The organism is Streptomyces sp. NPDC008092, from assembly GCF_042957285.1.
Lineage (GTDB): Bacteria > Actinomycetota > Actinomycetes > Streptomycetales > Streptomycetaceae > Streptomyces.
Window position 1 is genome coordinate 681,106 of record NZ_JBIBHY010000004.1, and the last position, 48,507, is coordinate 729,612.

46 protein-coding genes and 3 pseudogenes (1 of these 49 only partly in view) are annotated in these 48,507 nt (G+C 70.7%); 20 read left to right on the forward strand and 29 right to left on the reverse strand.

Going from position 1 to position 48,507, the window contains the following annotated elements; translation table 11 throughout:
- The 13 genes from ACFZB3_RS16005 to ACFZB3_RS16065 all read right to left on the reverse strand — a co-directional run.
- Nucleotides 1–105: the 5' portion of a glycoside hydrolase family 6 protein gene (locus tag ACFZB3_RS16005; protein ID WP_391375527.1), read on the reverse strand. The gene continues 924 nt to the left of window position 1, outside the view; only the first 105 of its 1,029 coding nucleotides appear in the window; it begins with the start codon at nt 103–105; its stop codon lies beyond the left edge, outside the window.
- A 344-nt stretch (nt 106–449) separates the two neighbouring features.
- Nucleotides 450–1,121, reverse strand: a complete 672-nt coding sequence (locus ACFZB3_RS16010) for a class F sortase (RefSeq protein ID WP_391375530.1) — start codon at nt 1,119–1,121, stop codon at nt 450–452.
- Nucleotides 1,122–1,134: 13 nt separating this feature from the next.
- Entirely contained in the window at nt 1,135–1,683 is a 549-nt protein-coding gene (locus tag ACFZB3_RS16015) for a hypothetical protein (protein ID WP_391375533.1), read from the reverse strand.
- A 117-nt stretch (nt 1,684–1,800) separates the two neighbouring features.
- Nucleotides 1,801–2,580, reverse strand: a complete 780-nt coding sequence (locus ACFZB3_RS16020; RefSeq protein WP_391375536.1) for an HAD-IIA family hydrolase — start codon at nt 2,578–2,580, stop codon at nt 1,801–1,803.
- A gap of 111 nt (nt 2,581–2,691) precedes the next feature.
- Nucleotides 2,692–3,747, reverse strand: a complete 1,056-nt coding sequence (locus tag ACFZB3_RS16025; protein ID WP_391375539.1) for a 2-aminoethylphosphonate ABC transporter substrate-binding protein — start codon at nt 3,745–3,747, stop codon at nt 2,692–2,694.
- Nucleotides 3,748–3,784: 37 nt separating this feature from the next.
- Entirely contained in the window at nt 3,785–4,582 is a 798-nt protein-coding gene (locus ACFZB3_RS16030) for an ABC transporter permease subunit (RefSeq protein WP_391375542.1), read from the reverse strand.
- On the reverse strand, nt 4,569–5,465 hold the full coding sequence (locus tag ACFZB3_RS16035; RefSeq protein ID WP_391375545.1) for a 2-aminoethylphosphonate ABC transporter permease subunit: 897 nt from the start codon (nt 5,463–5,465) through the stop codon (nt 4,569–4,571). Before ACFZB3_RS16035 ends, ACFZB3_RS16030 begins: the two co-directional genes overlap by 14 nt.
- On the reverse strand, nt 5,428–6,480 hold the full coding sequence (locus tag ACFZB3_RS16040; RefSeq protein ID WP_391375547.1) for an ATP-binding cassette domain-containing protein: 1,053 nt from the start codon (nt 6,478–6,480) through the stop codon (nt 5,428–5,430). The genes ACFZB3_RS16035 and ACFZB3_RS16040 overlap by 38 nt, the downstream gene beginning before the upstream one ends.
- Nucleotides 6,477–7,157 carry a phosphonatase-like hydrolase gene (locus ACFZB3_RS16045; protein WP_391375550.1) on the reverse strand — a complete coding sequence of 227 codons (681 nt, stop codon included), beginning with the start codon at nt 7,155–7,157 and terminating at the stop codon, nt 6,477–6,479. Before ACFZB3_RS16045 ends, ACFZB3_RS16040 begins: the two co-directional genes overlap by 4 nt.
- Before the next feature lie 5 nt (nt 7,158–7,162).
- A complete protein-coding gene (locus tag ACFZB3_RS16050) occupies nt 7,163–8,287 on the reverse strand; it encodes a TIGR03364 family FAD-dependent oxidoreductase (protein WP_391375553.1) in 1,125 nt (374 codons plus the stop codon).
- A 138-nt stretch (nt 8,288–8,425) separates the two neighbouring features.
- Nucleotides 8,426–9,184, reverse strand: coding sequence for a UTRA domain-containing protein (locus ACFZB3_RS16055; RefSeq protein ID WP_391375556.1), 759 nt, complete (start codon nt 9,182–9,184; stop codon nt 8,426–8,428).
- A gap of 86 nt (nt 9,185–9,270) precedes the next feature.
- Nucleotides 9,271–10,260, reverse strand: coding sequence for a hypothetical protein (locus ACFZB3_RS16060; protein ID WP_391375559.1), 990 nt, complete (start codon nt 10,258–10,260; stop codon nt 9,271–9,273).
- Nucleotides 10,261–10,922: 662 nt separating this feature from the next.
- Nucleotides 10,923–12,083, reverse strand: a complete 1,161-nt coding sequence (locus ACFZB3_RS16065) for an ROK family protein (RefSeq protein WP_391375562.1) — start codon at nt 12,081–12,083, stop codon at nt 10,923–10,925.
- A gap of 48 nt (nt 12,084–12,131) precedes the next feature.
- Between ACFZB3_RS16065 and ACFZB3_RS16070 the strand changes: the two genes are divergently transcribed.
- Complete coding sequence (locus ACFZB3_RS16070; RefSeq protein WP_391375565.1) at nt 12,132–13,211, forward strand: Gfo/Idh/MocA family oxidoreductase; 1,080 nt, start codon at nt 12,132–12,134, stop codon at nt 13,209–13,211.
- On the forward strand, nt 13,211–13,711 hold the full coding sequence (locus tag ACFZB3_RS16075; protein WP_391375568.1) for a heme-degrading domain-containing protein: 501 nt from the start codon (nt 13,211–13,213) through the stop codon (nt 13,709–13,711). The genes ACFZB3_RS16070 and ACFZB3_RS16075 overlap by 1 nt, the downstream gene beginning before the upstream one ends.
- 137 nt (nt 13,712–13,848) lie before the next feature.
- Here the strand turns inward: ACFZB3_RS16075 and ACFZB3_RS16080 are convergent, their stop codons facing one another.
- The 4 genes from ACFZB3_RS16080 to ACFZB3_RS16095 form a co-directional block, all read right to left on the reverse strand.
- Nucleotides 13,849–14,706: a fumarylacetoacetate hydrolase family protein gene (locus ACFZB3_RS16080; protein ID WP_391375571.1), complete on the reverse strand. Its 858-nt coding sequence runs from the start codon at nt 14,704–14,706 to the stop codon at nt 13,849–13,851.
- A 133-nt stretch (nt 14,707–14,839) separates the two neighbouring features.
- Nucleotides 14,840–15,559, reverse strand: coding sequence for a membrane protein insertase YidC (locus ACFZB3_RS16085; RefSeq protein ID WP_391375832.1), 720 nt, complete (start codon nt 15,557–15,559; stop codon nt 14,840–14,842).
- 178 nt (nt 15,560–15,737) lie between these two features.
- Nucleotides 15,738–16,058 (reverse strand): DUF6412 domain-containing protein, encoded by a 321-nt coding sequence (locus tag ACFZB3_RS16090; protein ID WP_391375574.1) that lies wholly within the window; start codon nt 16,056–16,058, stop codon nt 15,738–15,740.
- 51 nt (nt 16,059–16,109) lie between these two features.
- Nucleotides 16,110–16,637: a winged helix-turn-helix transcriptional regulator gene (locus ACFZB3_RS16095; RefSeq protein ID WP_391375577.1), complete on the reverse strand. Its 528-nt coding sequence runs from the start codon at nt 16,635–16,637 to the stop codon at nt 16,110–16,112.
- Between the two features lie 66 nt (nt 16,638–16,703).
- Between ACFZB3_RS16095 and ACFZB3_RS16100 the strand changes: the two genes are divergently transcribed.
- Nucleotides 16,704–18,182, forward strand: coding sequence for an MFS transporter (locus ACFZB3_RS16100; protein ID WP_391375580.1), 1,479 nt, complete (start codon nt 16,704–16,706; stop codon nt 18,180–18,182).
- A gap of 85 nt (nt 18,183–18,267) precedes the next feature.
- Here ACFZB3_RS16100 and ACFZB3_RS16105 read toward each other — a convergent pair whose 3' ends face one another.
- Nucleotides 18,268–18,552 (reverse strand): hypothetical protein, encoded by a 285-nt coding sequence (locus ACFZB3_RS16105; protein ID WP_391375582.1) that lies wholly within the window; start codon nt 18,550–18,552, stop codon nt 18,268–18,270.
- A 141-nt stretch (nt 18,553–18,693) separates the two neighbouring features.
- On the reverse strand, nt 18,694–19,416 hold the full coding sequence (locus ACFZB3_RS16110; protein WP_391375585.1) for a class E sortase: 723 nt from the start codon (nt 19,414–19,416) through the stop codon (nt 18,694–18,696).
- Nucleotides 19,417–19,766: 350 nt separating this feature from the next.
- On the opposite strand from ACFZB3_RS16110, the gene ACFZB3_RS16115 reads away from it, so the two are divergent.
- Nucleotides 19,767–21,239, forward strand: coding sequence for a beta-1,6-galactanase (locus tag ACFZB3_RS16115; protein ID WP_391375588.1), 1,473 nt, complete (start codon nt 19,767–19,769; stop codon nt 21,237–21,239).
- A 68-nt stretch (nt 21,240–21,307) separates the two neighbouring features.
- On the opposite strand, the gene ACFZB3_RS16120 is transcribed toward ACFZB3_RS16115, so the two are convergent.
- Entirely contained in the window at nt 21,308–21,598 is a 291-nt protein-coding gene (locus ACFZB3_RS16120; protein ID WP_391375590.1) for a DUF1905 domain-containing protein, read from the reverse strand.
- Between the two features lie 95 nt (nt 21,599–21,693).
- Here ACFZB3_RS16120 and ACFZB3_RS16125 point away from each other — a divergent pair, with 95 nt between their 5' ends.
- Nucleotides 21,694–22,704, forward strand: a complete 1,011-nt coding sequence (locus tag ACFZB3_RS16125) for a hypothetical protein (protein ID WP_391375592.1) — start codon at nt 21,694–21,696, stop codon at nt 22,702–22,704.
- 346 nt (nt 22,705–23,050) lie between these two features.
- Nucleotides 23,051–26,221, forward strand: coding sequence for a DUF3427 domain-containing protein (locus ACFZB3_RS16130; protein ID WP_391375594.1), 3,171 nt, complete (start codon nt 23,051–23,053; stop codon nt 26,219–26,221).
- Between the two features lie 15 nt (nt 26,222–26,236).
- On the opposite strand, the gene ACFZB3_RS16135 is transcribed toward ACFZB3_RS16130, so the two are convergent.
- Nucleotides 26,237–26,911 (reverse strand): ATP-binding protein, encoded by a 675-nt coding sequence (locus tag ACFZB3_RS16135; RefSeq protein WP_391375597.1) that lies wholly within the window; start codon nt 26,909–26,911, stop codon nt 26,237–26,239.
- 177 nt (nt 26,912–27,088) lie between these two features.
- On the opposite strand from ACFZB3_RS16135, the gene ACFZB3_RS16140 reads away from it, so the two are divergent.
- Both ACFZB3_RS16140 and ACFZB3_RS16145 read left to right on the forward strand, forming a co-directional pair.
- A complete protein-coding gene (locus ACFZB3_RS16140) occupies nt 27,089–27,937 on the forward strand; it encodes a Scr1 family TA system antitoxin-like transcriptional regulator (RefSeq protein ID WP_391375605.1) in 849 nt (282 codons plus the stop codon).
- Nucleotides 27,937–28,137, forward strand: a complete 201-nt coding sequence (locus ACFZB3_RS16145) for a DUF397 domain-containing protein (protein WP_391375834.1) — start codon at nt 27,937–27,939, stop codon at nt 28,135–28,137. The genes ACFZB3_RS16140 and ACFZB3_RS16145 overlap by 1 nt, the downstream gene beginning before the upstream one ends.
- Here the strand turns inward: ACFZB3_RS16145 and ACFZB3_RS16150 are convergent.
- Nucleotides 28,134–28,709 carry a hypothetical protein gene (locus ACFZB3_RS16150; protein ID WP_391375608.1) on the reverse strand — a complete coding sequence of 192 codons (576 nt, stop codon included), beginning with the start codon at nt 28,707–28,709 and terminating at the stop codon, nt 28,134–28,136. The genes ACFZB3_RS16145 and ACFZB3_RS16150 overlap by 4 nt on opposite strands.
- 102 nt (nt 28,710–28,811) lie before the next feature.
- On the opposite strand from ACFZB3_RS16150, the gene ACFZB3_RS16155 reads away from it, so the two are divergent.
- Nucleotides 28,812–29,843 carry a hypothetical protein gene (locus ACFZB3_RS16155; RefSeq protein ID WP_391375611.1) on the forward strand — a complete coding sequence of 344 codons (1,032 nt, stop codon included), beginning with the start codon at nt 28,812–28,814 and terminating at the stop codon, nt 29,841–29,843.
- Nucleotides 29,844–29,904: 61 nt separating this feature from the next.
- The gene (locus ACFZB3_RS16160; RefSeq protein ID WP_391375614.1) at nt 29,905–30,567 is read left to right on the forward strand and encodes an HAD-IA family hydrolase; all 663 of its coding nucleotides are present in this window, start codon (nt 29,905–29,907) and stop codon (nt 30,565–30,567) included.
- Here ACFZB3_RS16160 and ACFZB3_RS16165 read toward each other — a convergent pair.
- A pseudogene (locus tag ACFZB3_RS16165) lies at nt 30,548–30,778 on the reverse strand (transcriptional regulator); the annotation flags it as partial. The gene ACFZB3_RS16160 and the pseudogene ACFZB3_RS16165 sit on opposite strands and share 20 nt — an antisense overlap.
- Here ACFZB3_RS16165 and ACFZB3_RS16170 point away from each other — a divergent pair.
- Nucleotides 30,771–31,502, forward strand: a pseudogene (locus ACFZB3_RS16170) (SAM-dependent methyltransferase); the annotation flags it as partial. The pseudogenes ACFZB3_RS16165 and ACFZB3_RS16170 overlap by 8 nt on opposite strands.
- 173 nt (nt 31,503–31,675) lie before the next feature.
- On the opposite strand, the gene ACFZB3_RS16175 reads toward ACFZB3_RS16170, so the two are convergent.
- Nucleotides 31,676–32,161, reverse strand: coding sequence for a hypothetical protein (locus ACFZB3_RS16175; protein ID WP_391375617.1), 486 nt, complete (start codon nt 32,159–32,161; stop codon nt 31,676–31,678).
- A 289-nt stretch (nt 32,162–32,450) separates the two neighbouring features.
- Between ACFZB3_RS16175 and ACFZB3_RS16180 the strand changes: the two genes are divergently transcribed.
- Nucleotides 32,451–34,517, forward strand: coding sequence for a protein kinase (locus ACFZB3_RS16180; protein WP_391375620.1), 2,067 nt, complete (start codon nt 32,451–32,453; stop codon nt 34,515–34,517).
- A gap of 31 nt (nt 34,518–34,548) precedes the next feature.
- Here ACFZB3_RS16180 and ACFZB3_RS16185 read toward each other — a convergent pair whose 3' ends face one another.
- Nucleotides 34,549–35,025, reverse strand: coding sequence for a DUF6924 domain-containing protein (locus tag ACFZB3_RS16185; RefSeq protein ID WP_391375623.1), 477 nt, complete (start codon nt 35,023–35,025; stop codon nt 34,549–34,551).
- Between the two features lie 416 nt (nt 35,026–35,441).
- On the opposite strand from ACFZB3_RS16185, the gene ACFZB3_RS16190 reads away from it, so the two are divergent.
- Nucleotides 35,442–37,385, forward strand: a complete 1,944-nt coding sequence (locus tag ACFZB3_RS16190; protein ID WP_391375626.1) for an N-acetylmuramoyl-L-alanine amidase — start codon at nt 35,442–35,444, stop codon at nt 37,383–37,385.
- 150 nt (nt 37,386–37,535) lie between these two features.
- Here the strand turns inward: ACFZB3_RS16190 and ACFZB3_RS16195 are convergent, their stop codons facing one another.
- A complete protein-coding gene (locus ACFZB3_RS16195; RefSeq protein ID WP_391375629.1) occupies nt 37,536–38,240 on the reverse strand; it encodes a Clp protease N-terminal domain-containing protein in 705 nt (234 codons plus the stop codon).
- A 175-nt stretch (nt 38,241–38,415) separates the two neighbouring features.
- Between ACFZB3_RS16195 and ACFZB3_RS16200 the strand changes: the two genes are divergently transcribed.
- The 3 genes from ACFZB3_RS16200 (at nt 38,416) to ACFZB3_RS16210 (ending at nt 40,702) form a co-directional block, all read left to right on the forward strand.
- Entirely contained in the window at nt 38,416–38,937 is a 522-nt protein-coding gene (locus tag ACFZB3_RS16200) for a SigE family RNA polymerase sigma factor (RefSeq protein ID WP_391375632.1), read from the forward strand.
- Between the two features lie 29 nt (nt 38,938–38,966).
- Entirely contained in the window at nt 38,967–40,262 is a 1,296-nt protein-coding gene (locus tag ACFZB3_RS16205) for a hypothetical protein (protein ID WP_391375635.1), read from the forward strand.
- A gap of 137 nt (nt 40,263–40,399) precedes the next feature.
- Complete coding sequence (locus ACFZB3_RS16210) at nt 40,400–40,702, forward strand: hypothetical protein (RefSeq protein ID WP_382722215.1); 303 nt, start codon at nt 40,400–40,402, stop codon at nt 40,700–40,702.
- Between the two features lie 10 nt (nt 40,703–40,712).
- On the opposite strand, the gene ACFZB3_RS16215 is transcribed toward ACFZB3_RS16210, so the two are convergent.
- Nucleotides 40,713–41,744, reverse strand: a complete 1,032-nt coding sequence (locus ACFZB3_RS16215; RefSeq protein ID WP_391375639.1) for a helix-turn-helix domain-containing protein — start codon at nt 41,742–41,744, stop codon at nt 40,713–40,715.
- A gap of 145 nt (nt 41,745–41,889) precedes the next feature.
- Between ACFZB3_RS16215 and ACFZB3_RS16220 the strand changes: the two genes are divergently transcribed.
- The 4 genes from ACFZB3_RS16220 to ACFZB3_RS16235 all read left to right on the forward strand — a co-directional run bounded on the left by ACFZB3_RS16220 (nt 41,890) and on the right by ACFZB3_RS16235 (nt 46,150).
- Nucleotides 41,890–42,348: a hypothetical protein gene (locus ACFZB3_RS16220; RefSeq protein ID WP_391375642.1), complete on the forward strand. Its 459-nt coding sequence runs from the start codon at nt 41,890–41,892 to the stop codon at nt 42,346–42,348.
- Nucleotides 42,349–42,433: 85 nt separating this feature from the next.
- Complete coding sequence (locus ACFZB3_RS16225; protein ID WP_391375645.1) at nt 42,434–43,942, forward strand: alginate lyase family protein; 1,509 nt, start codon at nt 42,434–42,436, stop codon at nt 43,940–43,942.
- Nucleotides 43,943–44,081: 139 nt separating this feature from the next.
- A complete protein-coding gene (ctaD, locus tag ACFZB3_RS16230; RefSeq protein WP_391375648.1) occupies nt 44,082–45,776 on the forward strand; it encodes a cytochrome c oxidase subunit I in 1,695 nt (564 codons plus the stop codon).
- Complete coding sequence (locus tag ACFZB3_RS16235) at nt 45,773–46,150, forward strand: cytochrome C oxidase subunit I (RefSeq protein ID WP_391375651.1); 378 nt, start codon at nt 45,773–45,775, stop codon at nt 46,148–46,150. Before ctaD ends, ACFZB3_RS16235 begins: the two co-directional genes overlap by 4 nt.
- A 54-nt stretch (nt 46,151–46,204) precedes the next feature.
- On the opposite strand, the pseudogene ACFZB3_RS16240 reads toward ACFZB3_RS16235, so the two are convergent.
- Both ACFZB3_RS16240 and ACFZB3_RS16245 read right to left on the reverse strand, forming a co-directional pair.
- Nucleotides 46,205–46,732 (reverse strand): annotated as a pseudogene (locus ACFZB3_RS16240) (hypothetical protein); the annotation flags it as partial.
- 74 nt (nt 46,733–46,806) lie between these two features.
- On the reverse strand, nt 46,807–48,126 hold the full coding sequence (locus tag ACFZB3_RS16245; RefSeq protein WP_391375654.1) for a DUF445 family protein: 1,320 nt from the start codon (nt 48,124–48,126) through the stop codon (nt 46,807–46,809).
- Nucleotides 48,127–48,507 lie beyond the last annotated feature (381 nt).

Sequence of the window (48,507 nt, forward strand, 5' to 3'; positions counted from 1 at the left end):
CTTGTCCCCGTCTCCGCCACCGCCCGAGGAGCAGCCGGCGAGCAGCAGCGCCGCCCCCAGTGCCCCGGCCCGGGCCGCCGAGCGGGCCCCCCTGCTGTCGTACATCCAATTCCCTCCTGGGTGCACTTGGCCAGAGCCCAATCGTGACATACCAGCCGCACTCGCCACGAGATCCCCCAACCCTTGTCGGTGAGCTGTTACAGCCCCCGTTGACGGGCGAGTTGACGGGACACAGGGGGAGGCTTGGCGGGCGCGAACCTAGGCCCGGGCGCCCGTTGCCCTCTAGAGTCGCTTGCGGGCGGCCCGTTCACCGGCCCGCCTTCCCAGCCTCCCGCGCCTGACGCCGGGTTACTCCCGCAGCCCGAGCGCGCGCGGTCGAGGACCGGCCCGGTCGGCGGTCTCAGGGGAGCGGGCCGTCGACCGGGCGACAGGTGGGTGCGCCGCCACGGCTATACGGCGGTCCCGGTGAGGTACGCCGAGACGACCACGTTCGCCGTGTAGCTGTCGGTGGCCCGGTCGAAGGTGCCGCCGCAGGTGATCAGGCGGAGTTCGGCGCGGCCCGACTCTCGGGTGCCGTAGGCCTGTTGGGCGTCGAAGTGGTCGCGGGGCAGGACCCGGACGTCGTCGACGGTGAACTCGGCGACCGTGCCGTCGGCGCGGACCACGCGGATCGTCTCGCCGGGGCGCATCGCGCTGATCTTGTAGAAGACGGCGGGCCGGGTCTCGGTGTCGACGTGCCCGACCAGGACCGCGGTGCCGGCCGCGCCGGGGTCGGTCCCGGAGCCGTACCAGCCGACCACGCCGGGCTGGTCGAGGGGGGGCGGGTCGACCCCGCCGTCCCCGTCGAGGCCGCGGGCGACCACGGGGGCCTGCACGCCCAGGTCCGGTATGTCGACGCGCTCGGGCACGGCCGAGGTCAACGGCTTGGCGGCGGGCGGGAGTTCGGGATCCGACGGCGGGCGGCCGACGGCGGCCACGTCACCCGTGGTGGGCCCCGTCATGCCGTCGGGTATCTCGGTCACCCCGCGGCCCCACAGCCACAGCCCGAGCAGCAGGACCGCCCAGGCCACCCCGGTCAGCAGCCGTCCGGTGCCGGGGGAACGTTCGGTGTCGTCGGACATCGTGCTCCTGTCCTCAGCGCGAACCGTGGCGGCGGCGGGCGCGCAGCAGTCCGACGGCGACCGCGGCGGAAGCGGCGAGGAGCAGGCCGGTGACCGCCTGCGCGGTGTCGGGTCCGGCCGAGCGGGCGTCCACCGCGGCGAGCGGAGCGGTGCCGCCGCCGCCCGCGTGCACGGGCGCGAACGGCGAGGCGGGCAGCACGCCGGGCACGTCCTGCTGCGACGAGGACTCCCGTACGACGGTGACGCTGCCGGTGACGGCGGAGCCGCCGCAGCTGACCTGCACGGTGTAGGTCCCGGCGCCGGCCGTGGAGCGGACCTGGGCCTGGCCGGTCAGGTCGCCGCCGGTGCCGCCGAGGCGGGCGTCCGAGACGAAGGCCGTCGAGACCGCGGTGCCGGTCGTACCGGAGCAGCCGCTCACCCGCAGCGCCACCATGGATCCGGCGGGCGGGGAAGCGGGGGTCACGGTCACGCCCCGGTCGTCCGCCGCGAGGGCGGCCGCCGGGGCGAGGCCGGCGGCGCAGACCAGGAGTCCGGTACAGAGAGTGAGGGGAATTGAGCCCATCGTGAACCTCCAGATATCTGGAGGCTCCCCCGCACCGGGCGCCCCCGCATCCTCGGGGGGCGCCCTGTTGCTCCGTACGGGTGGTGGCAGGTTTGGTGCCGGCGGGCCGGAGCCGGTTCAGATCCGGTCGACGAGGTCCGCGATCGAGTCCACGGTCTCGGAGGGCCGGAAGGGATAGCGGTCGACGTCGTCCGGCTGGGTGACGCCGGACAGCACCAGGAAGGTGCGCATCCCCGCCTCCAGGCCCGCGAGGACGTCGGTGTCCATCCGGTCGCCGATCATCGCGGAGGACTCCGAGTGGGCGCCGAGCGCGTTGAGGCCGGCCCGCATCATCAGCGGGTTGGGCTTGCCGACGAAGTACGGCTTCTTGCCGGTCGCGGCGGTGATCAGCGCGGCGACCGAGCCGGTGGCGGGCAGGTCGCCCTCCACGGACGGGCCGACGTTGTCGGGGTTGGTGGCGATGAACCGGGCGCCGTCGTTGATCAGCCGCACGGCCTTGGTCAGCGCCTCGAAGGAGTAGGTGCGGGTCTCGCCGAGGATGACGAAGTCGGGCTCGTGGTCGGTGAGGATGTACCCGATGTCGTGCAGGGCGGTGGTCAGGCCGGCCTCGCCGATGACGTAGGCGCTGCCGCCGGGCCGCTGGTCGTCCAGGAACTGGGCGGTGGCCAGCGCCGAGGTCCAGATGTTCTCCACCGGCACGTCGAGCCCCATCCGGCGCAGCCGTGCGTGCAGGTCACGGGCGGTGTAGATGGAGTTGTTGGTGAGCACCAGGAAGGGCCTCCCGGACTCCCGCAGCTTCTTCAGGAAGGCGTCCGCTCCGGGGATCGGGACGCCCTCGTGGATGAGGACCCCGTCCATGTCGGTGAGCCACGACTCGATGGGCTTGCGCTCTGCCATGTGGTGCGTCTCCTGGCGTGCGGACGGCGTACGTGAGCTGGGGGCGCCGGAACCACGACGTACCGGCGCCCCCAGCCTAGACACACACCGATTCCCCCGGGAACGCCCTGTTCAGCTGCCGGTCGCCGACTTCCAGGCGTCCACGTACGACGTCAGGTTCTTGTCGATGTCGTTCCAGTCCGGCGTGAACACGTCGACGCCGTCCATGAGCTCGGTCAGCGCGGCCGCGTTGGCGTCGGTGGCCTTGACGTCGGTGCGGGCGGTGAAGCCGCCGCCGATCGAGCTGACCTCCTCCTGCTGCTTCTCGGCGAGCATGAAGTCAAGAAGCTTCCTGCCGTTCTCGGTGTGCGGGGCGCCGGTGAGCAGGCCGGCCGCGTAGGGCAGCGCGAAGGTGGTGGGCTTGCCGCCCTGGGCCGCCGGGAACCAGATGCCGAGGTTGGGCATGGTCTTGGCCTGGGCGTAGTTCATCTGGACGTCGCCGTTGGCGACCAGCAGTTCGCCCTTGTCGACCTTGGGGGCGAGCTTGCCGGTGGAGGCGGACGGGCCGACGTTGTTGGCCTGGAGCTTGCCGAGGTACTCCAGCGCCTGCTTCTCACCGCCGAAGTCGTGGATCGCCTTGATCAGCACGGCGGTTCCGTCACCGGCGACCCCGGGCGTGGAGTACTGGAGCTTGTTCTTGTACGAGCCGTCGAGCAGCTGCTCCCAGGTCGTGGGGGCCTGCTTCAGCTCCTTCTTGTTGTAGACGAAGCCGAAGTAGTTGTTGACGACGGAGGTCCAGGTGCCGTCGGTGCCCTTGTCGGCGGCGCCGACCTGCGCGGAACCGGCGGGCCGGTACTTCTGCAGCAGCCCCTTGCTGTCGGCCTGCTGGATGAACGGCGGGAGCGTGACCAGCACGTCCGCCTGCGGGTTGCTCTTCTCCCGCAGGGCGCGCTGCACCACCTCGCCGGAGCCGCCCTCGACGTACTTGACCTTGATGCCGGTCTGCTTGGTGAAGTCGGCGAAGACCTTGTCGTACCAGCCGTCGTTGTTCTCGCCCTTGAGACCGTCGGCGCTGTAGACGGTGACGGACTTCTCGTCGGCGGCGGCCGAGGAACCGCCGCAGGCGGAGAGCAGCGGGGTGGCGAGGAGGGAGACGGCTACGGCGATCCTGAGCGTGTTTCTGGGCATGGCGAGGCGAACTCCTTGCGTCGGTAAGGGGTGTGGATCAGCGGTAGGAAGCGCGGTTGCGGACGCGGGAGACGGCGAACAGGGCGATCAGGGTCGCCGTCATCAGGACCACCGCGAGCGCGGAGCCGGCGAACAGGGCGCCGCGGTCGGTGGCCGAGTAGATCAGGACCGGAAGCGGGGTCCAGTCGGGCGGATAGAGCATCATCGTGGCGCTCAGCTCGCCCATGGAGAGGGCGAAGCAGAGCCCCGCGGCGGCGGTGAGCGAGGGCAGCAGCAGCGGCAGCCGGACCCGCCACAGCACGTACGCGGGACGGGCGCCGAGGGAGGCGGCGGCCTGTTCGTAGGCGGGGTCGAGGCGGGTGATGGCGGCCGACACGGACTGGTGGGCGAAGGCCGTCACCAGCACGGTGTGGGCGAGGATCACGATCCACCGGGTGCCGTTGAGCAGCATCGGCGGCTTGGAGAAGGCCACCAGCAGCGACAGGCCGACCACCACCGAGGGCACGGCGACCGGCAGCACGAACAGGGCGTCCACGATCCGGCGGTACCGCTTCTTCAGCCCGGCCGCGGCGAGCGCGGCCCAGGTGCCGACGGCCAGCGCGAGGAGGCTCGCGGTGACGGCCGTGACGAGGCTGGTGGTGAGGGCCTGCAGGGCGTCGCCCCGGGTGGCGGACCGGAAGTTGGCCACGGTCATGCCCGAGGGCAGCACGCCGGACCAGTGGGTGGCGAAGGAGGCGCCGACGACGACGAGGAGGGGAAGGGCGAAGAGCGGCAGGAAGAGGACGGCGAACACCGCCCACACCGCCCACCTGGCCCCGCGGCTATGCACCAGCACGACGGCTCACCACCCGGTAGAGGCCGTAGAGACCCACGGAGATCAGGACGTTGACGACGGCGACGACACAGGCGCCCGGGTAGTCGGACTCCAGGATCGCCTTGCTGTAGACGAGCATCGGCAGGGTGGTCACGCCCTTGGCACCGGTGAAGAGCACGATCCCGAACTCGTTCAGGCAGAGCACCAGCACCAGGCTCCCGCCGGCCGCCAGCGCGGGCAGCGCCTCCGGCAGGATCACCCGGGCGACGATCCGGGGCGCCCGCGCCCCGAGGCTCGACGCCGCTTCGATCTGCGCGGTGTCCACCTGCGAGAAGGCCGCGAGCAGCGGCCGCATCACGAACGGCGTGAAGTAGGTGACCTCGGCGAGCAGCACACCCCAGGGCGTGGTCAGGAACTGGAACGAGCCGATGATCCCGGTCGTGCCGTAGATGAAGAGCAGGGCGAGGGTGATGAGGAAGGACGGGAAGGAGAGGTAGACGTCGATGAACCGGGCGACGGCTTTGGCTCCGGGAAACGGGACGAACGCGATGACCAGCGCGAGCAGGAAGCCGAGCACCATGCACCCGAGGGTGGAGGAGACGGCGATCCAGACGGTGGTCCAGAGAGCGTTGCGGAACGACTCGGAGGCGAAGACGTCGGCGTAGGGCTGGAGGGAGGTGCCGCCGGTGTCCGGGTGCAGGGACTGCTGGACGACGAGGGCGAGCGGATAGAGGAAGAAGAGAGCCAGCAATGCAACTGGCGGCAGGATCAACGCGCCCCGAAAGGGGCGCGGGGCTGTATCTGATGTGCGGCTGCCGCCGCGTGGGCGCGACAAGCCCCCACCGGCCCGCAGCCGGGCAACAACCTCACCCACGGCCAACTCCAACCGGCAGCAACACCGCATCCTCCGGCGCGAAGTGCAACGCCACGTCGTCCCCGAACCCCGGCGGATCCTTCAGCTCCCGTAGATCGGCCATCACCTCATGCCCGTCCACCTCGACGTACAGGCGATGCGTGGCCCCCCGCCACTGCACATCGGTCACCGTGCCGACCAGCCTGTTCGGCCCGTCACCGAGCCCCACCAGATGCGGCCGCACACACAGGGTGGCCCGCGCCCCGGTGGCGGCACCCGCCGTGTCCACCTTCACCGCGATCCCCGCGAAGTCGACGCTCCCCGCCCCCACCGTCACCGGCAGCAGGTTCGCCCCGCCGACGAAGGACGCGGTGAACTCGTCGGCCGGCGCCCGGTAGAGCTCCGTCGGCGTCCCGCACGCCCGCAGCCGCGCCCTGTCCATCACCGCGATCCGGTCGGCCAGCGTCAGCGCCTCGACCTGGTCGTGGGTGACGTACAGGATGGAGACGTCGGGCAACTCGCGGTGCAGCCGGGCCAGTTCCGCCAGCATCCCGGACCGCAGCTGCGCGTCGAGCGCCGACAGCGGCTCGTCCAGCAGCAGCACCTCGGGCCGGATGGCCAGCGCCCGTGCGATGGCCACCCGTTGCTGCTGGCCGCCGGACAGCTCCCGCGGATAGCGGCGCGCGTACGCCGCCATCCCGGTCATCTCCAGCGCCTCGGCGACCCGTTCCCGGATCTCGCCCTTGGCCGTCCTGCGCGCCCGCAGCCCGAAGGCCACGTTGTCGGCGACCCGCAGGTGCGGGAACAGCGCGTACTGCTGGACGACCATCCCGATCCCCCGCCGGTACGGCGGCAGGTCGGTGACGTCCCGGTCGCCGAGGAACACCCGCCCGGAGACGGGCCGTACGAACCCGGCGACCGCCCGCAGCGCGGTGGTCTTGCCGGAGCCGGACGGCCCGAGCAGGGCCATCACCTCGCCGGGGGCGACGGTGAGGTCGAGAGAGTCGAGGACGACGTTCCCGTCGTAGGCGACCGTGACGGAGTCGAAGCGGATGCCGCTGGTCATCCGAGCACTCCCGGCAACTGCGCCACCGAGTCCAGCACATGGGTCGCCCCGGCCGCCCGCAGCGCGTCCGCGCCGTGGGCACCGGTCAGCACCCCGGCGACCAGGCCCGCTCCGGCGCGGACGCCGGTGAGCATGTCGTAGGAGGTGTCGCCGACGACGGCGACCTGGCGGACGTCGTCGGCGGCGGCCGTGCGCAGCAGCGCGGTGAGGACCATGTCGGGGTACGGCCGGCCGCGGCCCCCGGCGTCGGCGGGGCACAGGGTGAGCGGCACCAGGTGCTGCCAGCCGAGGGCGGCGAGGATCGCGTCCTGGGTGGCGCGGGCGAACCCGGTGGTGAGGACGACGGTACGGCCGTCGGCCTGGAGTTTCTCGATGGTCTCGCGGGCGCCGGGCAGCGCCTCGGCCCTGCCCCCGTCGACGAGTTCGGCGTAGGCCGCCTCGAAGGCCCGGTTGGCCTCCTGGGCCCTGGTCTCCTCCCCGAACAGGTGCCGGAAGACGGAGATCTTGGACTCGCCCATGGTGGCGCGGACATGGTCGATCATCCGGTCGGGGTCGGCGCCCAGGTGGCGGGCCGCCGCCGTGAACGCCTGCTCGACGAGCCCGCCGTCGGCGACGGTCGTACCGGCCATGTCCAGCACGACGAGACGGATGTTGTCGGTCACAGCCTTGTCGGTCATCTCTTTCACCAGCCCAGTTCGTCGGCGGTTGTCTCGGCTATCGCGGGCGAGCAGGTCATGCCGCGCCCGCCGGGCCCGGTGACCAGCCACACCCCGTCGGCCACCTGCTGCCGGTGCACGACCCGGGTCGTGTCGGTGCACTGCGCGTACACCCCGGCCCAGCGGCGCCGGACGCGCGGCAGCGGCCGGCCGAGGAGGGACTCGACGACGCCGGTGAGGTGCTCGTACGGCTCCTCGACGGTGTCGAAGGCGAAGGGGTGCTCGTACTCGTGGGTGTCGCCGATGGTGAGGCCGCCGTCGGCGCGCTGCACCATGAGCAGCTGCATGCGGTGCTCCCGTGCGGTGGGCGCCTGCGGCCGCCGGGCGTTGAGCTCGTCCAGGGCCCCGGAGGCGTACGCCGGGTAGTAGCGGAAGCTGTCGGCGTCGGCGACCGAGGTGGGGAGGGGCTCGCCAAGCGGGTCGGTCTGCATCATCTGGAGGCGGACGCGGCGCACGGGCAGGCCGGGCCCGGCCAGCTCGCGGACCAGGCCGCCGAGCCAGGCGCCGGTGCACAGGACGACGGCGTCGGCGTGGTGGACGTCGCCGTGATCGTCGCGGACCGTGCCCGGGCCGGTCACCTCGCGGACCTCCCGGCCCGGCAGGAACGTGTAGTTCGGGGACTTCAGCAGTTCGGCGCGGAGGGCGAGCTGGGCGGTGCGGGGTTCGACGGCCGCGTCCCGTTCGCAGTGGAGGGCCGCGTCGAAGGCTCCGCGCAGGGCGGGGTTCAGGGCCCGGGCCTCGGCCGGGGTGAGCAGCTTGTGGCCGCGGGCGGCCGCGTCGCCGCGGGCCACGGCGGCCTCGGCGACGGCGAGTTCGTACGCGCCGCGCACCGGGGTCAGCGACCCGTTGGCCCGGAAGCCGAGCGCGGGCACCCGGTTGCCGATCTCCTCCCACAACTCCCTTGCACGCAGGGCGGTTTCGAGTTCCTCCCCGCCCGCGCGCCCGCTCACCCAGATCTGCCCGAAGTTGCGCAGCGAGGCGCCGCGGGCCTCGGCCTCGCGCTCGATCTGCACGACCTCGTGGCCGCGTTCCACTGCCTGCCAGGCGTGCATGGTGCCCACCACGCCTGCTCCGACGACTGTCACTCTCACGACGGCAACGCTCCTCGCGACCGGGGAACCGGAAAGGTCCGGCTGACAACGAGAGCGTGAACTGGTCATCACTTTTGGGCTAGACCCGTTATCTTTTCGTGACATCAGGGCGGGAGTGGAAATATTCCAAATCGATACTTATTGGCCGCCGAGGTGGGTCGTGAACGAGAACCGGTCCCCCCGGTACAACGACCGCACCCGCTCCAGCGGCCGTCCCCCGGTGTCCCGCGACACCCGGTGGATCAGCAGCATCGGAAGGGCAGGCGGGGTGCCGATGAGGAGGGCCTCGCGCGGGGTGGCCAGCACGGTCTCGATGCGTTCGTCGGCGTCCCCGAACGCGATGCCCTTCTCGTGCAGGTAGCCGTAGAACGAGGAGTCGGGGTGGAAGTCGGTGTCGAGGTGCGGGACCCGGGCGACGGCGACGTACGTGCTCTCCAGGCCGACCCGCTCGTCGTCGGCGAGCAGTACGCGCTCCAGGTGCCAGACGGGTTCGCCGCGTTCCAGGCCGGTCTCGGCGGCGAGGGCGGCCGGGCAGGGGAAGCGGTCGAGGGTGACGAGGCTCCGGCCCGGGGTACGGCCCTGCCGCCGTACGCCTTCGGTGTAGCTGGCGAGGGAGAGCGGCTGCTCCAGCTTGGGCCCCGCGACGACCGTCCCGCGGCCCTGCCGGCGCAGCTTGCCCTCCAGCACGAGTTCGCGCAGCGCCTGCCGGACGGTCTCACGGGCGACCCCGTACTCCTCCGACAGGTCGCGCTCGGTGGGGATGAGACCGCCCTCCCCCAGCGCGTCGACGAGCCGGTCGATCTGCGCCTTCACCGCGTAGTACTTCGGGATGCGGCCGTGCTCGGGGATTCCGGAGCGGACGGGGGCGCCGGGGGCCTGGTCGTTCGGGTAGTCCACGCAGGGATCGTCGCAGACGACGGGGGTCCGGCCGGACCGGGGGCACCACCGTCGCCGGAGAGGGGCAGAAGAGGGACAGAGCGGAGTCACCGGCGCCGGCGCGCCAGCAGGAACGCGCTTGCCCCTACGGCGAGCAGGGCGACGGAGGCCGTGAACAGCCCGTGGGCCAGGCCGAGGCCGGTGCGGGCCAGTTCGCGGGCGCGTTCCCCGGCCTCCCAGGGGCCTTCGGGGTCCCAGGTGTCTCGGTCGCCCCCGGCGCCTCGGTTGTCCCAGGCTTCCCGGCGGCGGTCCCAGACGCCCCCGGCCTCGTCGGCGCGGGGCGGGGCGCTGCCCCCGGGCCGGACGGCGGGGGTGGCCCCGGGGCTGGCCCCCGGACTGGCGCCGGGACTGGCGGGGCCGGTCCCGGCCGGTGTCTGCGCGGGTGTCTCCGGGCCGGCCTGCGAGGAGCCGCCGGAGGGGACGGCCGGAGGGACGGCGGGGGCGACGCTCGCGGGCGGCGGCGGTGGTTCGCCGCCGATGCCGAAGCGGTAGTCGTTCGACTCGCCCACCCAGTCGCCGTCGGACCCCTGCCGCTGCACGGCGGCCGCGTTGGCCGTGACCCCGTTCCGTACCGCGTCGGAGGTGACGGCCAGTCTCACCTTGACCGAGACGGTCGCCCCGGGTGCCACGGTGAGCCCCGGGAAGCCGGTCCCGTCGAAGACGCCGACCAGTTCGGACTCGTCGGTCTCCGTCAGCGGGACCGGGCGGGTGCGCGGGCCGTCGTAGAACTCCAGCTGGGTCTGGGACGGCTTGAGGGCCTTCTTGTCGTCGACGAGGACGACGACCGGGTGGATGCCGGCGCAGGTGTGGCCGGTGGTGTTGGTGAGGTCGAGATACCAGGTGCCGAAGCCGCCGCCGGGCTCGTACGACGAGGGGCCGTCGTGGAGGCGGGTGGCGAGGGGGAAGCCCTGCGCGTCGGCGCCCGCACAGGACGCCTCGGCGACGGCGGGGGCGGCCGTCGCCTGCGGCGCGGGGACGAGTACGGCGGCTGCGGCGGCCAGGCAGAGGGACAGGGGGGTGCTCAGTCGCATGCGCATGGACAGGTGAGCCTGCCGGACACGAACCGCGGACACCGGATGCCACTCCGCACACCCGACCACACTCCGCCCGATCGGCGGCCCCTCACGGCCCGATCGGCCGCCGCCCCTTCCGCCCGATCGGCCCCCGCCCCCTCCGCCCGATCGGCCGCCCCTCGCCGCCCGGCCGGCCGTCCTCCGCGCCCGGTCAGCCGCCTTCCATGCCCGGCAGCCGTCCTCCTCCGTGCCTGGTTCGCTGCTGCCTGCTCGACGGCCCCGCCGCCCATCCATCCTCAAAACGCCCCGCCGCTCTCCCCACCGCGCCGCTCCCCACACCCCGCCGCGACGGCGATCGACCACGACGGCGGATCCCGGCGGTGCCGAACGGCCGGTGGGCACCTGCGGGCCGGTGGGGGCTGGTCACGCAGTTCCTCCTCCCCCGCCTTCGGCCGGGAGTACCCCCGGCGCCCCTCGGCCGGCTGCGCCCCCGGCACTCAAAACGCCCCGCCGCTCCCCACACCCCGCCGCGACGGCGATCGACCACGACGGCGGATCCCGGCGGTGCCGAACCGGCCGGCCGGTCGCGGCCACGTGGCGGAGTCGTACATCGATGCAGCCCCGCGTCCCTCGGCCGGCTGCGCCACCGGCGCTCAGAACGCCCCGTCCGCGGCCGAACGCGGCGTTCAGCCGTCCGCACGTCCGAACAGCGGAGCGAGCAGCAGCTGGGCCGCGCCCTCCGCGACCCCCCGGCCGCCGCCGGGAGCGAGGCGGACGGGGACGGTCGTGCGCAGGCTCCCCTCCCGCCGGGTGTGGGCGTCGAGGACGGCGGCGACCCCCCGTACGAAGGGTTCCGGCGCGGCCGCGATCGTCCGGCCGCCGAGCAGCACGAGGTCGATGTCGAGCAGGCCGGCCAGGTTCGCGGCGCCGACGCCGAGGACCCGCGCCGCCTCGGCCACGTCGCCGCGGGCCACCGCCGCCAGGCACAGCGCCTCGATGCAGCCACGGTTGCCGCAGTGGCAGGGCGGCCCGTCGAGCTGGACGACCTGGTGCCCGAACTCCCCGGCCCCGGTGCGCGCCCCCCGGTGCACGGTGTCGCCGATCACCAGGCCGGCGCCCAGCCCCGTACCGAGGAGCAGGCAGGCGAAGGACCCGCCCTCGCCGCCGACGGCGAGTCCGAGGGCCGCCGCGTTGCTGTCCTTGTCGACGACGACCGGCACGCCGAGCCGCTCCGCGAGCGCGTCCCGCAGCGGGAAGCCGTCCCACTCCGGGAACCCGGTGACCCGGTGCAGCACCCCGTGGCTGTGGTCGAGCGGACCCGGCGCCCCGACCCCGACCCCGAGCAGCGAGTCGCCGCCGCGCTCGACCAGCTCACCGGCCAGCTCCGCGACCGCGCCGAGGACCGCCTCCGCCCCGGCCCCCATGTCCACCTCCGCCTGCCGCTCGGCGACCACCGTGCCGTCGAGGTCGACGAGCACCGCCCGCAGTTCGTCCCGGTCGAGCTGGATCCCCACCGCGTGCCCGGCGTCCGGCACCAGCCGCAGCACGGTGGCCGGCTTGCCGCCCGTGGACGCGCGCCGCCCGGCCTCCGCGGCGAGGCCCTCCTCCCGCAGCCGGGCGGTGATCTTGCTGACCGCCTGCGGGGTGAGCCCGGTCCGCCCGGCCAGTTCGAGCCGGCTGATGCCGTCCTCCCCCGCCGTGCGCAGCAGGTCCAGCACCAGCGCGCTGTTGTGGCTGCGCATGGCCGGCAGATTGGCCCCGACCACACCCGGCCGCCCACCGGCCCCGCCCGATCGCCCGCCGACCACACCCGGCCGCCCGCTCCTCGTCCTGTTCACGCCACTCATTCTCCCTCCCACTTGCACTTTGGCAACAGCGTTGCGAAAGTAGGACGCATGACAGCTGCTGCCACTCCCCTCCGCGTCGGCCTCATCGGCTACGGCCTCGCCGGATCCGTCTTCCACGCCCCCCTGATCGCCGCCACTGAGGGCCTCGCCCTGGACACGGTGGTCACCTCGAACCCCGAGCGGCAGGCGCAGGCGAAGGCCGAGTTCCCGGACGTCCGGACGGTCGCCGGCCCCGACGAGCTGTTCGACCGGGCCGACGGACTCGACCTCGTCGTCATCGCGTCCCCGAACCGGACGCACGTCCCGCTGGCGACGACCGCCCTCAAGGCCGGCCTCCCGGTCGTGGTCGACAAGCCGGTCGCCGGCACCGCCGCCGAGGCGCGTGAGCTGGCCGCCCTCGCCGAGGAGCGCGGCCTGCTGCTCTCGGTCTTCCAGAACCGCCGCTGGGACAACGACTTCCTCACCCTGCGCGGCCTCCTCGAAGACGGCTCGCTGGGCGACGCCTGGCGCTTCGAGTCCCGTTTCGAACGCTGGCGGCCGCAGCCCAAGGGCGGCTGGCGCGAGTCCGGCGACCCGGCAGAGATCGGAGGTCTCCTCTACGACCTCGGCAGCCACGTCGTCGACCAGGCCCTGGTCCTCTTCGGCCCCGCCACCGAGGTGTACGCCGAGTCGGTGATCCGCCGGGCCGGCGCCGAGACGGACGACGACACCTTCATCGCCGTCACGCACGCGAACGGCGTCCGCTCCCACCTCTACGCCTCGGCGACCGCGGCCCAGCTCGGCCCGCGCTTCCGGGTGCTGGGCTCGAAGGCCGGCTACGTCAAGTACGGCCTGGACCCGCAGGAGGACGCGCTGCGCAAGGGCGAGCGTCCGGGCACCACGGACGCCTGGGGCCGCGAACCGGAGGCGCTGTACGGTCGTATCGGCGCCGGGGACTCCCCGGTCACCGGCGGCGGCCGCGCCGTCCCCACCCTGCCCGGCGACTACCCCGCGTACTACGCGGCCGTGGCCAAGGCCCTGCGGGGCGAGGGCCCCAACCCGGTGACCGCGCTGGAGGCGGCCGCCGCCCTGGACGTACTGGAAGCAGCCCGCCGTTCGGCACGAGACAAGGTGACGGTGACCCTCTGATGCAGCATCCGCAGATCACCCCGCGATTCGCTCCGGAACTCACCCCGTCGGTGGAGGAGCTGGAGAAGCAGGAACGACACCTGGTCTTCCGGCAGTTCACGTACGACGACGCGTGGGCCCTCGGCTCCCTGCTGGTGGAGATGGCCCGGGAGCGGCAGGCCCCGGTCGCCATCGACATCCACCGCGCCGGCCAGCAGCTCTTCCACGCGGCCCTGCCCGGCTCGACGCCCGACAACGACGCCTGGATCACCCGCAAGCGCCGCGTGGTCGAGCGCTACGGCTCGGCGTCCTACCTGGTCGGCGCCCGCTTCCGCGCCAAGGGCACCACGTTCGAGGAGTCCTCCCGCCTGGACCCGGACGAGTACGCGGCCCACGGCGGCTCCTTCCCGATCGCCGTGGAGAACGTCGGCGTGATCGGCTCGGTGACGGTCTCGGGCCTGCCCCAACTGGAGGACCACCGCTTCGTGGTGGAGGCGCTGGAGAAGTTCCTGGAGCTGTAGCACGCCTTGCTGGAGCGCCCCTCAGGGGCGCTGGGGGTACCCCCGGCCGAAGGCTGGGGGAGGGAACTGCGCGACCAGCCACATCCGGCCCGCAGACGACCGACGAGCGCAGTTCCCCGGCTCTCCCGGCGGAGCGGCTACGCGTCCTTGAATTCCTGACGCTGCCTGCCGAGCCCCGCGATCTCCAGCTCCACCACGTCCCCGGCCCGCAGGAACGGCTTCGGCTCCGGCGCCCCCAGCGCGACCCCCGCCGGAGTCCCGGTGTTGATGACGTCCCCGGGGTACAGCACCATGAACTGGCTCACGTACCGCACGACTTCGGCGACCGGGAAGATCTGCTCGGCGGTGGTCCCGTCCTGCTTCAGCTCACCGTTCACCCAGAGCTTCAGCGACAGGTCCTGCGGGTCGCCGACCTCGTCGGCCGTCACCAGCCACGGCCCGAGCGGGTTGAACGTCTCGCAGTTCTTCCCCTTGTCCCAGGTCCCGCCCCGCTCGATCTGGAACTCCCGCTCGGACACGTCGTGCGCGACCGCGTACCCGGCGACGTAGGCCAGCGGATCCTCGTCGTCGGCCACGTAACGGGCCGTGCGCCCGATGACGACGGCGAGTTCGACCTCCCAGTCGGTCTTCACGGACCGGCGCGGCACCAGCACGGTGTCGTTCGGCCCCACCACCGTGTCCGCGGCCTTGAAGAAGACGACCGGCTCGGCCGGCGGCTCGGCCCCCGTCTCGCGGGCGTGGTCGTGGTAGTTGAGCCCGATGCACACGACCTTCCCGATCCGCCCCAGCGGCGGCCCGATCCGCAGCCCGGTCGCGTCGAGCGCGGGCAGTTCCCCGGCGTCGGCGGCGGCGCGGACGCGCCCGAGCGCCGCGGCGTCGGCGAGCAGCGCCCCGTCGATGTCGTCGACGATCCCGGTCAGGTCCCGCAGGACACCCTCGGCGTCGAGCAGCGCGGGCCGCTCCGCCCCCGCCGTACCGACTCGCAGCAGCTTCATGGTCGTCACCATCTCCCTTGACAGCAGTCGCCCGGCCGATGGGTGCAGCCATCGGAGGACTGGTCGATCCTCCAAGATGAGCGTGCAGCGGGCAAGAGCCTGTTCACGTACTGGACCGTAGGCACCACGGACCTCACCTGTACAGCACGGCGCGCTCCACCGCACTCCACGTCGTGCTGGTCACCACGTACAGCGCGGCGGCCAGCGGCACCACGGCCACCGTGATCATCGTGAAGTACGACAGGTACGGCACGACCTTGGTGACCGCGCCGACCCCGGGCACCTGCTGGTCCGCCTCGCTCGCCACGGCCCCCGCCGCCGTCCGCCTGGCCCGGAGGAAGTTGGCGGTGGCGACGGCGGCGACCACGGCGAACAGCGCCAGATAGACCAGCCCGGCGCTCCCGAACCCCCCGCCGCCACCGTCTCCACCGGCGAGGACATCGCTCCACCGCCCGCCGAGCGGAGCGCCGAACAGCTCGTGGGAGAGCAGGCCGTTGCCGTGGCCGCCGATCGTCGGGTTGGAGAAGAGGTGGTAGAGGACGAAGAACGCGGGCAGTTGCAGCAGTCCGGGCAGGCAGCCGGACAGCGGTGACACCTTCTCCGCCGTGTGCAGCTCCAGCACGGCCTTCTGGAACGCCTCCTGGTCCTTGCCGTGCCGCTTGCGCAGCTCGGCGACTCTGGGCTGGAGCGCGGCCCGGGCGCGCTGCCCGCGGGCGGCCGCACGGGACAGGGGATGCACGAGCAGTCGTACGAGCGCGGTGAACAGGACGATCGCGGCGGCGGCCGCGGAGGCGTGGAAGAACGGCTGGAGCAGGTCGGCGAGTTGCTCGACCAGGCCGGCGAAAACGGACATGAAGCCGGACACGGAGCCGGACATGAAAGCGGACATGGGTGGGAGCCCTCCGAGGGGTCTCGTCGTGCCGTGGGTGAAGAGGCGGGACGGCATGACGACGCGCGCGAGGTCGCCGGGCGGGCGGCGGGCAGGAGCCAGTGGCCAGTAGCCAGCAGCCCGTAGCCAGGGACCGGGAGTTCTACGCGGTGGTCGCCGGGAGGGCGTGTCCGGGTGCTCGCGGGCGGCTGCGGCCCTTCGCGTCCGGGTCGCGTTGCGGCAGGAAGGCCGTACGCCGGGCCCGGTCGCGTATCGCCGTACGGACCCGGGTGGGCGGCACGGCGGGCGCGGAGCGCGCGGCGCGCAACGAGCAGGCGGCGAGGGCCGATCCGACGGCGGCGGTCGCGGCGAGCGCGACGGTGGTGAAGAGGCTGCCGGAGTCGAGAAGGAGCAGGTCGAGCAGAAGGAGCAGCAGGAGGGCGGCGGGCCGGGACGGCAGCACCCAGCGGCTGTTCACACGCATGCCCACCCCCCTCTCCGTCTCACTGCCGTTTATACATGATCATGATCCGCTTTACGCACGATCCGTCTCCAGCGGCTCCAGGAGCCTCTTGGGCTTGAGGAGCGCCCGGCTGACCGGGTCCGCCGGATCGGGGTCGAGCCCCGGGCCCGGCTCAATGACAACGTCCCCGACGGGTACGACGGTTCCGCAGGCGGGACATTCACCGTACGAGCCGAGTTCGGTCCCGCACGCCACGTGCCGGAAGTAGCGCAGCCGGCGGTCCATGAGGTGTTCGCGCCCCCAGACGGCGAGGGTGCGCAGGACGGGCCAGAGTTCCGTGCCGCGCTCGGTGATGACGTACTCGTCCCGGGGCGGCGACTCCTGGTACCGGCGCTTCTCCAGGACCCCCTCCTCGGTGAGCGTCTTCAGACGGGCCGACAGGACGGCGCGCGGGATGCCGAGGTGGACGAGGAAGTCGTTGTACCGCCGGACGCCGTAGAGCGCGTCGCGGATGACGAGCAGGGTCCAGCGCTCGCCGACGACCTCCAGTGCGCGGGCGACCGAGCACTCCTGTGTCACGTAGTCCTTGCCCAGTGCCATGGGGCCACCTTAGCCAGTTTCCCTGTCAAGGTTCAGTGAACGAACCAACGGTGCTACGGTACTCCCATGACAAGGTTCAATGAACGAACCATCAAGCGTGCGAGCCCGTCACCCGTCGTCCCCGGGACTTCCGCGGCCACCACCGGAACTTCCGCAGCCGCCACCGAGACTCCCGCGGCCGCCCCCGCCCGGAGCGGACGCCCCACCCTGGCCCTCACCAGCGCCGCGACCGCCGTGGCCCTGATGACGTACACCGCCCCGGTGGTCACGCTCCCGAACACCGCCGCCGCCCTGCACACCCCCCTCTCGGCGCAGGCCTGGCTGCTGAACGGCACCCCGCTCGGCCTCGCCGCCCTCCTCCTGGTGGCCGGCAGCCTGGCCGACGACTACGGCCGCCGCCGCGTCTTCCTCGCCGGCACCCTCGCCCTCGGCCTGACCACCGCCCTGGGCGGCCTGACGACCTCCACCTGGGCCTTCACCCTGGCCCGGGTGGCGCAGGGCGCGGCGAGCGCGGCGATCCTGGCGAGCAGCCTGGGCCTGCTGGTGGCCGCCTTCCCGAGCGCGCGCGGCCGACTGCACGCGACGGGCGTGTGGGGCGCGTTCGTGAGCGGCGGCATCGCCCTCGGACCGCTGGTCGCCGGCGCGATGCCCAGCTGGCGGGTGGCGTACGCCGTACTGGGCGCGGCCGCCCTCCTGGTCGCCGGAGTCTCCTTCCGCGCCCTGACGGAGTCCCGCTCACCGCGCGGCGGCCGCCCGGACGTCGCAGGAGCCGTGGCCTTCGGCCTCGCGCTGGTCTCCCTGGTGGCGGCACTCACCCTGGGCCGGGACGGCTGGCTGCGCGCACCGGTGGCCCTGCCGCTGGCGGCGACGGTCGTCCTCCTGGGCGTCTTCACCCTGATCGAGCGCCGCTTCGCCGCCACCCCGATGATCGACCTGGCCCTCTTCCGCACCCCCCGCTTCCTGGTCTCCTCCCTCAGCGGCCTGGTCACCGGCCTGACGGTGATAGGCCTGTTCAGCTACCTCCCGGCGGTGCTCCAGCGGACGCTGGGGATGTCCGCGATGGACACGGCATGGCTGTTCCTGCTCTGGTCCGGCCTGTCCTTCGCGGTGGCCCTGCAGGCGAAGCGCCTCGCGGGCCGGGTCTCACCCCGCCTGCAACTCGCCGCCGGTTTCCTGCTGCACGCGGCCGGCGCGCTGACCATGCTGGGCGCCCTGGACGCGGGCTCCTGGCCCCGCCTGCTGCCGGGCCTGGTCCTGGGCGGCGCCGGCAGCGGCCTCCTCAACGCCGCCCTCCCCCTCCAGGCGGTGGAGTCGGTCCCCGCCGCCCGCGCGGCGATGGGCTCGGGCGCCCAGCAGACCTTCCGCTACATCGGCTCCTGCGCGGGCGTGGCCCTGACCATCGCCGTCGCCACGTCGTCCGGCAGCGGTCTGGCGCACGGCGCGGACGTGGCGATGGCCGTGTCCGCGGGGGTGGCGGTGCTGGGGGCGGCGGGAGTGGCGGTGCTGGGGGCGGCGGGAGAGGTGGGGTTGCGCGAGCGGGCGTGAGCCGGTGCGGTGCCCCGGCCGTCCGGTGCCGGACGGCACCGGGACCGCGCCGGTTCGGCTCCCCTCCCCCCCACCCCGGAGCTCGCTACCCGGCAGCCACCACCTGGCCGGCCGTGACCTGAGGCGGATTGGGGAGCAGCGAGGCGAGCTGGTCCCGCACGAAGTCCGCCGCCCTCCTGACCGACTCCTCGGCCCCGGACCGGTCCTCGTAGACGCTGGTGGAGAGCATCACTCCGTCCCCGGCGTCGACCCAGTAGTAGGCCACGAAGCCGGGGACCTGGCGGAGGAGGGGGACGAACCCCTCGTCCACCCGGCGTCCCGCCTCGGCGGGGTCCGTCACCCCTTCGTACCGCCGAACCACTGCGTACATAGCGCTCTCCTCACGGATCCCGAGGCCGCCCGGGCCACCTCTCTCGAAACGGACATATCCCCGGTAGCGCGTCTGCCGCTCGCGGCACGTCCGGAAGCCCCTCGGATAGGCGCACGAATCACCGGAACCGCGTTCCCCGCCCTATGCCCGCGGCCGCGTCGACACCAGCTTCCCCCACACCACCATCCGGTACCGGGACGTGAACTCCGGCGTGCAGGTGGTGAGCGTGATGTAGTACCCCGGCGCCTTGTACCCGTACGACGGCTTCACGATCGACCGCGGTACGGGCCGTACGACCCCCGAGTCACGCGCCGACGTCTGCGGCAGGATCTGGTCCACGACGTACGTGTAGGTCGCCGACTCCGTCTCGACCTCGACCGGGTCCCCGCGCCGGAGCCTCGGTAGATAGCGGAACGGCTCGCCGTGGGTGTTGCGGTGCCCGGCGAGCGCGAAGTTCCCGGCCTGGCCCGGCTGCTGGGTGCCGGGGTAGTGGCCGACGTACCCGTGGTTGAGCACCTTCGGCTTGCTGACGCCCTCGGCGACCGGGACCCGGAGCCCGAGCCGCGGGATGACGAGGATCGCGTACGCCTGGGAGGCGACGACACGCGTGGTGTACGACGTCCGCGCCCCGCCGGAGCCGGCGGACGACGAGGCCCCCGCCGCACCGGAACCCCCGTTCCCCCCACCCCCCGATCCCCCGGAGCCGTTCGCCGCCCCGCCACCGCCCCACTCCCGTTCCAGGGCCGCCACCTTCCGCTCGGCCCCCTGCTTCGCCTCCCGATTGGTCCACCACAGCTGGTGCACGACCAGGAGCATGAGCACCACGCCCACCGTGACGAGGAGTTCACCCCCGGTCCACAGCACCCGCCGACACCGGGCCCGCCACCGCCGCTCACCGTGCCCCACGACCCGCACCGCGCACCTCCCGCCGGCCTCCGGCCGGTCCCGCACGATAAAGCGGTCGTCGCCAACTCACCAGAGCCGCACGGCGTCCCGTCACCGCACCACCCCACGGCCTCTTCCCCCACCGCTTCCCCACCGCTTCCCCCACCTCTTCCTCCACGGGTTTTAGAAACCACTGTCAGAAACCGCTGTCACACCCCTCGACAACCTCACACACCACACCCGATGCTTCCTGTTGGCATGCGGGGGGACGAGTCGACGCCGGTCCGGGAACCGGTGTTTGAGCCGCACGGAGAGGTTGAGAAACAGCCATGATCCGACGCAGAACACTCCTGGCCGCCGCGGGCGGCGGCCTCCTGGGCAGCGCCCTGGCGACCGGCACGGCCCACGCCGACGCCACGATCGCCGTCAGCCCGTCCACCTCGTACGGCACCTGGGAGGGCTGGGGCACCTCGCTGGCCTGGTGGGGCAACGTCTTCGGCACCCGCGACGACTTCGCCGACATCTTCTTCACCACCAAGTCGACGACGTACAACAGCACGTCGCTGCCCGGCCTCGGCCTGAACATCGCCCGCTACAACCTGGGCGCGAGCAGCTGGAACAGCGTGAACGGCGAATCGATGGTCGCCTCCGCCAACATCCCCTCCTTCAAACAGATCGAGGGCTACTGGCAGGACTGGAACAACGAGGACCCCACCTCCTCGGCCTGGGACTGGACCGCCGACGCCACCCAGCGCGCGATGCTCGTGAAGGCGGTGAACCGCGGCGCGACGGCCGAGCTGTTCGCCAACTCCCCCATGTGGTGGATGTGTTACAACCACAACCCGTCCGGCGCCGCCGACGGCGGCAACAACCTCCAGTCCTGGAACTACCGCCAGCACGCCTCCCACCTCGCCTCCGTGGCCCTCTACGCCAAGAACAACTGGGGCGTGAACTTCGCGACGGTGGAGGCCTTCAACGAACCGTCCTCCTCCTGGTGGACGGCGACGGGCACGCAGGAGGGCTGCCACATCGACTCGACGGTCCAGGCGGCCGTACTCCCCTACCTCCGCAGCGAGTTGAACAGCCGAGGCCTGACGGCCACCAAGATCTCGGCATCGGACGAGACGAGCTACGACCTGGCCCGCACCACCTGGAGCGCCTTCTCCTCCACCACGAAGGGCTACGTGGACCGCGTCAACGTCCACGGCTACCAGGGTTCGGGCGGCCGCCGCGACCTCCTCTACACCGACGTCGTCACGACGGCCGGCAAGGCCCTCTGGAACTCCGAGACCGGCGACAACGACGGCACCGGCTACACCATGGCCTTCAACCTGCTCTACGACTTCCGCTGGCTGCACCCCACCGCCTGGGTCTACTGGCAGGTCATGGACCCGTCCACGAACTGGGCGATGATCGCGTACGACGCGGACACCCTGGCGGCCGGCGCGGTCACCACCAAGTACTACGTGATGGCCCAGTTCAGCCGCCACATCCGCCCCGGCATGAAGATCCTGGACACCGGCGTGAGCAACGCCGTGGCCGCCTACGACAGCTCGGCCAAACGCCTGGTGATAGTGGCGTTGAACACCGCCACCTCCGCCCAGACCTTCACCTTCAACCTCTCCGGCTTCACGACGGTGACCGGCGGCACCAGCGGCCTGGTCCCCCGCTGGAACACGGTGACGACGGGCGGCGACGCGTACAAGTCGTACTCGGACACCTACCTGTCCGGGAAGACGGTCGCGGTGTCGGTGGCGGCGAAGGCGGTCCAGACCCTCCAGATCGACGGCGTCACGATCTGACCCGGAACGCCCCGACCCGGTGGCGGGGGCACGCGCTCACCGCGCGCGCCCCCGCCACCGCTGTACGACTACCCGAGCCGCACCCGCATCTCCACCCGCACCTCGTCCCCCGCCTCCACCCCCTGCGCCTTCCGCACTGCACTCTTCAACGGCAGCAGATACCCCCCGCCCCTGGGAAACAAGGACGTCTCGAACACCACTCCACCCAAGGTCACTTCAACGGGCACGACCCCCCACCCGTACGAGGCCATGCCCGCCACGGCCCGCACCTCCTCGCACTCCTCCGCCGGCACCGGCACGAAGTAGTACGGAGCAGGCCCCCGCCACTCCACGACACACCCATCGAACTCGAACTGCACCGAACGACTCCCCTCACCACCGACTGCATCGACTGCACCGACTACCCCCCATCCCTATCTCTTCTTTGTCACCGCCGGGCAGTACCGTGTCGTTCATGCGCCCCGACACGCCTGCCGAGAACGTCGACCACACCGCCGAAGCGGCACGCCTGGAGCGGACCGCCGACCGCTACCCCGAGGACGCCGAAGCCCTCCTCCTCCAGGCCGCGGCCCACCTGGAACTGGCCGACGACCGCCCCGCCGCCACCGCGCTCTACGACCGCCTCCTCGCCACCCCGGACACCCTTGAGGACGCCCCCCTCGTCCGGGCCCTCAAGGCGTCGAACCTGTGGGAGTACGACCACGAGGCAGAGGCCAGGGCCATCATCGAGGGCATCCGCACCACGGCCCCCCGGGACCCGGGACCCTGGGTGATCGTCGCCGAATCCCTGGAATCCCACGACGAGCTGGAAGCGGCCCACGACACGTTCACGGAGGCGGCGACCCTCCTCCTGACGGACGTGGCCGAACCCCCGTACGCCACCCACCCCCTCCTCTTCGGCCGCCACCGGGTCCGCCGCATGCTCGGCCTCCCCCACGACGACTGGGACGCCGTCGCCGACACCCTCCACTCCTCCCCCGTCTCCCTGGACGAACTCCACGACCCCAAGCGCGTCTGGTCCCTGGGCTCGGACAACCCGGCGGAGCTGGAGGCGGAGATCTCCCGCCTGCGCGCCGAACTCGGCACCTACCGCGAGGCCCTCTCCCGCCCCTTCCCGGTGGCGGTCCTGCACTGGCCGGCGCCCGAACTGACGGAGCTCCTGTCGGCGTACCCCGACCTGGCCACGGAGTACCCGTCCCACTCCGGACACCTCTCGACCATAGAGTCCTCGCTGCGCGAACTTTCCGTCTCCGGCACCGGAAACCTGGGCATCGTCACAGGCACGGTCCCCTCCTACGAGGCCTTCGCCGCCTCGGAGGGCGCGTCCCCGTCCGACACCACCCTGCTCCCGCAGTACGCAACGACACTGGCGGCACGGGGGCGGGCGGTGGCTTGGCCGCCGCAGCGGGCGTCGGACTGCTGGTGCGGGCTGGAGCAGACGTACGACGCCTGCCACGGCTCTTAAGCCACCCTCCGCACCCGCCAAGACGACCCGGCGTGCCCCCACGCACCCGACGCGCCCCAACCACGCCCCGGAACGCAGCCGACCCCTTCGGCCCACCCCAGCAAGCCGCCCACTTTCCCGGGCCGCCCGCTCGCTTCCACCCCGTGCTGGAGCGACCCGGGTCAAGGGTGGCCCGAAGGGCCATCGGCGCCAGCCGACGCGGACGCGGAGCGGGAGCGCCCTTGAGGCGGGGAGCGGAGGCGCGACAATGGCCAAGAAGCGGGCGGCCCAGCGGCAACTTCAGAGAATCCGAAGTCTTCCCTCGGGACTGTCAGCGTCACCTGCTACAACAGAGTCATTGCTGTGCATGAGGGATTGGGGAATCAGCGTGGCTCAGCCGGGGGACCTGTCTCAGCCTGTCGCGGGTGTTTACGAGGAACTCGTCACCCGGCGCGTGCAAGAGCAGATGGAGCAGCTGAGTGCTGCTGGTTGGAGGGCCATCGATGACGAGGTCAGCGAGGAATCGTCACCCCATGTACTCGCCCGACACATCAGCCGGGCTATAGGACGACGACTCAGCCAGTTGCCGCATGACAAACGCGTCGCCGTAGCCAACCAAATCATCGAATCCCTTGCCGCCAGCTCTGCCGAGTTCGGAGCCAGTGACGCTGTCGACCTAGTAGCCGAGGGTCCCCGCCAGCTCCTGGCTCTCGCCGAGAGGGAAGCCCCAGGCGTCTACGCGATACGACCGCTTACACCACTGTCCGAAACCGCGCTCATCACCAACTCCCCCGAGGATCCGAGCCTCGGGAGCGAACTGCGCGCCGAGTTGGCCACGGCGGACCGCATTGACCTGCTGTGCGCGTTCGTGAAGTGGTACGGCATTCGTGTTCTGGAGAGTTCCCTCCGCGAGGCTGCCCAGCGTGGCGTGCCTATTCGTGTCATCACCACGACGTATATGGGTGCCACCGACCGGCACGCCCTCGATCGCCTCGTCCGTGACTTCGGCGCGGAAGTGAAGGTCAACTATGAGACTCGCTCGACGCGCCTGCACGCTAAGGCTTGGCTGTTCCGCCGCAACAGCGGCTTCGACACCGCGTACGTGGGCAGTTCCAACCTCTCCAAGGCCGCGCTTCTTGACGGCTTGGAGTGGAACGTCCGCCTGTCGTCCGTCGCCACACCGGCCGTGTTGACCAAGTTCGAGGCCAGCTTCGACTCGTACTGGAATGACATCGCCTTTGAGGCTTATGACCCGGATCGCGACGCCCGCAAGTTGGACGAAGCTCTGGGCGTGGCGGGTGGTTCGGTGCCCAGCCAGGACTCCAAGATCAGCCTCTCGGGCCTTGAGGTTCGGCCGTATCCGCACCAGGCCGACATGTTGGAACGACTGCGCGTCGAGCGTGAGGTCCGCGGCCACCACCACAACCTGCTGGTCGCGGCGACCGGCACAGGCAAGACCGTCATGGCCGCCCTTGACTACCGCTCTCTGCATAAGCAGTGGGGCAACAAGCAGTACCCGCGGCTGCTCTTTGTGGCACACCGCAAAGAGATCCTGAAGCAGTCACTACGCAAGTACCGCGAAGTGCTCGACAATGCGTCGTTCGGCGAACCCCTCTTCAGTGGCGAGCTGCCGCGCGACTGGGAGCACGTCTTCGCGAGCGTCCAGTCCCTTACCGACCAGAGACTCGAGCAGTTCGACCCGGAACACTTCGACATCATCGTCGTCGACGAGTTCCATCACGCTACGGCTACGACATATCGCCGCGTCCTCAACCACTTCAAACCGAAGCAACTCCTCGGTCTGACCGCCACTCCTGAGCGTGCCGACGGGCTCAACGTGCAGGATGAGTTCTTCGAGGGCAGGATCGCCGCCGAGATGCGACTGTGGGAGGCGCTCGACAACGACCTTCTCTGCCCGTTCCACTACTTCGGTGTGCCTGACGGTACGGACCTCACCCGCCTCAACTGGCGTTCGGGATCGTACGACCAGAGCCAGCTCGGCGACTTGTTCTCCGCCGACCATTTCAGGGCCCGCATCGTCATCAAGCAGGTGCGGGACAAGGTGTCCGACCCGTCGCAGATGCGGGCGCTCGGCTTTTGCGTCACCAGGAAGCACGCTCACTTCATGGCGAAGTGCTTCCAGGAAGCAGGGTTCAAGGCTGCGGCCTTGGACAGCGAGTCGAAGCCCGAGGTCCGTGACCGAATCCTGTCCGAGCTCAAGACCGGAGAGATCCAGGTCATCTTCTCCGTAGACCTGTTCAACGAGGGCTTGGACATCCCTGACGTCGACACGCTGCTGCTTCTGCGTCCAACAAACAGCGCCACGGTCTTCCTTCAGCAACTCGGCCGAGGCCTGCGCCGCACGCCCGATAAGCCCGTACTCACCGTGCTTGACTTCATCGGCCAGCATCGCGCCGAGTTCCGCTTTGAGGAGCAGTTCCGTGCGATGACGAACCTGTCGCGCAACCGACTTCTTGAGCACGCTGAGCATGACTTTCCTCTGCTGCCGTCCGGTTGCCAGATCATCCTTGAGGGCAAGTCCAAGGACCTCGTACTGGAGAACATCCGTACACAGCTCAAGGCGACCGTCCAGACCCTTGCCAAGGAGGTCAGGGCCTTCAACACGCCGTTCCTTGCCGACTATCTCAGGGAGAGTCGCCGCGAGATCAAGGAGTTGTACAAGTCGAGCAACTCATGGACGTCCGTCTTGCGCCGCGCCGGCCTGGCCGATCTACCTGAACAGGTGGACGAGGAAGACCTGTTGAAGCGCGTGCATGCATTCCTGCACGTCGACGACCTTGAGCGGGCCGAGGCGTATACCCGTCTACTGAGCGATGACGCCCCGTCGTACGAGGCTCTGAATCCGAGGGACGCTGCGTACGCGCGCATGCTCTTCTTTAACCTCTGGGACAAGGCCGGTGGTTTCAACTCCTACGCTGAGGGCCTTGATTCACTTCGCGAGCAGCGGGCCCTCCGTAGCGAACTGCGCCAGGTACTCAACCACGTAATGGGCTATGCCGACCATTTCCCCATCCCCCTGGAGGGTCCGCACGCGCACATCCCGCTGAAGGTCCACAGCGCGTACAACCGCTCCGAGATTCTGGCCGCGCTTGGCGTCGCTCGCCTTGGCGGGCAGATGCCTGGGTCCTTCGCCCAGGGCGTCCTGTGGGACGAACCCAACCAGACGGACGCTCTGCTGATCACTCTCGAGAAGAACGAGAAGGACTTCTCCCCCACCGTCCGGTACAAGGACTATGCGTTGAGCCCTGCTCTCTTCCACTGGGAGTCCCAGAGCACGACCGCGGACACCTCACCCACTGGACTGCGTTACCAGCAGCACGCTCAGCGCGGAAGCCACGTGCTGCTGTTCATGCGGCGCTACAAGGACACCGACATCGGCAAAGCCCAACCGTGGATGCTGCTTGGACCTGCGACATATGTCCGACATGAGGGCAGCAAACCCATGGCCATCACTTGGCAGTTGCACCACGAGTTGCCTGCGGATGTGTGGTCGTACTCTGCCATCGCCGCCGGTTAGCAGGATCAACGGCCCTCACAAGGGTTTACCGATCTCAGACTCAAAGTGATGCTGGGCCCGGTCGAGTACGTCGTCGGGGTCATGGCCGTGTGCACGCAACCAATGCATCACGTCGGTCATGACCGCGATGGCGGCTTCTTCTGCCACCGCCAGACTCAACAGACCTGCGCCTCCAGCCATGTCTCCACCGCTCCGAAGCGGCCGAGATCCGTACTGTTCGAGGATCGCCGCAGCCTGCATGATGCGCGGACCGTTAGTCGGCCGAGAGTCGGCGGAGGCTCCCACCGCGAGCTCACACCACACCACCTTCGTTTCGCCACGAAGGACCACGCCCCACCGGTGGTCGGTCACCGCGTCGACCAACGCCATTCCCCGCCCCGACTCCAGGACATCGCTGGCAGCTAGCAGTGTGGGCAACGCCCGCGGATCGGGATCCTCAACCTCCAGGCGTAGATGCGGCCCACTGAGTTCCATGCGCAGCGTTGCGGGTGTGCCCTCGCCGACATGCTGAATGACGTTGGTCGCCAGCTCCGATACGCAAATCTGTGCCATGTCTACGTGATCACGCAGCCCCCACAGGAGGAGCCGGAGCCTCACCATCCGCCTCAACTGGGTGATTTCCTTCGACTGGGCAGTGAACTCGTGCCGCCAGGGCTCCCGTGCGGCAGGCCCGCTTACGTAGATCGCCATTGCTCACCTTCCACACGCACCGTTGCGCACTGACACTTCACGATGACTCCCAGTGACAGATTCGCAGCGGGGAATCCCTTCCTGCAACGTGCACGAAGGGATTCCTTCGTTAGGGTGATTGGTCTTTCGCACCTCTTCCGATGGGATGGATGTTCCGCTAACCCACGAGGAGTTGACATGGCCGGATCCCCCACGGCTCGCCGTCGCCGACTTGCGATCGAGCTCAAGCGGCTGCGCGAGGAGAGCGGCCTCACCTGTAGCCAGGTGGGCAAAGAGCTGGACTGGAGCAGTTCCAAGGTCAGCCGCATGGAGACAGGCCAGGGGCGCGTCCAAGCCTCAGATGTCGATGCGCTCTGCCGCTTCTACGCGACCCCTGAGGAGCTACGCGATCTCCTGAAGTCGCTTGCCAGAAGCTCCAAGACAAAGGGGTGGTGGCACGCCCAAAGCGATGCGATCCCGGCGTGGTTCTCCGTGTATGTCGGCCTAGAGCAGGCCGTCTCCAACTTGCGCAGCTATCAAGCAGAGTTCGTTCCAGGCCTACTGCAAACAGCCGAGTACGCGGCCGAGCAGTGCCGCGCATGGGTGGACCACACTTCGGAGGACGTTCAGCGCATGGTCGACGTCCGGATGCGCCGCCAGGAGCTACTCACCGGCGAGGGCGCGCCCGACCTATGGGCCGTTGTCCATCAGAGTGCGCTGGAGCACGTCGTCGGCAGCCGGCAGGTCATGATCCGTCAGCTCGAACGTATGCTGGAAATCAGCAAGTTGAAGAACGTGACCGTTCAGATCCTGCCGTTCGATGCGGGCGCCTATCCCACCACCGGGTCATACACGATCCTCGGATTCCCAGAGCATGAGGACCCCGATTTGGTCTACCGAGAGGGGCTCACCGATTCGGTATACCTCGAAGAACGCGAGGATGTGGCCCTTTACGCGAAGGCGTTTGATCACCTAAGGGCCCTGGCGCTCAGCCCTCAACGTTCAGCCCTACTGATCACTAGACTCTTGGAGGAGCATTCCCGATGATGTCATCGTCCAACACCCAGTGGCGCAAAAGTAGCTATAGCAACGGCATGGGGGGCGAGTGCCTCGAAGTGGCAGCACTCGCCAAGGCAATCGCAGTACGCGACTCCAAGGTTGCCTTGGGACCGCAGCTCATAGTGAACAACGCTGCATGGCAGGGCTTCATACAGACCCTAGCCCGCATAGAGTCAGAAAACCGCTAGCTGACCGGTTGCCGGGGATCACGGACAATCTCACCGGCCCGCTGGAGGAAGCTGGCATAAGCCTCCACCATCTCACCCCTAACCCGACCAAACATGGCCCAACCCGCACCCGGGCTCGAGGAACTCGCGTTCCTCATATGCAGCAAGGTACGCGTCGCCTCCACTGACTTTTCGGTGAGCGCATAGGCCAACGAATTAGCCTCATCTGGCCCCCACAGCGCCAATAGGCTGGTTTTGGCTTGGAGTTCCAGCGTTCGCTCATGCACCTCGCGACTTGTCGTTCCATCGAGCCCCTGCCCATTAAGGATTTCAGGTGTAATACGGGCGAATACATCATCTAGAGCCGCATAAGCCGCAATGAGGGCCGCGTAGGACTGATGCCGCTGGCTACGCACCCACTGCCAGTGCTCTGCCGCCGCCTGCCCATGCACCTGTGCCAGCGCAGCCTCAACTGCATTACGTCCGCCGACTTCCGCTCCACGCTTGGCATACCTGCCAGCGATCACAGCCCCAATGACTGCGGCTGCGAAGGCGATAACGCCCGAGACGACGGTGCCTATTGCGTCACTCATTGCACCATCCTCGCCCGTACCCACCTGCCACCACAACGCCTCTCGAAGCAACCTCGATCGCTCCCGGCACACCGTGTGCGCGAGAACCATTAGCCTCGACTCATGACAACACCCACACCAGGGTTTCAGCCCGGCGCCATCCTCACACGCGCGCAAATCCATCCCGTACTCGGCGGCAGTGGCTACGCCGGAATCTGCCCAGCAGCGGAGAAAAGGAACGTTCTGCTGTTTTCCGACAGCAAGATCGGTGAGCGCTACGGGTATCGCGACGGATGGCTCGCCGAAGATGACGACATCGGCCCCATATTCACGTACACCGGAGCCGGGAAGCAGGGCGACCAAACCCTCAACGGCGGGAACGCCGCAATCCTCGACCATGCGAGCAAGGGGCGCACCCTGCACCTTTTCATAGCTGTAGGCAAGGTGCCAGGTAGCGACACTCGCACACATAGATATATAGGGAGGTTTAGACTTGACGAACGCACGCCATTCGAGATACGCGAAGCCAAGGATGAACTAAGTCAGGATCGCAGCGTCATCGTCTTCCGCTTACGCCCCATCGGCTCTTTCATTCGGGAGACTTCCGACACTCTGCAGCCAACTCCCACTTCTAGATTTCGATTCAATCGGACCGGCGGACGCCGCGATCGGGCATACCGGCGGCAGCGACGGCAACGCCAGCAGCCAACCTACGCTACCCAGATAGAAGCAGCCCGCGATGATCTAGCGGAAGCCTTCGAAGAGCGCGAAACTGCAGCCGGGCACCCCCTCGTTCAACTCGAACTATCGATGCGGAACTCGACGTCTCAACTTTCGTTCGACCTCTACAACCAAACAAACAACACGGTATACGAGCCGACGGCCAGCGCAGCAAGCGAGTCCATCAATCAGGCTCTTGCTCAACTCCTCAACGCTCGGCACTACATGAGGGAACTCGTCCACGATCAATCCCTCCACTTCATGGTATTGACGCCATCACTTCCCCGTGAAGATCTCCGGGACCTTCTCGCCGAACACGGGATTGGCATCGTGTATCGAAACGACAGCGGCGGATTCTCCGAGTTCGACAACCCCACGATCTCGAACGGCAGGTCACGAGGCTTCCGTTGCGTAGATTGCCCCGTGCTCGCCTAGCGGCACCGAATTTCGGTGTCCTGCAGAGGCCAGTCGAACTGCACCCCGATACTCTTCCTCCATGATCCGCGCAGTCGTCTTCGACGTAGGTGAGTGCCTGGTAGACGAGACCCTGGAGTACGGGACCTGGGCCGACTGGCTAGGCGTGCCGCGTCACACCTTCCACGCGATGTTCGGAGCCGTGATCGCGCAAGGACGGGACTACCGGGAGCTCTTCCAGGAGTTCCGGCCCGGGTTCGACCTCTACGAAGAGCGGGAGAAGCGGGCCGCTGCCGGGCAGCCGGAGTCCTTCGGGGAGGAGGATCTCTACCCGGACGTCAGGCCCGCGCTTGCCGCTCTCCGGGCGGGCGGGCTCTGGCTCGGGATCGCCGGGAACCAGACCGTCCGGGCAGGTCGGATTCTGCGGGAGCTGTTCTCCGACGACGTCGATCTGATCGGTACGTCGGACGACTGGGGGGCCAGTAAGCCCGACCCGGAGTTCTTCAAGCGGGTCGGCGATGCCGTGCCGTTCGACGTGGACGAGATCCTGTACGTCGGGGACCGCTGCGACAACGACATCCGTCCCGCCCGGCAGGCCGGCATGCACACCGCCCTCGTGCGCCGCGGGCCTTGGGCCACCATCCAGTGGAGCGAACCGGCGGCCAGGGAGCTGCCGACCTTCCGGATCGAGGGGCTGCTCGAACTCTCCGAACTAGTCCAGCAGTTCAACGGCCCAGTGCGCTGAGGGTCGTCGACCAGTCGTACAGACGGTCGTCGAGGTCTCGTACGCAACGCTCGGCCTGGTGAGGAGCGAGTGCCCGGCGTACCTCTCGCACCCGGTCCATGCCGGTCGCGTACCAGGTGACCGCCAGCTGATCGAGGGCCCTGCCCGCGTACTCACAGGCCTGCTCCGGGTTTCCGGAAGTCGCCTCGACAGTGGCCAGGTCCACGAGTATCGACGTCGATCCGGACCGGCTGGCGGGGGCGGCCGACGCCCTGTACAGCTGCGGCTACACGCCAACCCTGGCTCTGGCGGACGGACGGTACGGCTATTGGCCTGAGGCTCGCTTCGATCGGATCGTGGCCGCCTGTTCCTTCCGTTCCGTGCCGGACACGCTCATCGCGCAGACCCGGCCGGGCGGAAAGATTCTGCTCACGCTGTCCGGCTGGTTGTACGGCTATGCGCGCGTGCTTCTCACGGTCGCCGAAGACGGTAGCGCGGAGGGGCCGCTGCTGCCGGGCACCATCTCCTTCATGTCGGTTCGGGCCCACGCCGCTCCGGCCTTCGGGAACCCCGCCCACTGGGCAGCGGGGCTGCCGGAGAGGGCTAGGGCGGCGCGGTACGGGCCGGAGCGGATCACAGCAGCCACTCCGGAGGCGTTCCATCTGCGCTTCCTCGCCCAATGCGCGGTGCCCTACGCCCAGATGACCACGGTGGGGAAGGTCGTGCATCTGGTCGACGTCGTCCATGGCTCTGCCACGTCGCTCACCCCGCGCGACGGTGGGTGGGAGGTACGGGAGGCCGGGCCTGTGCGGTTGTGGGAGCGTATTGAGAGAGTCGTCGACGCCTTCGACGCTGCCGGTCGGCCTGAAGCCGATCTGTTCCGGCTGCGGGTGAGCGGTGGCAAGCAGCAATTGTCGAATCCGCAGATGCCCGGACTTGAGTTGCCCAGGTCTTGAGCCCGATGCCGACAGCGACGAGCCCTGAGATCGCGGTCGCGGCGCTGGGGAGTTGGGCGGACAAGCTGCCGTTTCCCGTGGAGCCCAAGCTCTGAGGCCTGCCGTGTACGGCAGACCGGGAAACCGCCGCCACCGCAGCGCCGCCCAGGTCGTCCCGCCGCCGCGGAAGGTGCTCAGAACTGGAAGGGTGCGGGGAACAGGAAGCTGGTCGGGTGGCAGGTGAACGTGACGCCGTACAGCGTGAACGTCAGCCTGCCGGCGATGGCGTCCAGGGTGCTTCCGGGGGTGACCGTGCCCTGGAGCCAGCCCAGGTAGAGAGGGTCGCCCGCGGCCATGTACGGGTTCAGGTCTCCGGTGAAGGTGGTCGAGGTCCAGGTGCTGGTGTCGACGAGCACCAGGGTGGCGGGGACGGAGAACGCCGGGACGGCGATGGGGACGGTCAGCGAGGGCAGCTCGACGGTGATCGTCGCGTCGGTGCCGTTCTGGGTGGCAATGAAATCGGCGGGGGACGACCCGAGGGTTCCGCAGTCGAAGGAGGCCGAGGCCCAGGTCGGTGTCACGGCACTCGCCCCGGGAGCCAGTGCCACGGTGCCGGCCAGCAGTGCGGCGGAGGCGGTGGCGATCACCGCGGTGCGTAACTTCCCTTTGCTGCGTCTCATGATCACTCCCCTTGTGGAGGACTCGCGTTCCCGACGTCGCGTCGGATGTCGGCCACATTGACGCGCAGGGATCACGAGAAGGCAAGCGGCGTGGAGGGTCTCGTATGTCCGAGGCCCCTGCGGGACGGCCGTGTCGGTGCCGGCTCTCGTCGGCCGGGGTCGGGGTCGGGGCCGGGCTCGTGGGATCGGCTCTGACCGCACGGGCAGGATCGAGGGCAACAGGGCTTTGTCGAAGGGTTGTTGCGTTATTCTCGCGATCTCATGCGGCACGCGAGAGACCTGGATTGCCATGCCTGACCACTACCGCAGCGGGTCCGATGCGATGGCCTACGCGGCGGCCGGTATGGAACCGCCCCCTCCGGTCCCGTTGCGGAAGAGCGATCCCGTGCGGGTCGGCCCGTACGTGCTGGTCTCGGTGCTGGGCAGCGGTGCGATGGGACGGGTCTATCTGGGCCGGGACGCCGGTGGAGGTGCGGGGCGGGCCGCCGTCAAGGTGGTGCGGCCCGAGTACGCGGAGGATCCGCTCTTCCGCAAGCGGTTCGACCGCGAGGTCAGCGCCCTGGGGCGGGTCCAAGGAGCGCACACCGCACGGTTGTTGGGCAGCGGCACCGACGGGGATCTGCTGTGGGTGGCGACCGAGTACATACCGGGGCCCACACTCGCCGAGGCCGTCGACGCGCGCGGGCCGATGGCCGCGGAGGCCGCCTGGCGGCTGGTGGCGGACCTGGCGCGGGCGGTCGAGGCGGTGTGGCGGCAGGGCATCGTCCACCGCGACCTCAAGCCGTCCAACGTGATCCTGGCGGCCGACGGGGCCCGCGTCATCGACTTCGGGATCGTCCAGGCCACCGACGCCACCTCGATCACCGTCACGGGCCAGAACGTGGGCACGCCCGCCTTCATGTCCCCGGAACAGGTCCGGGGCGTCGAGGTGACGGCCGCGTCCGACGTCTTCTCGCTGGCCTCCACCCTGGCGTACGCGGTCGCGGGGACACCGCCGTTCGGCGAGGGGACGGGGGTCGACGTCCTGCACCGGGTCGCCTTCGACCCGCCCCGGGAGGAGGTCCTCGGCAAGGTGACGGCCGCGGATCCGGAGCTGGGCGCGTTCGTGCGCGCCTGTCTGGACAAGGATCCCGAGTCCCGGCCCGCACCGGACGAGGTGTTCCGGACGGCCATCGGGCATCAGCTCGCGGCACCGGTCCCCGCACCGACCCGGCCGGCGCGGCCGACCCGACCGCCGCGGCCGACCCGACCGGCGCGGGCATCGCGCGGGAGTGGCGGGGTGCGCGGGACGGGCGCGACCGGCGCGACCGGCGGGGCTCGGTCTGCGGGCGGGGCGTTCGCCGCCGTGCCGCCGCCGACGCATCCGCCCGTCGGACCGGCCACCGTGCCCGGCACGGCCGAGGGCCGTCGCAAGCGCGGAAGGGCACTGGTGGGAGCGGTGGCGGCGACTGCCGTCCTGATCGGCGGCGGCGTCACCGTGGCGGTGCTGTCCGGGCGGGGCGGTCCCGCGGCCGCCGGTTCCGTGCCGCCGTCCGCCCTCTCCGCGACCGGCGATCCGGCCGCGCCGCCCGGCACCCCGTCCGCGTCGGGCTCCGCGTCGGGCTCCCCTTCCGCGACGGCCTCGACGAGCAAGGAGCCGACGGCCGCCGGCTCGACGAAGGCGCCGTCGCAGCACCCCCCGGTCTCGGACCTGCGGTCCGCGCCCTGTCCCGACGAGATCGCCGCCGGGACCTCGGCCGCGTGCGTCACCCTCCTGCAGAGCCTGCTCAACGCCCACGGGCTGTACGTCCCGGTCGACGGGGACTTCGACGCCGTGACCCGCGCCGCCGTCAAGGCCTTCCAGACCGCGACGGGAACCGATGTCGACGGCAAGGTCGGCCCGGAGACCAAGAGGCTGCTCTACGGCCCGCGCGGTCCGGTGCGGTCCGGCGCGGTCACCGTGACCGAGATCATCAACGGCGCGCCGGGCCCCCGCTGCCTCGGTGCCGGTGCGGACGGCACGGACGTCCGGATCTGGGAGTGCGCGGACGTCGCCAAACAGAAGTGGGCGCTGTACGCCGTTCCGGGGCGGGACGCGCAGTACATCGTCGTCAACCGGGGCAGCCGCCTGTGTCTGGAGGCCGACAGCGCCGGCTCCGGCCAGAACGGCCACGGAATCCACGGCAGGGCCTGCGACGGGCTGCCCGGACAGCGGTGGAGGCTCGGCGCCTCGGGGCCGGACGGGGGTCAGGCCCTGGTCAGTCTTCCGGACGGCTTCTGCCTGGACGCGGAGGCCGCCACGTCCGGCCAGGACGGCCAGCGGATCCAGGCGTGGAGCTGCGCCGGCAACGGCAACCAGGCGTGGACCTGGTCCTGACGCCGTCGGCGGGGTGCTCGGGCAGTTCGCCTCAGAAGGACCGGTAGACGCCCTCGCCGTCGTCGTGGGCCCACGCCGCGTACTCCTCGAAGCCCAGGTTGCCGATGCTCAGGTTCGCGTGGATGTCGTGGACGCCTGCCGGGACGGTACGGAACTCGGTGCCGAACTCGGTCAGTTGCTCGTAGTCCTCGTCGTCCACGCATTCCTCGCGGGTGAGGGTGGTGACCGCGAGCAGCGGGTGGCTCCCGGTCCGCATGGTCGTGCGGTCGGCCAGGAACACCACGGCGAGGTTCTCGTCGGCGGAGACCGCGGGAAGTATCTCGGCGGCGGCCGCGTCCGCCCAGGCCGGGTCGTCGACGAAGTGGACGCATGCCTCGTACGCGCCGTCTCCCCAGGGCGCCAGCAGCTCCGCCGTCACGTCCTGCCAGGCTCGGTCGTCCTCGTAGTCGGTCCTGACGACCAGGGCGTCGAACTCTTTGCGGTCGGTGACGGCGGGCAGCGCTCTCATGATGCTCTTCTCTTCGGCGGGGCTCGGTGACCGGTTGTGCCCGACTGTCTCATGCCGGGCGGGCCGGGCGGGCCGGGCCGGCAGGGGTTGGCAGGGGTTGGCAGGGGTTGGCCCGGGCCGGTTCCTGTCGAGGGGCCCGAGAAGGCAGGCGGCACCCGTCGCGGACGTGGTGTTCACGGAAACGTCGCCCGCCGGGTGACGCCCTTCACCACAGCTCCACATACACAAGTACCCCGTTTTCGACGGCAGTTGACGCACGTTCGCCCTGAGGGGGATCATCCACTTTCAGGCGTCGACGGACGGAGCCCCGCGTAGGGCGCGGGGCCGTGTGCGTACCGGGGCGGTCGATGAACCGATGGCCCGTCGTACGCATCCTCCATTCCGCCATCTGATCCTCCGAGGTCCGGGGACTTTTCATGAGTTCAAGCAATTCCAGACGCGCAGACGCGTCGAAGCGTCGCCGTCCGGCCGCGCTGACCGCCGTTGCCGCGCTCGCCGTGCTGGGCGGGGCGGGTGTGCCGGTGCCGGCGCTGGCCGCCGGGGCGGCCGCGGGTACGGCCGCGGGCGCCGTGAACAGCACGCTGCAGCAGGAGTTCACGGCCGCCGCCGACGCGTACCACGTGCCGCGTCAGGTGCTGCTGGCCGTGGCGTACCAGGAGTCGGCCTGGGACACGCATGCCGGGCAGCACAGCACCGACGGCGGGTACGGGCCGATGCATCTCACGGACGTCACGCCCGCGATGATGGCCGGCGGCGACGCGGGGGCCGCGGGGCGCGGGGAGTTGGCGAAGCTCGCCGCCGCGCCGGCGCTGCACACCCTCCAGGCCGCCGCCAAGCTGACCGGGCTGTCGGTGGCGGAGCTGCGCACCGATCCGGCGGCCAACATCCGTGGGGGTGCGGCGCTGCTCGCCTCCTACCAGGAGGACGTGACCGGGTCCGGCACGAAGGCCTCCGCCGATCCCGGCAACTGGTACGGGGCCGTGGCCCGTTACAGCCAGGCCACCGAGCGGCAGGGCGCCGCCTCCTTCGCCGGGCGCGTGTTCGCCACCATCAAGAAGGGGGCCGGGCGCACCACGGCCGACGGCGCCCACGTGACGCTGGCGGCCGACAGCGATGTCGACCCGGCCACCGCGCAGTTGAAGGCTCTGGACCTGAAGTCCGCGGCGGACACCGGCACCGAGTGCCCGGCCACCGTCGCCTGTACGTTCGTGCCGGCGTCGGCGTCCAACGGGCAGGTCTCCAACCGGCCCGCCAACGGCATCCGGATCGACAGCATCGTCATCCACGACACGGAGACGTCGTACGACGCCGCCGTAAACCTCTTCACGCAGCCGGGCGGGTCCGCCGCGCACTACGTCATGCGGTCCTCGGACGGCGCGGTGACGCAGATGGTGCCGACGAAGGACCTCGCCTTCCACGCGGGCAACTACTCCACCAACATGCACTCGATCGGCATCGAGCACGAGGGCTACGCCGCGCACGGTGCCACCTGGTACACCGAGGCGCAGTACGAGGCCACGGCCGACCTCGTGAAGTACCTCGCCGACCGGTTCGGCATACCGCTGGACCGCGAGCACATCATCGGCCACGACAACGTCGCCGGGCCGAAGTCGTCCCTCGTCTCCGGCATGCACTGGGACCCGGGCCCGTCCTGGGACTGGAACCACCTCATGGACCTGCTCGGAGTGCACACCGGGCGGCACGGGGTCGGTCCCGTCGGCTCGGTGGTGACCATCGCTCCCCGGTTCGAGAAGAACCTCCAGACCGTGCAGATCTGCCCCTCCGACGACCCGACCGGCGCCACCACCGCCTGCACCGAGACGCAGCAGGCGTCGGACTTCGTCTACCTGCGCACCGCGCCCAGCGACACCGCGCCCCTCTTCGGGGACCAGGCGCTGCACCCCGGCGCGGCCGGCACCGACCGGATCAACGACTGGGGCAGCACGGCCGCGGCGGGGCAGCAGTTCGTGGTCGCCGACCAGGACGGCGACTGGACGGCCGTCTGGTACAGCGGCTCGAAGGTGTGGTTCTACAACCCGCACGGCTGCAACACCGCGCCCGCCCACGGCGTGAAGGTGATCTCGGCGGCCGGCGACTCGGCGGTGGCGGTGTACGGGTCCAGTTACCCGGACGCCGCCGAGTACCCCGCGGGTCTGTCGCCGTCGACGCAGGCCGCGCTGAGCATGTACACCGTCCCGGCCGGTCAGGCGTACGTGGCCACCACGGCGCCGTCCCTCACGGACGACTTCTTCCCGTCCAGCGGCACGGTCGTCACCGGCGGCAAGGCGATGTACACCATCCAGTACAACCACCGGGTCGCCCTCGTGTACGCCGCGGACGTCACAGCGACCGACGGCTGACGGCCGACGGCTGACGGCTGACGGCTGACGGCTGACGGCTGACGGCTGACGGCTGCAAACGCCTCGCGGCCCGTCGGCCCGTCGGCCGCACGCCGACACACGCGCGTGCTTGTGTGCCCAGGAGGTTCCGGCCTCCTGGGCACCACTCGTTCAGCGGCCGTCGCGCGCGGCGAGCCGCCGGGTGATCTCGGTCTTGACGGTCTCGTGGAGTTCCTCCGACGTGAAGCCGAGGTCGCGCAGGATCCGCGCGGCCGGGCTCTGCGCGACGCGGACCAGGCCCAGGAGCGTGTGCTCCGTGCCGACCCAGTCGTGACCGAGGTCGGCGGACGCGCGGCGGGCCTGGCCGATGGCCTCCTTGCTCTCCTCCCGGAACGCGATGTGACCTCGCGGTGCCTTCTTCCCGGCCGGCGGCAGCGCCTCCTGGACCGCGTCGCGGACGCGCTGCTCCGACCCGGTCTTCGCCACCAGCACCTCGTACGCCAGGCCCTGTGGTTCACCGAGCAGGCCGAGCAGGAGGTGTTCGGTGCCGATCAAGTCGTGCTTGTGCGTCCGGGCGGCCTCCTGGGCCAGCACGATGCTGTGCCGGTTCAGGTTGGTGAACCGCTCGAACGCGGCGGGCGTGTGGCGCTGCTGGGCGGCCTGCTTGGACACACCGATGGCGTCACCGATCTCGGTCCACGACGCGCCGGTCTGCTTGGCCTTGCTGACGTAGTGGTCGATGAGCTGGTCACCGAGGTCGGACAGGGTCTGGGCGCGCAGCCGGGCCTCGCTGACGCGGGCCAGTGCACCGGCTTCGGGGAGTTCCTCGTCGAGTCGGGCGATCAGGTCGGCAAGACTGATGTCGAGTGGGCTCATGCGTCAATTTTAAGTTGACGATCCCTCATCGTCAATCCGTAATTGACGATAGGCCGCGACCCGTGAACTTCCCCTGAGAATCCTTTGAAACATTTACCCCGGCCCACCGCATCAATGAGGTGAGCGGCGGAGCGCCGGGGACGGCGACGGGGACGGGGAGCGGGGGAGCTTGCGGATGAGTCTGAGAGCTGGGGAGGACTATGCCGAGTTCGCCGCGGCGCGGGCCGGGCATCTGTACCGGTCCGCCTGCCTGCTCACCGCCGGGGACACCCACCTCGCGGAGGACCTGGTGCAGGAGGCCCTCGGGCGGATCTACGTCCGCTGGGGCCGGGTCTCCCGCGCCGACAACCCCGCCGGGTACGCGCAGACCGTCCTCACCCGGACCTTCCTCGCCCACCGGCGGCGGTTCAGCAGCAGGGAGCGGGCCAGGGACACGTTTCCCGAACTGGCCGACACCGGTGCCGATACCGGCGGCACCGATCCCTCCCTGCGGCTGACCCTCCTCGACGCGCTGGCACGGCTGCCCGCCAAGGACCGGGCCGTCGTCGTCCTGCGGTACTGGGAGGACCGGTCGGTGCACGAGACCGCGGACGCGCTCAACATGAGCTCGGCCGCCGTCCGTACGCGGTGCGTGCGCGCCCTCGGGCGGTTGCGCGAGCTGCTGGGCGAGGACCTCGCCGAATACGCCCGCCCCTGACATCGACCTTGTGGAGACGGTGGTTCGTCATGCCCGTGGAGCAGCAGCACAACGACAGCTACAGCGACGGCGACGGCAGCAGTGAGCGCGCCTTCGAGGCGCGGCTCGCCGCCGCCCTGCACGACGCCGGCGACACCTTCGACACCGACCGGGGCGCGCTCGTCGCCGCCGGTACGGTGCGGGGGCGGCGGCTACGGCTGCGGCGCCGCACGACCGTGCTGGGCGGCGCCGCCGGGGTCGCGCTCGCCGGGGTCGGCGGGGGGCTGCTGGTGCCCTGGAGCGGGTCGCCGTCCGGACAGCCGCGGCCCCCCTCCGCCGTACGCACCACCCCGCACCCCACGTCCTCCCCCACCGCCCGCGCCATCACCTCGGACGAGATGATCAGCACCCTGGAGAAGCTGCTGCCCAAGGGGAAGTTCGGCAGGGCGGAGGGGCGGGGTGTCGACGCGAGCGAGCCGCTCGTGGCGCCGTACGCGCAGGTCGTGTTCGACGACGGGCGCGGCCCCGGCGCCGTCAGCGTCGCCGTCAACCGGGTGCTGCCGGGCGGGTACGCCGCCCTGCAGGCCGTCCTGTGCCCGGACAAGGTCTATGTCCCGTACGACAGTTGCGTCACCCGCCATATGCCCGACGCGTCCGTCGTCACCGTCGTCAAGAGGTACGAGTATCCCGACCGGCGGGTGGACACCAAGCTCTGGACGGCGGACCTCGTCACCCCGGACGGCCACCACGTCTCCATCAGCGAGTGGAACTCCCCGGCCGAGAAGGGCCTGCCGGTCAGCCGGGACGAACCGCCGCTGTCAGTCGACCAGTTGAAGGAGCTGGCGGCCGCACAGGAGTGGCGCGGGGTCGTCGACGCCATTCCCGAGGACCCCCGGCAGACCCAGGAACCGCCCATGGCGCAGGGGGGAGGCAGGGCGATCCGGCAGACTCTCGCCTCGCTCGTCCCGAAGGGGCTGAAGGTGGTGGGGCACGGGAGCGGTGACGACGACCAGTTCACCTACGTCGTGGTCGACGACGGCAAGGGGCGCAGCCTCGTCCAGATCAACGTGCAGCCGGGCATGTCCGACGTCGCGAAGCAGCTGTTCGGGGCCGGGTCCGAGACCCTCGCCGACGGGACGAGGGTCGCCGAGCGGAAGCAGCCCGGGGAGAAGGGCGGCGCCGGGGTCGTCATGTGGACCGTCGACACCATGCGCGCCGACGGCTTCCGCGTGGTGATCAGCGCCTTCAACTCCGGCTCCCAGCAGTCCGCCGCGACCCGTTCCGCCCCGGCCCTGACCATGAAGCAGCTCCGCGCGATCGCGCTCAGCCCCCAGTGGCGGTCCTAGGCCCGCCGGCGGCGTCGGGCCGACCCGAGTTGACAGGGGTCGACTCAGGTTCGCCGGATGCGGGCGGCGCCGGGCTAGCCTCGGGAGGTCCGGACCGAAGGCGGCAGCCGGACCGAAGGCGGCAGAAGGAGACAGGCATGGCCAGGGTTCCCAGTTCGGTGATCGCCGCGGGTGGGCTCGTCGGAGGGTACGGCGTGGCCCGGTGGACGAAGCAGCGGCCGCTGGGCGGAGCCGTGCTGGCCGTCGCCGGGGCCGCGGCCGCGCAGCAGTGGCGGCAGCGGGCGGGCGGGAAGGCGGCCGGGGCACTGTCCGCCGCGTACGTCGCCGCGTTCGCGGGGTCGCATCCGCTGGCCAAGAAGGTCGGCGCCTGGCCGTCCGTGCTCGGGGTGGCCGGGGCGGTGGCGCTGGCGTCCTGGGCCGTCGCGGACCGGCGCGCCTGAACCCCGTCGCCTAGGCGCCCGAAGTGGCGCCCGCGGTGGCGCCTGTGGCGGCGGCTGCGGTGGTGGTGCCTGTGGCGGCGCCCGCGGTGGCGTCCGAGGTACGGAAGGCCCGGCGGTAGGCCTGGGGGCTGGTGCCGACGACCCTCCTGAAACGTTCCCGGAAGGCTGTCGGGGAGCCGAAGCCCGACTGGGCCGCGATGCGCTCGACGGGGTGGGCGGTGGTCTCCAGCAGGTGCTGGGCCCTGCGCACCCGGGCCCGGTGCAGCCACTGCAGCGGGGTCGTGCCGGTCTGGTCGCGGAAGCGGCGGTTGAGGGTACGGGTGCTCATGCCGGCCCGGTCCGCGACCTCGTCCAGGGTGAGGTCGCGGCCGCAGTTGTCCTCCAGCCAGGCCAGCAGCGGCTCCAGGGTGGCGCCGGCCGGGGCCGGTGGCTGGTCGTGGACGATGAACTGGGCCTGGCCGCCCTCCCGTTCCAGCGGCATCACCGACATCCGGGCGGTGTGCGCGGCGACCGCCGAGCCGTAGTCCCGGCGGACCATGTGCAGGCACATGTCCATGGCCGCGGCCGCGCCCGCCGAGGTCAGGAACTGGCCGTTGTCGACGTACAGGACGTTCGGGTCGACGTCCACGCGCGGGTGCAGCGCGGCCAGGGCGTCGGCCGCGGCCCAGTGCGTGGTGGCGCGCAGGCCGTCGAGCAGGCCGGTGGCCGCGAGGACGAACGCCCCGACGCAGACCGACGCGATCCGGGTCCCGTTCGCCGCCGCCGCGTGCAGGGCCCCGGCGACCTCGGGCGGCAGCACGAAGGCGGTGTCCGCGACGCCGGGCACGATGACCGTGTCCGCCTCGGCCAGCGCGTCCAGCCCGTACGCCGCCCGCACGGTGAACGCGCCGCCCGCCGCGGTCACCTCGCCCGCCGGCCCGCACACCCGCACCCGGTAGGCGTCCCGGCCGTCGGGCAGCCGGGCCCAGCCGAAGGTGTCGATCGGCACGGTGAAGTCGGACGGGATGACCTGGTCCAGGACGAGTACGGCGACGGTGTGCATGGCAGGAACGTAGCCGTTCGACGGGTTTTCGCCAACCAGCGGCCCTGTTCACGCAGGGTGACACCTGCCGTACTGGCGAGAATCCGTCGAAGGGTGGCAGTACTGCCGCTTCTGCGCGATCATCCGGCCGCCTACGGTCGTCGCCGTGACCAAGTTCCTCCTCGCCGTCCATGTCCTCGCGGCGATCGTCGCGATCGGTCCCGTCACCGTCGCCGCCAGCATGTTCCCGCCGGCCGCCCGGCGCGCCATCGAGGCACCGGACGACGTCCGGGCCGCCGGGACCGTCCAGCTGCTGCACCGGATATGCCAGGTGTACGCCGTCGTCGGCGTCGTCGTCCCCGTGTTCGGGTTCGCCACGGCCGGCACCATGCATGTGCTCGGCAGCGCCTGGCTGATCACGTCGATCGCACTCACCGCGCTCGCGGCGCTCGTCCTCGCCGCACTGGTACTGCCCCGGCAGAGCGCGCTGGTGGAGGCCGGGGCGGGCGGCGGTACGCGGCAGATGACCGCCCGACTGGCCATGTACACCGGGGTGTTCAACCTGCTGTGGGCCGCCGTGACGGTGCTGATGATCGTGCGGCCGGGATCGACGACCGGCGCCTGACCGGCTCCCCCGGTTTCTGTTATCGAGGCCGTGCCGGTCCGTCTCCCAGGGCATGCACGTGACTCGACAGATCAGCCGCCGGACCATGTTGAAGGCCTCGGGAGCGGTGGTGGGGGCCGCCACCGGGACCGCCGCGGTGGGCGCTCCCGCGGCCGCCGCCGGGACCGGAGCCGGAACTGGAGCCGCCGGAACTGGAGCCGGAGCCGGAGCCGGGAGCTTCGCCCACCCCGGCCTGCTGCACACCCGTACCGACCTCGACCGGATGGCCGCCAAGGTGAAGGCCGGCGACGCGCCCTACACGGCCGGGTTCGCGAAGCTCACCGCCAACCGGCACGCGCAGACCGGCTGGCAGGCGCGGCCGCAGGCCGTGGTGTACCGGGGGTCGGGCACCCCGGAGAACTACTCGCTCCTCTACAACGACATCCACGCCGCCTACCAGAACGCCCTGCGCTATCACGTGACCGGCGAGAGCGCGTACGCCGACACCGCGGTCGCCGTCCTCAACGCCTGGTCCGCCACGCTCACCGCGGTCGACGGTTCCGCCGACCGGTTCCTGGCCGCCGGGCTGTACGGCTACCAGTTCGCCAACGCCGCCGAACTCGTCCGCGACCACGGGGACTTCGAGCTGGCCCGCTTCCAGGAGATGCTGAGCAGGCTCTTCGGCGCGGTGAGCGACGACTTCCTCGTCCGGCACAACGGCGCCGTCGTCTCCAACTACTGGACCAACTGGGACCTGGCCAACATGGCCTGCGTCCTCGCCACCGGCATCTTCTGCGACGACGGCGCGCAAGTCGCCCGCGCCGTCGACTACTTCAAGCACGGCGCCGGGCTCGGGGCGATCCGCAACGCCGTTCCGGTGGTGTACGACGACGGGCTGGGCGAGTGGCTGGAGGTGGGGCGCGACCAGGGGCACGCGCTGCTCGGGGTGGGTCTGATGGGCACGCTCTGCGAGATGGCGTGGAACCAGGGGACCGACCTGTACGGCTACGACGACAGCCGGTTCCTCAAGGGGGCGCAGTACGTCGCCAAGTGGAGCCTGGGCGGGCAGGTGCCGTTCACCGCGAGCACCCGGCGCAAGGGGGCGATCGGGGGATGGTCGGGGAGTGAGACGGTGACGGCCGCGGCGGGCGTCGATCCGTCGATGACCCGTCCCATCTGGGCGATGATCGCCAACCACTACACCAGGCGGCGGGGCATGTCGGCGACGTACGTCACCCGGATCGCGGCGAAGGCGGCGCCGGAGGGCGGGGGCGGCGACTACGGGCCGAACAGCGGGGGGTACGACCAGCTGGGCTTCGGGACGCTGGCGTTCACGCGGGAGCGGGTGAGCGAGGGGGAGGCGTCGGCGTCGCCGAGTCCGGCGGCATCCGGGACGCCATCGGCATCGGCATCGGCATCGGCATCGGCATCGGCGTCCGGGGCTGCGGCTACGGCTACGGCTGCGCCGGGGGCGTCCCCTTCGGCCACGGGCAAGGGGGACGATCTCGCCGCCACCGGGTCCGGGGACGTCGTCGGGTGGGCGGCGGCGACGGGGGTCGCGGCGCTGGCGGGCGGGCTGCTGTTGCTGCGGAGGCGGGGGCGCCGGGAGGGGTAGTGCGCGGTGCGCTTGCTCCACCCGTGGGTCCTGGCCGCCCGTTCGGCCGTATGCGGGCGGCTCAGGGCCTTCTCCGCCGGTCGCCAGCAGCCAGGATGGCCGGAGGATCACGCCATGGAGCGTCTGGAGACACACACCGGTGACCGTTCTCAACGAGCCCGAGCCCTCGGCCGTCCCCCATTACGACAGCGAGGTCCCGCTGCGGGGCCGGCAGCCCGGCAACGTCGTGGTGAAGTGGATGACCACCACCGACCACAAGACGATCGGCACGCTGTACCTCGCCACGTCGTTCGCGTTCTTCCTGATCGGTGGCGTGATGGCGCTGCTGATGCGCGCCGAGCTGGCCCGGCCGGGACTGCAGATCGTCTCGAACGAGCAGTTCAACCAGGCGTTCACGATGCACGGCACGGTGATGCTGCTGATGTTCGCGACGCCGCTGTTCGCCGGCTTCACGAACTGGATCATGCCGCTCCAGATCGGCGCCCCCGACGTCGCGTTCCCGCGGCTGAACATGTTCGCCTACTGGCTGTACCTGTTCGGCTCGACCATCGCGGTCGGCGGCTTCCTCACCCCGCAGGGTGCGGCCGACTTCGGCTGGTTCGCCTACTCGCCGCTGTCGGACGCGGTCCGCTCGCCGGGACTGGGTTCCGACCTGTGGATCATGGGGCTGGCCTTCTCCGGCTTCGGCACCATCCTCGGCGCGGTCAACTTCATCACCACGATCATCTGCATGCGGGCGCCGGGCATGACCATGTTCCGGATGCCGATCTTCACCTGGAACGTGCTGCTGACCGCGACCCTGGTCCTCTTCGCCTTCCCGGTCCTCGCCGCCGCGCTGTTCGCCCTGGAGGCGGACCGGAAATTCGGGGCGCATGTCTTCGACGCCTCGAACGGCGGAGCGCTGCTCTGGCAGCACCTCTTCTGGTTCTTCGGCCATCCGGAGGTGTACATCATCGCGCTGCCGTTCTTCGGCATCGTGACCGAGGTGTTCCCGGTCTTCGCCCGCAAGCCGGTCTTCGGCTACATGGGCCTGGTGGCGGCGACCATCGCGATCGCCGGCCTGTCCGTGACGGTGTGGGCGCACCACATGTACGTCACCGGCGGTGTGCTCCTCCCCTTCTTCGCCTTCATGACCTTCCTGATCGCGGTCCCGACCGGGGTGAAGTTCTTCAACTGGATCGGCACCCTGTGGAAGGGCTCGGTGTCGTTCGAGACCCCGATGCTGTGGGCCACGGGCTTCCTCGTGACGTTCCTGTTCGGCGGTCTGACCGGCGTCATCCTGGCCTCGCCGCCGATGGACTTCCACGTCTCCGACTCGTACTTCGTCGTCGCCCACTTCCACTACGTGGTCTTCGGCACGGTCGTCTTCGCGATGTTCTCCGGCTTCCACTTCTGGTGGCCCAAGTTCACCGGGAAGATGCTCGACGAGCGGCTCGGGAAGATCACCTTCTGGACGCTGTTCGTCGGCTTCCACGGCACCTTCCTGGTCCAGCACTGGCTCGGTGCCGAGGGCATGCCGCGCCGGTACGCCGACTACCTGGCGAGCGACGGCTTCACCGCCCTGAACACGGTCTCGTCGATCGGTTCGTTCCTGCTCGGCCTGTCGATCCTGCCGTTCCTCTACAACGTGTGGAAGACCGCCAGGTACGGCAAGCCGGTCGGCGTCGACGACCCGTGGGGCTACGGCCGTTCGCTGGAGTGGGCGACCTCCTGCCCGCCCCCGCGCCACAACTTCGTCACCCTCCCCCGCATCCGCAGCGAGTCCCCGGCGTTCGACCTGCACCACCCCGACATCGCCCTGGCCGAGGCCGAGGCCCACGGCGTCCACTCATGACCGACCCGGGGCACCGGGTGGGCGGCGGACCGCGGCCGGGAGCCGGCGGAGACCTCGGCAACGAGGTGGAGGGTTACCTGCTGTGGCGGGCCAGGATCGCGGAGGCCGAGCAGCGGGCGCGGGACTTCACCGGGCGCATGGACTGGCTGACCACGTGCCAGCGCGACGAGGTCGAGCGCCACTACGTCGACGACAGCCTGCGGCGCGCCCGGCAGGACCTCGAACGGATCGCCGCCCGGTGTGTGTCCCTGCGGGACGAGTACGAGCGGCGCTACCAGGGGCTCAGGGCGCGCTGCGTGGGATGGGCGGTGGCCGTGTGCGGGGGCGCCGCCTTCGTGGCGAGCGCGGTGACGGCCGTGTCGGTGGGGCGCTGAGCTACGCGGACGTCTTCGCCGGGCCGCTCCCCTCCTCTTCCGCCGATCCTCTTCCGCCGCCGCGGCCGTCGGCGGACGCGCGATGTCCTCCAGGGACCGGCGCTCCGCGTTCACCGCGCACGCCACCGCCACCAGCCCCGCCGCGCACATCAGCCCCGCCCCGATCCGGAACGACGGCGCCGTGTCGGCCACCTTCCCGGTCCCCGTCAGGTCGCCGAAGAAGGTCGTCAGGATCGCGCCGAAGCCGAAGGTGATCGCGTTGTAGTGGAACGCCTGGCCGACGAAGAGGGACAGGCCGAGGACGGCGCGGCGCCGGTAGTCGTGCAGGACCGTGCGGGCGATCTCGCCGAAAGTGATACCGGAGCGCTGGTGGATCACCAGTTCGCCCGCCGGTTCGGGCAGGCGCCTCGCGATGTGGCCGACGACCGTGACCTCCAGGCCGTCCAGGATCCAGACGGTTCCGAGGCCGATGACGATCGTCCAGTGCGAACGGGACCAGGGGAGCCGGTCCAGGCGGGCCGGGATGCGGGTGGTGACGGTCCGGCCGCCGCCCGCGCCCACGCCCGTGGCCGTACCGCCCATCGCGCCTCCTCGGCCGGGAGAAGTACCGGGTCCCGGTACCGGGATCCGCGGCCGAGTGCCCGGTTCCGGGCGCCCTACGCCCCCAGTGCTCGCGACACCGTGAAGATCAGCACGCCGGCCAGCGACCCCACCACCGTGCCGTTGATCCGGATGAACTGCAGGTCGCGGCCGATGTGCGCCTCGATCTTCCGGGTGGTGTGCTCGGCGTCCCAGCCGGCCACCGTGTCGGTGATCAGGGAGGTGATCTCCTTGCGGTAGGTCGACACGACGTGCACGGCCGCGCCCTCGACCCAGCTGTCGACCTTGTCCTGGACCTTGGGTTCCTGGGCCATCCGGGCGCCCAGGGAGATCAGGGAGGCGCGGACGCGCAGCCGCAGTTCGCTGCGCTCGTCCTCGGCAGCCGAGACGATCATGGAGCGTACGGCCGTCCAGGCGGACGCGATCAGGTCCTGCACCTCGCCGCGGCCCAGCACCTCGCCCTTGAGCCGCTCGACGCGGGCCCGGGTGTCGGTGTCGGACTGGAGGTCGTTCGCGAAGTCGGAGAGGAAGCGGTCGAGGGCGCCGCGGGCCGGGTGGGAGGGCATGTCCCGCATCTCGGAGCAGAAGCGCAGCAGCTCCTTGTAGACGCGCTCGCCGACGCGCCGGTCGACGAACCGGGGGGTCCAGCCGGGGGCGCCGCCCTGGACGGCGTCCATCACGGAGTCGCCGTGCAGCACCAGCCAGTCGTACGCGCGGGTGACGACGAGGTCCACGACGCGCTTGTGGCCGCCGTCGGCGACGACCCGCTCCAGCATCTTGCCGATGCCGGGGGCGATCTCCTGGGCGTCGGCGCGCCGGGTGATGGCCTCGCCGACGACCGCCTGGACGTCGGAGTCCCGCAGCACGGTGAGCGCGCCGCGGAGCGCTGTCGCGAGCTCGGCGGTCACCCGGTCGGCGTTCTTCGGCTCGGCCAGCCAGGCGCCGAGGCGGCTGCCGATGCCCACGGCGCGCAGGCGCTGGCGTACGACGTCCTGGGAGAGGAAGTTCTCGCCGACGAACTCGCCGAGCGAGACGCCGAGCTGGTCCTTCTTCGTGGGGATGATCGCGGTGTGCGGGATGGGCAGGCCGAGGGGGTGGCGGAACAGGGCGGTCACCGCGAACCAGTCGGCGAGCGCGCCGACCATGCCGGCCTCGGCGGCCGCGGCGACGTAGTCCGCCCAGGGGCCGGCACCGGCGGCGGACGCCCACTTCGCCAGGGCGTACACGAGGGCGACGAACAGCAGCAGGCCGGTCGCCGTGGTCTTCATGCGCCGTACGCCGCGCTGGCGCTCCTCGTCGGCGGGCGTGAAGGCGTTCATGGACTTGTACGACGGGGCAGCCGCCTCGCCGTCCACCGCTTCCGTACGTTCCGCCATCGACTCCACCCGTCCGCACCCGGCACCACCCTCACGGTGATCCCGCACCCATTGTCCCTACCTGACCTACTCCCGAACCGAAACAAGAGTTCCCACCACCGCCCCACCCCATCCCCACACCCGCCGCGACGGCGTGCAACCACGACGGTGGTGTTCGGCGGTGCCGGACCGGCCGGTGGGCACCCGCGGGCCGGTGGGGGCTCGGCGCGCAGTTCCCCGCGCCCCCTTGGGGCCGCCGCACCACCGTCGGTCGAAACATCCCGGCGTCTTCCTGGACCCACCGCTCCCCCACACCCGCCGCGACGGCGTGCAACCACGACGGTGGTGTTCGGCGGTGCCGGACCGGCCGGTGGGCACCCGCGGGCCGGTGGGGGCTCGGCG

What these genes read in the sequence shown, in the direction of transcription:
- ACFZB3_RS16010 (WP_391375530.1), bottom strand. Translation starts at nt 1,121, where the DNA reads ATGTCCGACGACACCGAACGTTCCCCCGGCACCGGACGGCTGCTGACC.
- ACFZB3_RS16015 (WP_391375533.1), bottom strand. Translation starts at nt 1,683, where the DNA reads ATGGGCTCAATTCCCCTCACTCTCTGTACCGGACTCCTGGTCTGCGCC.
- ACFZB3_RS16020 (WP_391375536.1), bottom strand. Translation starts at nt 2,580, where the DNA reads ATGGCAGAGCGCAAGCCCATCGAGTCGTGGCTCACCGACATGGACGGG.
- ACFZB3_RS16025 (WP_391375539.1), bottom strand. Translation starts at nt 3,747, where the DNA reads ATGCCCAGAAACACGCTCAGGATCGCCGTAGCCGTCTCCCTCCTCGCC.
- ACFZB3_RS16035 (WP_391375545.1), bottom strand. Translation starts at nt 5,465, where the DNA reads ATGCGGTGTTGCTGCCGGTTGGAGTTGGCCGTGGGTGAGGTTGTTGCC.
- ACFZB3_RS16040 (WP_391375547.1), bottom strand. Translation starts at nt 6,480, where the DNA reads ATGACCAGCGGCATCCGCTTCGACTCCGTCACGGTCGCCTACGACGGG.
- ACFZB3_RS16045 (WP_391375550.1), bottom strand. Translation starts at nt 7,157, where the DNA reads ATGACCGACAAGGCTGTGACCGACAACATCCGTCTCGTCGTGCTGGAC.
- ACFZB3_RS16060 (WP_391375559.1), bottom strand. Translation starts at nt 10,260, where the DNA reads ATGCGCATGCGACTGAGCACCCCCCTGTCCCTCTGCCTGGCCGCCGCA.
- ACFZB3_RS16065 (WP_391375562.1), bottom strand. Translation starts at nt 12,083, where the DNA reads ATGAGTGGCGTGAACAGGACGAGGAGCGGGCGGCCGGGTGTGGTCGGC.
- ACFZB3_RS16070 (WP_391375565.1), top strand. Translation starts at nt 12,132, where the DNA reads ATGACAGCTGCTGCCACTCCCCTCCGCGTCGGCCTCATCGGCTACGGC.
- ACFZB3_RS16075 (WP_391375568.1), top strand. Translation starts at nt 13,211, where the DNA reads ATGCAGCATCCGCAGATCACCCCGCGATTCGCTCCGGAACTCACCCCG.
- ACFZB3_RS16080 (WP_391375571.1), bottom strand. Translation starts at nt 14,706, where the DNA reads ATGAAGCTGCTGCGAGTCGGTACGGCGGGGGCGGAGCGGCCCGCGCTG.
- ACFZB3_RS16085 (WP_391375832.1), bottom strand. Translation starts at nt 15,559, where the DNA reads ATGTCCGTTTTCGCCGGCCTGGTCGAGCAACTCGCCGACCTGCTCCAG.
- ACFZB3_RS16090 (WP_391375574.1), bottom strand. Translation starts at nt 16,058, where the DNA reads ATGCGTGTGAACAGCCGCTGGGTGCTGCCGTCCCGGCCCGCCGCCCTC.
- ACFZB3_RS16095 (WP_391375577.1), bottom strand. Translation starts at nt 16,637, where the DNA reads ATGGCACTGGGCAAGGACTACGTGACACAGGAGTGCTCGGTCGCCCGC.
- ACFZB3_RS16100 (WP_391375580.1), top strand. Translation starts at nt 16,704, where the DNA reads ATGACAAGGTTCAATGAACGAACCATCAAGCGTGCGAGCCCGTCACCC.
- ACFZB3_RS16105 (WP_391375582.1), bottom strand. Translation starts at nt 18,552, where the DNA reads ATGTACGCAGTGGTTCGGCGGTACGAAGGGGTGACGGACCCCGCCGAG.
- ACFZB3_RS16115 (WP_391375588.1), top strand. Translation starts at nt 19,767, where the DNA reads ATGATCCGACGCAGAACACTCCTGGCCGCCGCGGGCGGCGGCCTCCTG.
- ACFZB3_RS16125 (WP_391375592.1), top strand. Translation starts at nt 21,694, where the DNA reads ATGCGCCCCGACACGCCTGCCGAGAACGTCGACCACACCGCCGAAGCG.
- ACFZB3_RS16130 (WP_391375594.1), top strand. Translation starts at nt 23,051, where the DNA reads ATGAGGGATTGGGGAATCAGCGTGGCTCAGCCGGGGGACCTGTCTCAG.
- ACFZB3_RS16135 (WP_391375597.1), bottom strand. Translation starts at nt 26,911, where the DNA reads ATGGCGATCTACGTAAGCGGGCCTGCCGCACGGGAGCCCTGGCGGCAC.
- ACFZB3_RS16140 (WP_391375605.1), top strand. Translation starts at nt 27,089, where the DNA reads ATGGCCGGATCCCCCACGGCTCGCCGTCGCCGACTTGCGATCGAGCTC.
- ACFZB3_RS16145 (WP_391375834.1), top strand. Translation starts at nt 27,937, where the DNA reads ATGTCATCGTCCAACACCCAGTGGCGCAAAAGTAGCTATAGCAACGGC.
- ACFZB3_RS16150 (WP_391375608.1), bottom strand. Translation starts at nt 28,709, where the DNA reads ATGAGTGACGCAATAGGCACCGTCGTCTCGGGCGTTATCGCCTTCGCA.
- ACFZB3_RS16155 (WP_391375611.1), top strand. Translation starts at nt 28,812, where the DNA reads ATGACAACACCCACACCAGGGTTTCAGCCCGGCGCCATCCTCACACGC.
- ACFZB3_RS16160 (WP_391375614.1), top strand. Translation starts at nt 29,905, where the DNA reads ATGATCCGCGCAGTCGTCTTCGACGTAGGTGAGTGCCTGGTAGACGAG.
- ACFZB3_RS16175 (WP_391375617.1), bottom strand. Translation starts at nt 32,161, where the DNA reads ATGAGACGCAGCAAAGGGAAGTTACGCACCGCGGTGATCGCCACCGCC.
- ACFZB3_RS16180 (WP_391375620.1), top strand. Translation starts at nt 32,451, where the DNA reads ATGCCTGACCACTACCGCAGCGGGTCCGATGCGATGGCCTACGCGGCG.
- ACFZB3_RS16185 (WP_391375623.1), bottom strand. Translation starts at nt 35,025, where the DNA reads ATGAGAGCGCTGCCCGCCGTCACCGACCGCAAAGAGTTCGACGCCCTG.
- ACFZB3_RS16190 (WP_391375626.1), top strand. Translation starts at nt 35,442, where the DNA reads ATGAGTTCAAGCAATTCCAGACGCGCAGACGCGTCGAAGCGTCGCCGT.
- ACFZB3_RS16195 (WP_391375629.1), bottom strand. Translation starts at nt 38,240, where the DNA reads ATGAGCCCACTCGACATCAGTCTTGCCGACCTGATCGCCCGACTCGAC.
- ACFZB3_RS16200 (WP_391375632.1), top strand. Translation starts at nt 38,416, where the DNA reads ATGAGTCTGAGAGCTGGGGAGGACTATGCCGAGTTCGCCGCGGCGCGG.
- ACFZB3_RS16205 (WP_391375635.1), top strand. Translation starts at nt 38,967, where the DNA reads ATGCCCGTGGAGCAGCAGCACAACGACAGCTACAGCGACGGCGACGGC.
- ACFZB3_RS16210 (WP_382722215.1), top strand. Translation starts at nt 40,400, where the DNA reads ATGGCCAGGGTTCCCAGTTCGGTGATCGCCGCGGGTGGGCTCGTCGGA.
- ACFZB3_RS16215 (WP_391375639.1), bottom strand. Translation starts at nt 41,744, where the DNA reads ATGCACACCGTCGCCGTACTCGTCCTGGACCAGGTCATCCCGTCCGAC.
- ACFZB3_RS16225 (WP_391375645.1), top strand. Translation starts at nt 42,434, where the DNA reads ATGTTGAAGGCCTCGGGAGCGGTGGTGGGGGCCGCCACCGGGACCGCC.
- ACFZB3_RS16235 (WP_391375651.1), top strand. Translation starts at nt 45,773, where the DNA reads ATGACCGACCCGGGGCACCGGGTGGGCGGCGGACCGCGGCCGGGAGCC.
- ACFZB3_RS16245 (WP_391375654.1), bottom strand. Translation starts at nt 48,126, where the DNA reads ATGGCGGAACGTACGGAAGCGGTGGACGGCGAGGCGGCTGCCCCGTCG.